Source organism: Geomonas sp. Red276 (genome assembly GCF_054784495.1).
This window is the reverse complement of record NZ_BLXW01000024.1, coordinates 1-57420: the sequence shown is the minus strand read 5'-3', so window position 1 is coordinate 57420 and position 57420 is coordinate 1. Positions and strand designations below refer to the sequence as shown.

Sequence of the window (57420 nt, the reverse complement as noted above, 5' to 3'; positions counted from 1 at the left end):
CCTCGCCGATCATCTCCGGGTCGAGGGCGGAGGTCGGCTCGTCGAACAGCATGATGCGCGGCTTCATGGCGAGCGCGCGGGCGATGGCGACGCGCTGCTGCTGGCCGCCGGAGAGCTGGGTCGGATAGGCATCCCTTTTCACGGCGAGCCCCACCCGCTCCAGGAGCGCCATGGCCTGCTCCTCGGCCTCCTTTTTGGGAGTCTTCCTGATCTTGGTGGGGGCCAGGGTGATGTTGGAAAGCACCGAGAGGTGCGGATAGAGGTTGAACTGCTGGAACACGAAACCGACCTCGGCTCTCAGCTTGTTGATGTCGGTCTTCTTGTCGCAGAGATCCATGCCGTCGACGATCAGGCGTCCTTCGTTGATCGGCTCCAGCTGGTTGATGGTCCTGATCAGGGTGGACTTGCCGCTTCCGGAGGGACCGCAGACCACGACCACCTCACCGGGGTTGACATGCAGATTGATATCGTTAAGCACATGCAGCTTCTTGAACCACTTGTGGACACCCTCGAAGGTAATCATCTGAACTCCCAGAGGCTCTTGGATACACCGAGACAACTCGGACAAAATCTGCTGCATCTTAAGTAACAGTTGCATGAATTGCAACTCAAAGTTTGACCGCGCTGAACAAAATTAAAACGGCATTGTCAGAAATCTCGGATCTATATCATACGAGGTGATTGAGATTCTGCAAGTGTCTGATTGAACTTTATTTTCTGAGTAAGTGTGCTTTCCGCGTTCCCTCTCCCTCCGGGAGAGGGGCAGGGGTGAGGGACGGCAATGAAAGGGGCGGGAAGATAATGGGGTTTGCGTGGTAGTGCGAACTGGACAAAAATCCGGCCACCTTCATGTGTGAGGGGGATGATTCAACCCTCGCCCCTTCAGGGGAGAGGGTGGCCGAAGGCCGGGTGAGGGAAGATTTTAGAACCTCCCTCACCCCTACCCCTTGTCCCTAAAGGGGCGAGGGAAGGCTGGCTTAGATCGACGGGTGGCCGAGGGTGCCGCGGATCGGGATGGAGTAGGCGCCCGGGGAGGTCTGGTATTTGACCAGCAGCAGGAAGACGAACTTCTGGCGCTCGAGGAATTCGGGCTTGGGCATCATCTCCAGGGTGAGGTCGAGCGGAGAGTTGGCGATCGGGTTGGACAGGACGCTCGAACCTTTCAGCCGGACGTAGATGCCGTCCCCCTCCAGGGTGAAGCTCTTCAGGTCGGCCTTCCCCTTGGAGATCCCGAGGGCGCCCCGCACCTGGCGGTAGGAGGCATCGGGAAGCGGCATGGCTCCGATCTTCACCCCGCCCAGCTCGGCCCCCTGCACCTCCAGCTTGATGTCACCCTCCGGGGCGTGGTTCACCATCTTCACCTGGCCGTCCAGCTTGAGCTCCCCGCGGACCTTGGCCTCTGCCACCGAGCTGAAGAACGGGACGTCCTCCAGCCGGATCCCTTTCCCCTTCAGGTTCCACCCCTGGCTCCGTCCCGCGCTGGCCTCGCCGGAGAGCTCACCCCCCGCCCCGATGCCGGCATGGTAGGCGAAGACTGCCTTTCCGGTTAAAAGGGGGAGGATTTCGAGCCGCACCCGTGCCCTGCGGAGCTTCAAAAGGGAGCCCTTGTCCGAGGAGATCTCGACGCTGTCGGCCTTGATCCCGACCGGGAAGGCCTTGCCGAAACCGGTGAAGGCGACGGTGTAGCCGGCATTCTCCGCCGCCCGCACGATCACCCCCCGGATGGCGTCATTGGGGGTGAAGAAGAGGGTGAGAAGGAGAAAGGCCAAGAGGCCTACGGGGATGCCGACCAGGTAGTAGAGGAGGCGCTGTTTCATCGAGCGGTCGCGGCCGGAGCCGGCTTGATCAGGGCGACGGTGAGGGTGACGTCCAGCTTGGAAGGATCGTCGAAGCGCTGCTTGATGAGCGCCTTCTTGACGGTGACCGGCCGTGTCCCCTTCTCCAGCCGGAAGAGCAGGTTGGTGAGCTCGTTGGCGGTGAGGGCGTCGATCCTGATGTCGGCGGCATCCTCCTGGTAGCCCGGGATGTCGTCTCCCTTGACCGGCTTCACCTGCACGCCGCGCCCCTTGATCCCGATCTCGTCGATCACCTTGGCGGGGGAGTCGTCGAGCTTGGTGGAAGCCAGCCGGTTGGCCATCCGCTGGGCAACGGCGTTGGCGCCCTGGTAGCGGATCTTGAGCCGCATCATCTCGGTGACGTCCGCCTCGCGGGCCCTTCTCTTCTTCTCCAGCGCGGAGATCCTGCTGTTGATGGCGGAGAGGGTCACCACGACGATCAGCAAGGCGGCCAGCACGATCCCGAGCCGCTGCCGGGTGCGGACATCGAGCCGCTGGAAGTTGGCGATCAGTTCCTGGTGGGTCATTTCTGGGCCCCCTTGAGGGTTCCGGTCAGGGTGAAGGTCACGCTCCCGTCGGGACGCGATTTGACCTCGCCGACGTCGAGCGAGGCAAAGAGGGAGGCGGCGCGCCCCTTGAAGGCGTTGACCGCCTCGGCGCTCTTGGCGTCACCTTTCAGGCGGACGTCGGTACCGGTGATCTCCGTCTCGTAGATCCCGCCGATGTCGTCGTTCTTGGCCTGGGCGAGATCCTGGAGGAGCTTCAGCACGTTGCTGCTGGTCCTCGCCCCCTCGAGCCTCTTGATCTCGGCACGGACCTCGGAGACTTCGTCCACCGCCTTCTTGCGGGAGGGGAAGATCTCGCGGTAGATCCCGGTGATCGATTTGTCCAGCGAGCCCAGGTCCCTCTTCACGAGGTAGAAGCGCACCCCGCTCTCGACGAGGAAGAGGAGCACGACGGCGGCGGCGAGGAGCACGGTCATGCGCAGCTTGCGGTAGAGCTTTTCGTTGCCTGCGGTGTAGGCGAGGGGTCCGCGGCGGAGGTTGATGGCGCTCCCGTCGGCCACCGCGGCGGCCACCGCGTATGCGCCGGCCAGGTCGTGCGCGGCATGGGCATCGCCGCCGAAGGATTCGGAAAGCGAGGGGGAGGCCTTGTCCAGCGTCTCACCCTCGGCCGACTGGTTGGAGAGGGAGATCACCCGCTCCACCCTCACCTCGCGGGAGAGTTCCAGGGCGGTGAGGGTGCGGCTCACCTCGTCCTCGCCGCAGCCGGGGGGAAGCGCCCGGCAGAAGGAGGTGACGCCGTCGGCGTACACCGCCAGCGCCTCGCCGTCGGTCACCGCGACCTCGCCGGTTTCCGGGGCGAGCTTGTTCCAGTGGAAAAGGGAGGCGGTCACCGTCTCCGGCTCGGCCCCCGCTCCCTTCATGAGCTCGATCCGGGAGGTGAGCTCGTTGAGCCGTCCCCAGATGGCCAGCATCCTTCCGTTGGTGAGCGGGAGGGCGTCGAAGACCACCGCATCGGTGTCCAGCGCGGTCTCCCCCTTGAGCTCCAAGGGGAGAAGTTCGCGGACCTTGGCCCGGTCGGAGATGGGGAGCTGGACCTCCCTCATGAACAGGTGGGAAGGGGGAAGCGCCAGGGCCACCCGGTGATCTCCCCCGCCGGCGGCGACCGCCTCGGAGAGGATGCGGGCCACCTCTTCGTCACCGGTGACGGCGTGGCGCTCGGCGGAGAGAAACCCGACGCCGCCCCGCTTGGGGCGAAAGCGCGCCAGGATCAATTCATCGGTCTTCAGCTGGACGACCAGGATATCCATCAATACTCTCTCCAATAAAGGATGGTGGGCTGCGAGCCCCCCATCCTGACTACCGCTTCTGCCACACTCACGCTCTCCCCGACCTTCCCCTCCGAATGGATCCGGTAGACGGAACCTTGGTAGCACACCTTGGTCGAGATGTTCATGGAGATGGACTCGATGCCTGAGATAGCGTTGAGATCGCCCGCCACGAGCGGCTTCTTGCTCCGGGCGTCGATGATGCTGTCCACCCTGTCGTCGGTCAGGGATGGATCCAGTGCCGCAAGCACCTCCCTGGGCGCCGTGTTGACGTTGACTTTGGTGACCGGTTCGTTGTCGAAACTACCATAGACCGTCACGTAGGGGCGTAGCTTGTTCACCAGGTCGGGGGTGAACCCCTTGACGAGGGGGAGCTCGTCCACCGTGTCGAGTTTCCCGTTCTTCGCATGGTAGGGGATCTTCAACGCCTGGTAGTAGCTCGTCTCCGCACCGCCGGGAAGCGGGGAATCGTTCTTATCTGACCAGTCGAGCAAAGAGTCGACCAGGTCTCGCGCACCCTGGATCTTCAGCTTGGTAAACAGACGCGATGCAATTTCCGTCTTGTCGTCACTTAAACCCGCGTCATTGGTGGCGGTGTTCAGGTTGAACTTGCCGGTCTCTTCCTCGATGGTGAAGGAGACCGTCCCCACCCCCGCGTCGTAGCTCTGCGGCTTGGCCCACGGCTCCAATAGCGACGAATACGCGCTGTTCTGGCTTCCCTGCCGCAGGAGGCTCGACATCTGCAGGAGCTTCATGGCGCCGGTGACCCCGGACTCGGCCAGAAGCGACGCCTGCTGCGAGGCGGCGAAGTTGTGACTGTGCGAGGTATCGACGTAGACCTCGTTGACGAATTCCACCAGCAGCGCGATCAACAGGGCGGTGACGATCAGGGTGATGACCAGGGCGAAGCCGCGCTCGTTTCTCATGGCGCCCCCCGCTTCATCCCCGGCGAGGCGATGGTGGTGAAGGTCCCGCCCCCCTTGGTGGTGACCGTGATCCGCACCGCGTTGGGGATCCCCAGGTTGAACCCGGGAGCGGTATCCCAGGTCTTCACCCATTTCCCGCCGTCGTAGCACTCCACCAGGAAGCTCTCCACCTGGTCGATGACCGGGTAAGGATAGCTCTTCACCGTGGTGTCGAAATAGGGGTCGCGCGACTCGCGCACCAGGGTCAGCACCCCGTCCTTCTCGCGCACGAAGTAGCTCACCCGGGTCAGCCCGGACCCCGGCGCCGTGTCCACCCGGGGGGGCGCGAAGAAGGTGAAGGCGATGAGCGATGCCGGTTTGCCGAAGACGTCGCGGTCCTCCACCTTGAAAAGCGCCTTCCCCGCCGTGTTGGCCCCCGTGGCGGGGAAGTAGGCCGAGGCGATCTCGTTGTGGAGCCTCCCGAGCGTCGAGGAGAGCTCCCGGCGCGCCTCGATGCGGGCGCCGCCGCGCTCACGGGCCGCGGTCACCGAGAAATAGGTGCCGTAGAGCGCCCCGGAGAGGATGACCATGAGGGCCAGGGCCACCAGCAGCTCTATCAGGGTGAACCCCTTACTGTTGAGCATTCTTGGCTGCATACTGGACCAGGGAAACCTTCTTCTTGCCGTCGTCCCAGCTGACGGTCAAAACGATCCGGTTAAGCCCCGGAAGGTCGGGGACCGGGGTGATCTCGCGCCCCCACTTCAGTTCCGGGTGCTCCTTGAAGGTACCCTCGGTGTCCTGGGTCTTGGCGAATTCGGGATCGTCGAGCTTGGCCCGGCCGGCCAGGACGGCGGTAGTCTCCTCCGCGTCGCTCCCGACGAGAGCCAAGTGATAGTTGAGGGAGGAGATCACCGTCAAAAGCACGCCGGCCGCGATGGCCAGGGCGATCATCACTTCGAGGAGGGTGAAACCTCTCACGAGACCACCTCCCCGTCGAGCGACTTGTACCCTTCCAGCACCTGGACCTTGCCGCCGGCCGGATAGGCGATCACCGTGTAATGCTCCTCCCCACCCTTCAAGTGGACGACGATGCAGTCGGGGTAGCCGCCGGGACCGAAGGGGAGGACCACCTCACCTTCGGTGACCTTGCCGAGCTGGGGGACCAGCACATCCTCGATGGAGATCCCCTCCTCGATCAACCGGCGCCCCATGAAGGCATCGTCGGGGGCTCCCTCCTCGCCTCCCGAGCTGAGCTTGGCAATCGAAGTGGTGCTCTCCGAGATGTTCAGGTGCAGGCGGTAGACCCCTTTGGTGACGATGGCCTGGTCGTTGAGGAACCGGATACCGGAGGCGAGGTTGCGGGCGGAGTCTTTCAGCCTGGTCCCCTGCGGCGCCGGCAGACGGGGAACCACCACCGCCGCGGCCAGGGCCAGGATGAGGATCACCACGACCATCTCGATCAGGGTGAACCCCGCCTGGCGTGGCGCTCCCGTTATGGCGTTACGTTCGTTCTCTAACAGCTTCTCCGCTCCCCGCGCCTGAAGGCGCCGGCGCTACTTGCCGAGGTTCCAGCTCTCGATGTCGGCGTTTTTCCCTTCGCCGCCGCGTGCGCCGTCGGCCCCGAAGGAGTAGAGGTCGTAATCGCCGTGCTCGCCCGGGGAGAGGTAGACGTAGTCGTTACCCCAGGGATCTTTGGGAACGCTCTTGTTCTCGAGGTACCCTTCGTCCTTGTACTTGGTCGGGATCTTGCCGGAGGTCGGCTTGGTGACCAGCGCCTGGAGCCCCTGGTCGGTGGAAGGGTAGAAACCGTTGTCGAGCTTGTACAGCTTCAGCGCGGTCTCGATGTTGCGGATCTGCACCTTGGCGTCGGAGATCTTGGCGTCGTCGCTTCGGCCGATGATCTTCGGCGCCACCACGGCGGCCAGGATGCCGAGGATGACGATGACCACCATGAGTTCGATAAGAGTGAAGCCGCGGCTTTCTTTCAACTTCAACATGTGTACCTCTCCGTGTTGGACTTTACCCATCGCCCCCCGCCGACGGCGGGAGTAATTTTTCCTCTTTCCCCCCTCCTCAAAACTCCCCCTTGGGGGGGGGAGGCCCTGATGGTCATCCCCTCGCCCCTTTAGGGGAGAGGGTGCCCGAAGGGCGGGTGAGGGAGGTTTTCTATTTCACCAGCTCGTTCATCTCCATGATCGGGAGCAGCACGGCGATGACCATGAAGCCGATGGCGAGCCCCATCCCGAGGATGAGCATCGGTTCGAGGAGCGCCATCGAGCGGGTGACCGAGGCGTTGAACTCGTTCTGGAAGGCGTCGCCGGACTTGATCAGCATCCGGTCGAGCTCGCCGCTCTTCTCGCCGACCGCCGCCATGTGGGTAAGGAGCGGCGGAAAGAGCGGGCTCGCCTTGAGCGCCGACGACAGGCTCCCCCCCTGGATCAGGGTCTCGCGCGCCTCGGCCAGGAAGCTCTTGTACTCCCGGTTGACAACCGCCTCGCCGGTGATGTCCATCGCCTTGATGATCGGCACCCCGCTTTGCAGAAGGAGCCCGAGCACCTTGGTGAAACGCGACAGCACGAGCTGGCGCCAGAGCGCCCCGGCCAGGGGAACCTTCAGGAGGAGCCGGTCCCGCTTCTTGACCATCTCCTCGTCCTTGTTGATCCGCTTGATGCCGTAGTAGACGCCGACTCCCGCCAGAAGGAGCGCCCACCACCCTTTCCTCACCACGGTACTCGCCTTGATGAGCACGATGGTGATGAAGGGGAGAGTCGCCTTGTTCTGCTGGAATACGGTGACGATCTTGGGAACCACGAAGGCGAGGAGCACCAGCATGACCCCGGTCCCCACCACCACCATGATGGCCGGATAGATCAGCGCGGTGATGACCCGGCTTCTGACCGCCGCCTGGTCTTCCTGGAACTCGGCCAGCCGCTCCAGCACCACTTCCAGGGCGCCGGATGCCTCGCCGGCCGCCACCATGCCGACGTAGCTCTCGGAGAAGACCGCCGGCTCGGCGGAGAGTGCCTGGGCGAGCCCATGCCCTTCGGCCAGCCGGTCGCGCACCCGCCCGAGTACCCGCTTCAGCTCGCCAGGCGGTTCCTGCTCCCAGAGGGTCGCCACCGCCTCGTAGACCGGCACCGCGCTCCCCAGGAGGGTGGCGAGCCGGCGGGTGGCCAGCGAGAGATCGGGAACGCTGACGCGGGACTTTAAAAGCCCCTTCCCGCCGGTCTCGGCGGCCGGGGCGATCTCCTTGGCGTAAAGCCCTTTCTGCTTGAGCTGGGCGCGGGCCTCGTTCTGGGTGGGAGCATCCACCACACCGGAGACCTCCGCGCCGGCGGCATTGAAGGCGCTATAGCGAAAGGTCGGCATAGTCCTCCTGAGTTACCCTCAGGACCTCCTCGATGGTGGTGATCCCCCGGGCGACCTTTTCCATCCCGTCGTCGCGCAAGGTCCGCATCCCCTTCGAAATGGCGTACTCCTTGATGGCGCCGGACGAGGCCTGGCGGATGATCATCGAGCAGAGCTCGGCGTCGATGGTGAGGAGCTCGTAGATCCCGATCCTTCCCACGGTGCCGAGGTTGAAGCACTTCTCGCAGCCGCGCCCGCGGTAGAGGAGCGGGGGAAGCTCCACGCCCGGGTAGCTCGTCTCCGGGACGTAGGACTCCTTGCAGTGCGGGCAGATCACCCGGACCAGCCTTTGGGCGAGCACCGCCGAGAGCGAGGAGGCGACCATGAACGGTTCGATCCCCATGTCGATCAGGCGGGTGACCGCGGTGGCGGCATCGTTGGTGTGCAGGGTGGAGAGTACCAGGTGGCCGGTAAGCGAAGCCTGCATGGCGATCTCGGCGGTCTCGGCGTCACGGATCTCGCCGATCATGACGACGTCCGGGTCCTGGCGCAGGATGGAGCGCAGCCCGGCGGCGAAGGTCAGCTCGATCTTGGGATTGACCTGGATCTGCCCTACCCCTTTCAGCTGGTACTCGATCGGATCCTCGACGGTGATGATGTTCTTCTCCGGCGAGTTGATCTGGTTGAGCGCCGCGTAGAGGGTGGTGCTCTTACCGGAACCGGTCGGGCCGGTGACCAGGATGATCCCGCTCGTCCGGGAGAGGAGCCTCCCCATCAGGGCGTCGTTACGCTCGGAAAGGCCGATCTCGGTCAGCGAGAGGATGCCGCGCTGCTTGTCCAGAAGCCTCAGCACCACGCGCTCGCCGAAGTAGGTCGGGATCAGCGACACGCGGATGTCGACGTCGCGGCCGGCAACCTTGACCTTGATGCGGCCGTCCTGGGGGAGCCTCTTCTCGGCGATGTTCAAGCCGGCCATGATCTTCACGCGGGAGGTGAGCGCCTCCTGGATCACCTTGGGGGGCGAGAGCATCTTGTAAAGGAGGCCGTCGATCCGGAAGCGGACCTCGAGATCCCGCTCGAACGGCTCGATGTGGATATCGCTCGCCCGCTCCTTGACCGCCTGGAAGAGGATGGAGTTCAACAGCCTGATCACCGGCGCCTCGTCGGTCAGCTCCATCAGGTCGCGCGGTTCATTGAACGAGGTAGCGACGGCGGAGAGTTCCTCCCCTTCCAACTCCTCGACCACCTCCTGCGCGGAAGAGCCGGAGAGCCGGGCGTAGAGCCGGTTCACCGCATCGAGCAGCGCCGGGCGCGGGACCACCACCACCGAGACCGGGTGGCCGAAGAGCCCCGCCATCTCGTCCACGGCGAGGAGGTTGGCCGGGTCGGCGCTGGCCGCCACGATGATGCCGTCCTCCTGCCGCAGCGGAAGGAGCAGGTTGTTGCGGGCAAAGTTCAGCGGGATCCGGTTGACGAGCCCCGCGTCCACCTTGCCGTCGTCAATCTCCGCCTGGAACGGAAGCCCCAGCCGGGCCGCCACATTCTCTATGTCCGTCATCAATTCTGGCATTTAGTCCTTTGGGTTCCTCTGGGGACTGGCTCCTGAAGGTGCCTGCCCCCCATTGTCCAGCCTTAACAAACGCCCATCCCCTTTGGAGGGGGAGGGAGCGATCCCCTAATGGGCCGGGGCCGGCACCGGCTGTGCCGGCTGCACCGGCTGCGCCACCGCCGGCGTCGCCTTGATCGCCTCCGGGACGTTCAGCGGAGCCTCGCTCTTTGCCGCGTCGCCGAAGCTGTTCTTCTGGGTCGTCGAGGCGTCGGCCATGTCCCGGGCGTCCTTGATGATCCGCGGGGTGAGCATGATCAACAGGTTGGTCTTCTCGCGCGTGGTGTTCTTGGACTTGAAGAGCCAGCCCAGCCCCGGGATATCCCCCAAGAGCGGGATCTTGCTCTCGGTCACCTGGTCGCGGTCCTGGATCAGGCCGCCGATCACCACCGTGTCGGTATTCTTCACCACCACCGAGGTCTTGGCCGAACGCTTGGTGCTCCCGAGGTTCGGGCTCGTGGCGGTGCCGAAGTCCTTCACCGCCGAGATCTCCTGGTAGATGTCGAGCTTTATGTACTCACCCTCGCTGATCTGCGGCTTGATCTTGAGGATGATACCGGTGTCCTTTCTCTCGATCGACTGCTGGGAAAGGCCGGTGGACGTCAGGTTGGTCCCGGAGAGGAAGGGGACGTTTTCGCCCACGAAGATCTCCGCCTCCTTGTTGTCGCTGGTCATCACGTTCGGGGTGGAGAGGACGTTCAAGGCCCCGTTGGTCTGCAGCGCCTGGAGCACTACCGGGAAGTTGGCGGCGCTCCCCAGGAGGTTCAGGTTACTGACCGAGACCCCGGCGGTGGTCAGCGCCGAGAGGGTGGATCCGAGCCCGGCGAAGGTGTTGAAGGGATCGAAGCTCGCCGCGGTGGAGACCGAACCGTTGGAGGCGGCGCCGAGGAAGCCCCACTGGACGCCGAGCGCCTTGGCCTTGTTGAGGGAGACCTCGGCAATCATGGCCTGCACGAACACCTGGCGGCTCCTGCGGTCGAGCTTCTGGATCACCTGCACGAGGTTCTGGTAATCGGTCGGAGAGGCCACGACCACCAGCGAGTTGGTGGCCTTGTCCGGGGTGATGCTGAGCTTGTCGAAGACCGCCGCCTGCGGTGCGGCAGCGGCGCCCGGAGCGGCCGGAGCGGCGGTGGCCGCCGTCCCTTTCACCACCCCCTCGAGCACCTTGGCAACCTCGGTGGCCTCGGCATTCTCGAGATAGTAGACGTTCACCTTGCTGCTGGTGGTGGGAGGGACCACGTCGATCAGGGAGACCAGGTTCCGCACGTCCCGCTTATCCTTTTCAGAACCGAAGACGATCAGTGCGTTCAAGCGGCTGTCGGCCACCACGCTGGTGGTGCCGGAGCTCGCGGCCGGGGCTCCCCCCGTACCGGCGGCGGCCGCGGGCTTGCCGCTGCGCCCTCCCAGCCAGTCCTTCACCACGTTGAGGACGCTGTCCACCGAGGCGTTCTTGAGAAAGACGAGGTCCGGCTTTTCCCGCACCTGGTCGGTGTCGATGTACTTGAGGATCCCCATGATCTTCTGGACGTTGAGGGCCGAGTCGATCACCAGGAGCATGTTCCCGCCGAAGGCGGTGATCTGGCCGTCACGGGAGACCAGCGGCTGCAGCACGCTCACCGCGTCCTGGGGGGCAATGTGCTGCAGCGGAATGACCCGCGCCTGATAGGTGTCGTTCACCGGTGCCCGCTCGCCGTCCACCAGTACCTTCATCCCGGACTGCTTGGCCGCCGCGGTCGGGACGATCTTCATCACCTTCCCCGCCGGCACCACCGTGAACCCCTTGAGCTCCAGCACCGAGGTGAAGACGTTGTAGGCATCCTCGTTGGAGAGCTTGGTCGGGGAGAAGATGGAGATCTTCCCCTTGACCCGGTCGTCCATCACGAAGTTCTTCCCGGTCAGGTCGCTGATGAATTTCACCATGGTGGCGATGTCCACGTCCGTAAAGTTCAGCACCACCCCCTTGGCCAGCGCCAGGTTCGGGGCGGCCAGCAGGAACATCAGCATGGCAATGGTACGCGCGAATCGACTTTTCAAGTCATCTCTCCTGTCAATGTTCAAAGAGAATGCGTTCTCTATCGAATGTCATAGGTGAAGGTGGTGGGGACTCCGTCGCGGACCAGGTCCAGCTTGATGCGGCTTTGCCCCTTGAGCGAGGCGAAGGACTGGATCGCCTTCTCCGGCGAGTCGATCGGGAAGTCGTTGATCTTCATCAGCACGTCGCCGTTTTTGATGCCGATGGTGCCGAAGATCCCCTGCGGCTTGACCTCGGAGGCGCGAAAACCCTCGACCTTGCCGTCCTTCATGCTGGGAAGGAGCCGGGCGTCGGTCATCGCCTGCCCGATGTTGTCGAGGGCGGCGTTCAGGGCCCGCTGGTCCACCACGTAGTTCCCGGAGCCGGTGGCAGCCGCGAGCCCCCCGGCCGCCGGCGCGGGAGCCGCGGCGGGTGTGGATGCCGCCGCCGCGGCCGCAGTCGGCGTCAGGATCTTGACACGCTTTCCTCCCACCAGGATCTCCGCAACGTCCTTCCTGACCGCCACCAGCGGCCCGGCCGAAAAGACGGTGTCTCCCAGCCGGAAGACCCGCTCCTCGTGGGTGGTCCCCTTGGCGACCAGGGCGAAGGTCTCGCGGAAGGAACCGACCGCGGTGCCGAGCAGGGTCAGGTCACCGACCGAGGGAGCCGCAGCCGCAGCCGCCGCGCCGGGAGCGCCGGCCGGAACCTGGCTGATCGGGGTCAGCTTTCCCTGGGTGGCCTTCCCGAAAAGCCCTTTTTCCAGGATGGCCGAGAAGCTCTGCAGATCCTCGGAAGCCGGAGACGGAGTCGATTGCTGGGCGGCGGGTCGGGCGGTTCGCGGATAAAGAGAGGAAATCTTGAAACTGACCAGGTCGGCGGCGATAAGCGCCATGGCTGCAATAGCCAGCACGGCCAGCAGAACGTTGAGGGGAAGAATCCACCGCGGCATGAAGGGCCCTTTGATTTCCTAGCGTTAGAACTGTCTGAATATATTAGATGGACCCGCGTTATGCAACTCAAAAAAGGGGGCGCAATAATGAGTCAGCCGCCCCTCGGGACTTATGAGCCGACCCCATTTACAGCAAGGGACGTGCCACTTCAGGAGCGGTGCGGACGCGCGGGTACTACATTGTAGCGAAAGGGCCCTTTCATTGCAATGCCGCTCCCATGAAGACGCCGATCTCACCTTTCTCATCAGAGACTTAGCGGCGTCGTTCCGGATCATTTTTTTGACTCGGGGGTGGTGCATTGACACGGCCGGGCATTCAGCGCCCCTTCAGGCTCCTCTTGAACGGCGCCGGAGTGCTGTGCTAGACTCGGCCCGCTGTTGCCCCCGCAAAGGAGCCGAACCGATGCCCTACATCGCCGTCACCGCCTCGACCATCATGGAGCTTTCCCAGCTCGTCAAGGCCACCGCGGCCGTCCCGGTCGAGCTTGGCCACCTGCAAGCCTTCCGCGGAACGGTGGCCGGGTGGGAGGTACTCTGCGCCGTCACCGGCATCGGCAAGGCCAACGCGGCCTCCGCCACCACCATCCTGCTGGAGCGCGAGGAGATCGACCTGCTGGTCAACATCGGCTGCGGCGGAGCCTTCCCCGGCCAGGGGCTCTCGGTCGGTGGGCTCGCCATCGCCACCTCGGAATGTTTCGCCGACGAGGGGGTGCTGACCCCCCAGGGATGGCACGGACTGGATCTTATCGGCATCCCCCTCTTCGAGTACGGCGGGCGGCCGGTGTTCAACACCTTCGAGCTTCCCGGCGAGCTCGCCACCTTCTCGCTGCAGCTTGCCCGCCGCCTCGGGTTAAGCGCCCAAAAGGGGCCGTTTCTCACCGTCTCCACCTGCTCCGGCACCTCCGCCCGCGCCAGCGAACTGGCCGCCCACTATCCAGGGCTGTGCGAAAACATGGAGGGAGCCGCCGTCGCGCAGATGGCGCTCCTCTACGGAGCCCCCTTCCTGGAGGTGCGCGGCATCAGCAACCTCGTGGAAGACCGCGACCTCTCCCGCTGGGACCTCAAAGGCGCCGTCACCGCCGCCCAGAGCTTCGTGCTGGAATTGCTCCAGGCCCCCCTCCCCCTATCTCGCCGCCAGCCTTTCTCCCGGTGAAAATGACGGGTCTCTTCCCCACTCATCACACTCCCGCGTCGGGGGAAGCCCCAATCTAAGAAAAAAGTTTATTTATTCTCATTTCCATTTCGTGCTATAGATAGACGATCGTGGCTGAGCACGCCTAAAAAGATCCACTACCGGCTCTGTTAGGACAGCGCCAGTATCGGGTACTAACACGGGCAAGCGTTCACAGACAGGCCAGCAGGTTGCCAACCGTCAATGAGCCGAACCTAACCAGGCTAAGAGTAACAAGACGAAACAGTTAATGATTCAGGCAGGATAATGACAATAGCACCTTCGAATTTGACAGAGAGCGGCCCAACCGCACAGAGACTCACCCTGGGGTTCTCTCCCTGCCCCAACGACACCTTTATCTTCCATGCCATGGTTCATGGCCTGACTCCCTGCGGGGGGCTCGGCTTTAGAGAACGGCTCGAGGACGTCGAGACCCTTAACCAATTGGCGCTCGGGAGTGTGCTGGACGTCTCCAAGATCTCCTATCACCTGCTCGGCCACATCCTCAAGGATTATCTCCTGTTGCGCAGCGGTGGCGCGCTCGGGCGCGGATGCGGTCCCCTGCTGGTGGCCCGCGAGCCGCTCGATCCGGCCAGGCTCGCGGGGAAGCGGATCGCCCTCCCCGGCCGCTACACCACCGCGGCGCTTCTTTTGCGGCTCTTCGCCCCCGGCCTCACCGACTTCGTCTACCTTCCCTTTGATAAGATCATGGCGGGGGTCGCTGACGGATCGCTGGACGCTGGGGTGATCATTCACGAGTCCCGTTTCACCTACCCCTCCTACGGCCTCGTTAAGGTCCAGGACCTCGGCGAGTGGTGGGAGAAGGAGACCGGACACCCGATCCCGCTGGGGGGGATCGCCGCCAAGCGGTCGCTGGGAAGGGAGACCCTGCTGGCGCTGGAGGACGGCATCGCCCGCAGCGTCGAGCACGCCTTCGCCAATCCCGGCTCGGCCCGGGGTTACATCCGTGCCCACTCCCAGGAGATGAGCGACCAGGTCTGCGACGCCCACATCGGGCTCTACGTGAACGATTTCTCGCGCGGACTCGGGAGCGAGGGGGAGGCGGCCGTTCGCTACCTGCTCGAGCGGGCCGCCCGGGAAGGGATCTTGCCGGCGGTGTCGCAGGAGCTCTTCGTCGAACGGTAGCCGCCGGGTCCGGCAGTCCCGAGGTCCCACTATTCACTCAAGTTTTCACCGTCACCGCCGAAGCGTCTCGCAGGTGGCGGCGGGGTCGCCCAACGGAGGGATGAGGATGTCATTTCGGTTACCAAACAAGCGGCTGTGCCTGGTCATAGTGGGCGCCTTCGTGCTTTTTTGGCTGACCGACGCCCTGATCGACGCTTTCACCTTCGGCCACGAATCTTTCTGGATCGCGCTACGTACCGCCGAGCCCCGCGAATTCTACATGCGGACCGTCATGGCGGCGATGCTCTGCCTCCTTTTTGCCGCCTACCAGCACTTCAGCGAAAGGAAGCGGGTCGACGAGCTGGCCCTCAAACATTCCGACGAGCTCTCCCGCCTCTTCATCGAATCCACCAAGGATGCCATCCTCGTCATCAACCCCCGCGGGCTGCAGGTGACCTCGCTGAACGAGGTGTTCCTGGCCCGCTACGGGCTCACCCGGAAAACGGCCACCGGCAAGGAGATGCCGTGGCTGATCGAGCAGGGATACCTCCCCGAGGAATTCCTCAGCATGATCACCGAGGCGGCCGCCACCGGCACCTCGCTGACCCGGGAGATCACCTACCTCCGCGCTGGGGGCGACCGCCATTACGAGGAGGTCCAGACCCATCCCATCGGCGACCTCGAACAGGGCATCGACCGCATCTGCCAGGTCTCGCGCGACGTCACCGTGCGCCGCACCTCGGAATCGCTCTTGAGGGAATCGGAGGCGCGCTACCGGGCCATCTTCGAGAACACCGGCACCGCCCTGGCCATCGTGCTCCCCGACGGGACGCTAAGGATGGTCAATCGCGAATTCGAGACGATAACCGGCTTCTCGAGGGGCGAGCTCGAGGGGAAGAAGCGCTGGACCGAATTCCTGGCACCGGGGCAGGAGGAGACCATCCATCAACAGCACGGAGCCCCGTCGCAGGGAGACGACGCCGGACAGCTTTTCGAGATCTGCCTCGTCAACGGCTTCGGAGCGGTGAGGACCATGACCGGGAGTTGGGCTCCCATCGCGGGAACCGAGGAGGCTGTCCTTTCCCTGGCGGACATCACCTCGCAAAAGCATATCGAGAAGGAGCTGAGGGAGAGCCAGGCGACCCTGGCCCTGGCCCAGCGGATCTCCCGTCTCGGCAACTGGGAGTGGGACGTCACCACCGATACCATCACCTGGTCGGAGGAGATGTTCCACATGTTCGACGTCGAGCCGGGGACCTTCAAGCCGAGCTTCGACTATTTCATCGGGGTCGTCCATCCCGACGACCGCGACACCGTGGTGCGGGCGGTCAATGAGGCGCTCTACAACCGCAAGCCGTATCACCTTGATTACCGCCTGGTGCTCCCCGGCGGCGTGATCAGGACCCATTCGGCCCGCGGCGAGGTCAGCTACGACGCCCAGGGGAACCCGCTTAGGATGGTCGGCACCAACCAGGACGTCACCTGGAGGATGGAGGCGGAGCAGGCGCTCAGGGTCTCCGAGGAGAAATTTTCCAAGGCCTTCCGGGCCAGTCCAGACTCGATCGTCATCACCCGCGCCGAGGACGGGATGTACATCGACGTCAACGAGGCCTTCCAGGAGATCACCGGCTACACCCGCGACGAGGTGATCGGCAAGACCTCCATGGAATTGGAGCTCTGGGCCGAGCCCGAGGCGCGCATGGTCATGCTGAGGCTTTTGAACCAGTTCGGCCACGTCCGCAACCTCGACGTCAAGTTCCGGGTCAAGTCCGGGGAAATCCGCGAGCTCCTCTGGTCGGCCGAGGTGATCGAGTACCGGAACGAGGCCTGCCTGATCGCCATTTCCCGCGACGTCACCGACCAGCGGCACCTGGAGAAGGAGCTTTTGGAAAGCGACGCCCGCCTGTTCATGAAGCACGAGGAACTGAAGAACCTCTTCCACCAGATGGAAGGTATCCGCCGCGAGTGGGAAGAGATCATGGACAGCATCAGCGACATGTTCATCCTCGCCGACCACTTCGGAAAGATCCGCCGCTTCAACCGCGCCCTGGAGGATTTCACCCGCCTCGCCCACCGCGACCTGGTCGGCCGGGACTGGCTGGAGCTCCTCGAGGAGCACGGACTGAAGGCCCACCTGCAGGCCCCCGGCGTGGAGCTCCCCCACGAGGGAAGCGGCAAGCGTTTCGTGCTCAACCGCTACCCGCTGCCGACCCCGGAGATCGACGGCTCGGTGCGCGAAGTCATCATCATCAACGACACCTCCCGCATCCGGCTGCGCCACACCCCTACCCATCTCCGCCTCGCCACGCCGCGCCAAGACCCTCATTAGAATAAGCCGGCGAATCAGGCAGTTAGCCCGCGGCGGTCTCATTGAAACTTGACTTACCCCCCGTCTCATGATATACGGAAACCTCGCCCAACAAAGGAGGTGCGCATGGCATCACCCGAGCGGAGCGGCAGGCTGGTGCTGGTTTTGGCACTCTGCCTGATGCTCCTCCCGATCCACACGCTTCCCCTGCTGGCTGCTGAAACCGGAGTAGAAACCAAAGTAACGCAGGCAACACCCGCAGAAGAACCGCAGAAAAAGTCGTTGGTCAAGAGGCTGGTCGGTATCGCTACCTACTACGCCAAGAAATTCCAGGGGCGCCGGACCACGTCGGGGGAACGTTATCACCCCGAAAAGCTCACCGCGGCTCATCAGAGCCTCCCCCTGGGGACCAAGGTCCGGGTCAAGAACCTGGACAACGACAAAGAAGTTACGGTTGTAGTCAATGACCGTTGCCGCAAGAGAAACTCCCCGTTCATCGATCTTTCACGGGCTGCGGCAAAGAAGCTGGGATTCTTCGGCTCGGGAAAGGCCAACGTGGCCATCATCCCGCTGAAGGAAGAAGGATCCTGACAATTTCAACGATATGGGCGAAGAAGTAGAAAAAAGACCGGGCATCCTCCCGGTCTTTTTTTGTCTCCCCCCCTCCAGCCACCTCCCGCCCGCCCCCCCTCTGCCACCTCCTTTAAGCCCGACCTTTGGTGTAGACTGAAGGTAGCTCCCCCTGCAGCATGCGAGACAGATTCTAGAAAAGAGGAAGCGGCCGCTGGCAAGGCAGGGGAATCGCCCGGAGGGCACGCCACGGCCACGGGAGGTCATCACATGGAACGGTCCGGAAAACGGCACTCCATCGTGCGGCTGGTCCTGGAACTGGTCGAGCAGTCGATCGTGCTCGTGTTCCTGGAACTGAAGCTCGGGGTCAAGGAGATCAAACACAACGTCGATTCCGCCAAGACGGGAGCGGTCGTCATCACCTTGGGAGGCGCCCTGCTCCTCTTTTCCCTGGTAGCCGGGACGGCGGCCGCCATCGCGGCTTTGGCGCTGGTGCTCCCCGTCTGGCTCTCCGCCCTCATCGTCACCGCTCTTTACCTCTTCGCCGGAGCCGCCCTGCTCTTCAGCGGGCTTGGTAAGCTCAAGCACTTCACCCTCCTCCCGAGGGAGACCATCGAGCGGGTTGAGGCTATCGGCAGGAAACTGAAACAACACGCCGAGCGGCGTCATGTCGAGGCGATCGAGGCCCGGGGCGCCGCCGCCAGGGTAGCGGCCCGGGACGCCGGGAAGACGGAGGCGCGCGAGGCGGTCCGCAACGCGTGGGACGGCAAGGAGCGCAGGAAAAAACCGCGGGGTACCATCAGGGACCGCAGGCTTGCCCATGTCAGCGAACGCGAGGAGAAAAAGCGGGCGCGGCAAGAGAGCAAGCTCAAAATTTACGGCGGCCCCCGCGCGGGCGCCTAGATCGGGATAGCGAGGATCAGCGCCAGCGAAACGTTGCCTGAGCGACCATTACATGGTATTAATTCCCGAGGAATTGCCGAGCGCTTCCGAAGGAGCCAGCTACCATGCACCTGAAGATCCTGATGACCGCTTCCGAGGCGGTGCCGTTTGCCAAAGAGGGGGGCCTCGCCGACGTGGTGGGAGCCCTCCCCAAGTACCTCAAGGGGCTGGGCCACGATGTGCGGGTGGTGATGCCCCGCTACTACAAGGTTGACCGTGACGCCTTCGGGCTGAAACAGCTTCCCAGCGCGCTGGTGGTCCCGATGGGGGTCATCGGCATGATGTACTGCGGCGTCTACGAGGGAAGAATCCCCGGGAGCGACGTCCCCATCTACTTCCTGGAGCACGAGGCGTTCTACGGCCGCGACCCGCTCTACGACCGCGACAACGAAGGGTACCTCGACAACGACAACCGCTTCGTCTTCCTATCGCGGGCGAGCCTCGAGATCTGCAAGATGCTCGACTTCCGACCCGACGTGGTCCACGCCCACGACTGGCATACCGCGGCAGCGCCCCTGCTTCTCAACACCGCCTACCGCCACGATCCCTACCTCCACGAGGCAGCCTCCCTGCTGACCATCCACAACATGCAGCATCAGGGGAGCTTCTACGAGGGGGTCATGGATGTCCTCGGCATCGGCTGGCGCCATTTCAACTTCCTCGAACTCGAGATGGACGGCCAGGTCAATCTCCTCAAGGGCGGCATCTACCACGCCACCGTGCTGAACACGGTCAGCGAGGGGTACGCGCGGGAGATCCAGACGGCCGCATTCGGCTGGGGGCTCGAAGGGGTGGTGCGGGAGCGGTCGCCGGTGCTGCGCGGGATACTGAACGGGGTGGATTACCACGAGTGGAACCCGGAGAGCGATCGGCACCTGCCGGCCAATTTCGGTTCCGGCGACCTCTTCGGCAAGGCCCTTTGCAAGCGCGCCCTGCAGCGGGAGATGGGACTCCCCGAGCAGGAGGAGGTGCCGCTTTTTGGCCTGGTAACCAGGTTGGTGAAGCAGAAGGGGATCGACGTCCTGGCCGAGGCCATCCACCGGATGCTGGAGATGGACATCCAGGTCGTCCTGCTGGGAGCGGGTGAGCCGTGGGCACATTTCTACTTCGGGGACGTGGCAGCCGCCCATCCCGGCCGTTTCGCCTGCCGGATCGGTTACGACAACGGCCTGGCGCACCGGATCGAGGGTGGCTGCGACTTCTTCCTGATGCCGTCGGCCTTCGAGCCGTGCGGGCTGAACCAGATGTACAGCCTCCGCTACGGAACCATTCCCATCGTGCGCGCAACCGGCGGGCTCGACGATTCGGTGGAGAACTTCGACCAGGCGCGCGGAACCGGCACCGGCTTCAAGTTCTGGGACCTCACCGCCGGCGCCCTCCACGACACCGTCGGCTGGGCCGTCCACACCTGGTACCACGACCGCCCCGCCATCGAGGGACTGAGGCGGCGGGGCATGGCCAAGCGCTTCACCTGGGACGAGGCGGCAACGAAGTACGAGCGGCTCTACCTGGACGGCATGCGGCTCAGGCTCGGAGAAGAGCGCTTCCGGGCCAAAAAGGCCGAACGGACGAGGGCCAAACACGCCTCCCACTCAGTTCCCGCTGGCATCGGCGAAGGCGACAGGCTTCCCGCCTGACCCTCTCCTTCCTTACCTTCCGCCTGCCACCCTTCACAAAAGTGGCTCCCTGGAGCGGCTGGCGCTGGTGTACCGGAAAAACCCTCACCTGGAACTGACCTGAGCCTTGCCTGTCTCCTCATGGTCTGTACAGTGTTTCTGTACCGTTCACAGGAGGTTCCATGCTGAAGACTACCTATACAAACGCCCCTGCGAATTTCGCCGGGCTTCTGCGACGTAATGCGTGACCCGTTCACTGGCATTGGCAAGCCTGAGGCTCTCAAATATCTCTCCCCCGCCGTCTTACAGAAGAGCATCGGTTGGTTTATCTTGTCCAGGACGACGGGATCGATTTCCTCCAGGCCCGCTCCCCCTACTGAATCCCCCGACAACCTTCCAGTACGTTTTTCAAAGCCAAACGTGCGTTCTAAAGGCTCAGAAAACATGATCAGGCGAGCCTTTCACCAACAGACCAGGCCACACACAAAACATTAGTTTTTGCACATTTATCGACTTGACCGGCCCTGCTTATGCTCTATCTTTGGATTCAGTGCTGGCAACAGACACGGACAAAGGATGAGCTATGAAAAAGCGTCTTCTTTTCATTCTGCTTTTGCTCAACATATCGAGTGCTTCCGCCGCGTTTGCAGCCGATGTCGTCCGGCTTGGCAACCTGAAGCTCGCACACTTCGGCGCCGTTTCCTACATGAAGGAGATAGCGCCAAAGTACAACCTGAAGATCGAGGAGCGGTTCTTCCCTAAAGGGATCGACATCATGGCGGCCATCGCGGCGGGTGAAATCGATGTTGCGGCCAGCGGCGCGGAGGGCCCTATCGCCGCCCGGGCAGCAGGAATCCCCATTTACATCGTAGCGGGCTTTGCCAAGGGGGGAGCCCGCATGGTGGGACGTCCCGATAGAAAATGGCACTCGGTAGCCGATCTGAAAGGGAAAAAGGTCGGCGTCGCTATGGGGGGGGCCCAACAACTGCTCCTTTTCGCTGAACTGGCCAAACACCACCTCACCTTCTCCGATAAGCCCGGCAAGGACGTGCAAGTGGTTTACCTGCCCAACTACGGGGAGTTGAATGAGGCCCTGCTGACCCGTCATGTCGACGCCATTTGCCAATCCGAACCCCAATCGGCCCAAGCCATTAGCAAGGGGTTCGGTGTTGAAATCGTGAAACCGTTTGATACGCCGTTGGGTAACCCGGTTCGGGCCCTGACGATGACCCAACGCCTGTACGCCAAAAGGGACGTCGCCCAGAGGCTCTTGAAATGTTTCGTCGAGGCGACTAAGACCTTCCGCACCAATCACGCCCTCGCCGAAAAGTACGTCCGCGAAAACATGTTCAAAGGACAGCTGAGCAGCCAGGAATACGATATGGCCGTGGCCAATTCACCGCTTTCCTACGACATAACGGTACAACAGATCCAGACGACCACTGAGCTGATGGTGAAATACGGCATCATCAGCATGATGAAGCCCCCCGTGGCGAAAGAATACGTAAAGACCGACCTCTTGAAGAAGGCCAAGAGGGCCCTTGCGGTGAGGTAGACCCGCATCACCGCGGCATCAGTGCGAACACACCCCAGCCCAGGTATTCACGTGTGCAAGCGGCGTAACGCCTGGGCTCCGAGGTCAGTTTGGCTCGCACATCTTTTGCTAACTCGTCATCGGGATTGACGTCAAGCCATCGACGCATGGTGAGCCATTTGGCCGCCTCGTATCTATCCCAGCTGTCTCGATCGGCCAAAACCATTTCAACCACGTCGTAGCCAAGGTCGCTGAAAGACTCAAGAAGATCTGGAAGCATGAGAAAGTCGGAGATTGAGCTGGCAAGACACGCCTTGGCAACATCTTCCGTGGGCGGTAACTGCCGCCAGTAGGGCTCGCCGATCAGGATGATCCCTCCGGTACGCAGGCTCCTGGCCAGAAGCTCGACAGTGCCGGCAACGCCCCCGGCGATCCAAGAAGCACCGACACAGGCGGCCACACCGACCTTGTCGTCCGAGACGTAGCCGGTAGCATCGCCATAGATGAACGTGACTTGATCGGCGACGCCAAGTTCTTCAGCTCGGGCCTTCGCTTGTTCGGTGAACAACTGGCTCATGTCGATGCCGGTGCCGATGACTCCGTAATCGCGTGCCCAAGTGCACAGCATCTCCCCCGAACCGCTGCCGAGATCGAGCACGCTGGTCCCCGTTTCCAGACGCAGCGCCGCGCCGAGAGTGGCGAGCTTTTCGGAAGTGAACGGGTTATGGATACGGTGAGCACTTTCGGTGATGTTGAAAATTCGTGGGATGTCCATGTGGAAATTTTCCTCAGCTACGTCACCGGGAAGCACTCTTTAGCCGAACGGAGGCCTTCGAGGTGATCCCGCCGGTCAGTGAAGACCGAGGTGCCAGGCGGTTTTAATCCCGACAATGCCGTTCGGGATAAGGCCATGTTTGCGCTGGAAATCAATTACCGCGGTTTCCGTCCTCGCCCCAAAACTGCCATCTACATTCAGATTGAAGTTTCTCTCTGTCAACGCAATTTGCAAACACATGACGGCTCGGCCTTTGTCTCCTCTCGGCAGATTCAATTCCAACGGTTCAGGAGATGAATACGAGCCGACTCGTCCAGAGCCGACTGGAGGGATTGCTTCTTGTCTGGTTTTTAAGATGGGGCCCAATATCCCGGCTCTTTGCCACTCGATCAACTTGTCCTTGCTGACCTCGAAATGCATGGGGTCTTCGTTGCTCATATAGCCCCGTGACCCCTTCTTCGCTTCTTTATCACGGAAGGAGCCACCCCAAAACCAGCCATGTTCTTAAAAAAAATGGCACCATCAAAGCTAACCCAAGGAAGGCCTTGTCATTGCATTTAACGACTTCGCACCAGCAACGAACAACTTGCCTCCGGCATGCTCACCCTGTCCCTCCCTTCGAAGGAAAGGGCACGACCACATATTAAAAAAGGCGCCCCGGAATTCCCGGAGCGCCTTTTCATTTCCAACGTGAGGCCCGAAGGCCATCGGCTTAGTGCATCATCTTGTTCAAAAGCGGAACGATGAGCAGGGAGACGATGTTGATGATCTTGATCATCGGGTTGACGGCCGGGCCGGCGGTATCTTTGTACGGGTCGCCGACGGTGTCGCCGGTAACGGCAGCCTTGTGAGCGTCGCTACCTTTGCCGCCGTGGAAGCCGTCCTCAATGTACTTCTTGGCGTTATCCCAGGCGCCGCCGCCGGTGGTCATGGAGATGGCGACGAAGATACCGGTGACGATGGAGCCGACGATCACGCCGCCCAGGGCCTTGGGCCCGAGCGCGAAGCCGACGATGATCGGGGCCAGGATCGGGATGAGGCCCGGGATGACCATCTCTTTGAGGGCGGTCTTGGTCACGATGTCGACGCAGGAGGCGTAGTCCGGCTTGCCGGTACCTTCCATAATCCCCTTGATGGTGCGGAACTGGCGACGGACCTCGTCGACGACCGCGCCGCCCGCCTTGCCCACCGCTTCCATGCACATGGCGGCGAAGTAGTAGGGGAGCATGCCGCCGAGGAAGAGACCGACGATGATGTACGGATCGGAGAGCGAGAAGGTCTTGTCGGCGATGGTGAGCTCCTGGACGTAGGAGGTGAAGAGGATGATGGCGGCCAGGCCGGCGGAGCCGATGGCGTACCCCTTGGTGACGGCCTTGGTGGTGTTGCCGACCGCGTCCAGCGGGTCGGTGACCGCGCGGACCGACTCGTCCAGCTCGGCCATCTCGGCGATGCCGCCGGCGTTGTCGGTGATCGGGCCGTAGGCGTCCATGGCGACCACGATGCCGGTCAGGGAGAGCATGGAGACGGCGGCGATGGCGATGCCGTAGACGCCGGCGCAGGTGGAGGCCACGATGATGCCGGCGGCGATCACGATGACCGGCAGGGCGGTGGCTTTCATGGAGACGCCGAGGCCGGCGATGATGTTGGTGGCGTGGCCGGTCTTGGAGGCTTCGGCGATGTGCTTGACCGGGCCGTACTCGGTCGAGGTATAGTACTCGGTGATCCAGAAGATGGCACCGGTGACGGCCAGGCCGACCAGGGCGGAGACGAAGAGGTTGGTGGCGGTGATGGTCATCCCGCCGGTGGAAAGGCCGGCCGGGAACATCTGCACGGTCACGAAGTAGAAGGCGATGCAGGCCAGGACGCCCGAGGCGATGAGGCCTTTGTAGAGGGCGCCCATGATCTTGCCGCTGGAGCCGAGTTTCACGAAGTAGGTGCCGATGATGGAGGCGATGATGGAGATGCCGCCCAGGATCAGCGGGTAGCTCACGGCGGCGGAGTTGCTGAAGGTGATGGCGCCGAGCAGCATGGCGGCGATCAGGGTCACCGCGTAGGTCTCGAAGAGGTCGGCGGCCATACCGGCGCAGTCGCCGACGTTGTCACCGACGTTGTCGGCGATGACGGCCGGGTTACGCGGATCGTCCTCGGGAATGCCGGCTTCGACCTTGCCGACCAGGTCGGCGCCGACGTCGGCGCCCTTGGTGAAGATGCCGCCGCCCAGACGGGCGAAGATGGAGATCAGCGAGCCCCCGAAGCCGAGGCCGACCAGCTGGCCGACCACTTCTTTAGCGGGTGCGCCCGGCATGAGCTTCTGAAGCAGCATGTAGTAGCCGGCAACACCGAGCAGGCCCAGACCGACCACCAGCATCCCAGTGATGGCGCCACCTTTGAAGGCGACGTTGAGGGCCTTGTGGATGCCGGACTTGGCGGCCTCGGTAGTCCTCACGTTGGCACGGACCGAGACGAACATCCCGATGAAACCGGTAAGACCGGAGAAGATCGCGCCGACGGCGAAGCCGACCGCGGTCATCCACCCCAGAGTGGCGAAGAGGGCGATGAACATCACGACGCCGACGGCGGCGATGATGGTGTACTGGCGCTTCATGTAAGCCCCGGCACCTTCCTGAATCGCGGCGGCGATCTGACGCATCCGATCGTTGCCCTGGGGGAGTCCCAGGATCCACTGGGCCGAGATGAGGCCGTAGGCGACTGCCGCCACTGCGCAGGCCAGGGCGAACACTACTGCATACTGTTCCATTACCAAAATCCTCCTATTTAGTTATGCCTCTAAACAAAGGCGCGATCTTCACTGCCGGGGACGCTCGGGACGCTTGAATTGCATAAAAATGGTCATAGAAACGGGAGATTGTTATCGGAAACGACGTTCTTTGTCAACCTATTTTGCCCCTCCGCGGAGTTTCCCTGTAAACCAGTTGCGCATCAAGGGTTGAAAATGTATCATGGTCCGCATGCTTGACCTCAAATGCGGCGAGAAGACCCTCCCGCTCTCAATAGCTCCGGAGCGTGTACTTTCGGTACTTCGCCCACCTATCCCCCAGCCTGCCGGATCGCCCCGCGAGTTGGTGGAACGGGCTCTGGACAGCTGCGCTTCCCACCTCTCCTCCTTCAATCCCGGCGACAAGGTTGTCATCGTCACCTCGGACGTCACCAGGCCGACCGGAAGCGAGGTCTACCTGCCGCTGCTGGTCGCCCGGCTTAACCAGCTCGGGATCCCCGACCGCGACATCGCGATCGTCTTCGCGCTGGGAATCCATCGGAAACAGACCGAGGCCGAGCACAAAAAGATCGTGGGCGAACTCTACGGACGGATCGCGCTCTTCGACCACGACTGCGACGATCCGGGGGGGCTCGTTTACCTGGGAGAAACCTCGAACGGGATACCGGTGGAGGTGAACCGCCGGGTGGCCGAGGCGGACCGGCTGATCCTGACCGGAGCCGTCGCCTTCCACTATTTCGCCGGCTTCGGAGGCGGGCGCAAGAGTCTTCTTCCCGGGGTCTCCAGCCGCCGCAGCTGCATGGCGAGCCACTTCTCGGTGTTGAACCCCGGTGAGGGGAACGGGCGCAACCCCAAGGCGGTGACCGCCAACCTGGACGGGAACCCGGTTCACGAGGCCATCATGGAGGCGTGCGCCATGCGCCCTCCCGAGTTCATCCTCAACACGGTGCTCGCCCCGGACAAGAGCATCCTGGCCGTCTTCGCCGGCGACTGGAAAGAGACCCACCTTGAGGGATGCCGCTTCTACGCGGAAGCCTTTTCCGCCCCCATCGCGGAGCAGGCGGACCTGGTGGTGGTTTCCTGCGGTGGATTCCCCAAGGACATCAACGTCATCCAGGCCAACAAGTCGATGACCTACGCGAGCCGCGCCCTGAAGCCGGGGGGGGTGATGATCGTTTTGGCCGAGTGCCGGGACGGCTACGGCAACGCCACCTTCTTCAACTGGTTCAGCCATGCGACCTGTGGAGAGCTGGAGGCCGCGCTCAGGAAGCGCTACGAAATTAACGGACAGACGGCGTGGTCGGTGAAGGAAAAGGCGGAGCGGTTCAGGATTTTTCTCGTCTCGCAGCTTCCTCCCGAGGAGGTGGTGACCATGGGAATGACCCCCGTGGAAACGGCCCAGACCGCACTGGCCCTGGCGCTGCCGCTGCTGCCCGAGGATTACCGGGCCCACCTGATCCCGGAGGGAGGCATCGTCCTGCCGGTGCTTACCCCATCCTCACCCCAACCCTTCCCTTGAAGGGGAGAGAGGGCCAGGAGAGCCGAAAACCGACGCAGGATATTTAAATCGTCTCGGGGCCGGCTGCCATATTCGTGGAAGCTTCCCCCCACCCCCTTGCCCCCTCCCTCCAGGGGAGGGGGAATACCAAATAGATTTTACAGAGTAAAGAGAAAGGGAATAGATGCTCGAAAAACGCATCCTCGAAGAACTGAAAGGAATAGTGGGCGCCGACAATTTTGCGACCGGCGCGCAGGAGTTGGTCTGCTACGGCTATGATGCCACCCAGATGGAGTTTCTCCCCGATTGCGTGGTGCATCCGGCCGGCCCCGAAGAAGTCTCCCGCATCCTCAAGCTTGCCAACAAGGAAGGGTTCCCCATCTTCCCCCGCGGGGCAGGGAGCGGCTTCACCGGAGGCGCCCTCCCCAAGGGGGGGGGCGTGGTGCTGGTGACCACCAGGATGAACCGCATCCTGAGGATCGACACCGACAACCTTGTGGCCGAGGTCGAGCCCGGGGTGGTGACCGAGACGTTCCAGATGGCGGTCGAGAAGCTCGGCCTCTTCTATCCCCCCGATCCGGCCTCCCTTAAGTTCTCCACCGTCGGCGGCAACGTCGCCGAGTGCGCAGGCGGCCCCCGGGCCGTCAAGTACGGCGTCACCAAAGACTTCGTGATGGGGCTCGAGGTGGTACTTCCCACCGGCGAGATCATCCGCACCGGCGGCGAGACCGTGAAAGGGGTGGTAGGCTACGACCTCACCAAGCTCCTCTGCGGCTCGGAAGGGACGCTGGGGGTGATCACCAAGATCATCTTCAAGCTTCTCCCCTACCCGGCTTCCAAGAAGACCATGCTGACCATCTTCGACTCCATCGACGGCGCGGCCCGGGCGGTCTCCACTATTATTAAAGGGAAGATCATCCCGACCACCCTGGAGTTCATGGACCATGCGACCCTGACCTGCGTGGAGCGGCGCTTCAACCTCGGCATCCCCGAGGAAGGTCGTGCGGTGCTCCTCATCGAGGTGGACGGCGACCCGGACCTGATCGAGAAGCAGGCCAATCAGATCCACGAACTGATCAAGCCGCTCGGTCTCGTGCAGTTCCGGGTGGCCAAGGACGCCGCCGAGAGCGAGGAGCTTTGGCGGGTGCGCCGGCTGGTTTCCCCGTCCTTGCGCGACGTGAACCCGGACAAGTTCAACGAGGACATCGTGGTCCCGCGGAGCAAGGTCCCCGACGTCATCCGCAAGATCGAGCAGATCCAGACCCGCTACGAGATCCCGATCGTCAACTTCGGGCACGCGGGGGACGGCAACATCCATGTGAACATCATGATCGACAAGTCGGTCCCCGGACAGCTCGAGAAGGCGCACGAGGCGATCAAGGAGGTCTTCCAGGCGGCCCTGGACCTGGGCGGCACCATGTCCGGCGAGCACGGCGTCGGGCTTGCCAAGCAGCCCTTCATCCCGATGGAGCTCTCGGCCGACCAGGTCGCCGCCATGAAGGCCATCAAGCGGGCGCTCGACCCGAAGAATATCCTCAACCCCGGGAAGATGCTGCCACTCGATTAAAGATTCCGACCAGTCTGACCAGGTGGACCGGTCCGACTCCGGACAGAAGGAAAGAGAGTAGAGAATGTCCAAGAAGCAGACCGACCCGCTCGAGCGGGTACAAAGTGAGCTGAAAAAGTGTGTCAAATGCGGCGCCTGCCGCGCCCATTGCCCGGCCTTCGCCACCTTCCAGCGCGAGCCGGCCACCGCCCGCGGCAAGGTCGCCCTCGCCCAGCACGTGGCCCGCGGCGACATGCCGCTCGACGACGGCACCTACGCCGCCATGTCCAAGTGCCTTTTGTGCGGATCCTGCGTCGAAAAGTGCCCCAACCAGGTCCCCACCGACGAGATCGTCATCGCCGCCCGCGAGGCGCTCGCGAAGCGCCGCGGCCTCACCACCTTCCACAAGGCGGTCGGCCAGGTCATCAAGAACCGCAAGCTGATGAAGATGGGGGCGCTCGCCTCCGCCATTCTCGGCCCGCTCTTCTTCCGCAGGGTCCCGGCCACCTCGGGCTTGAGACTCCGTTTCCCGATCCCCTTCCTGGGGGGGACCCGCCACATCCCCGAGATCGCCCGCCACCCCTTCATGACCCGCCACCCCGAGGTCATCGAGGGAGAGCCGGGCAAGCCGCACATCGTCTTCTTCGTCGGCTGCATGACCAACTTCGTCTACACCGGGATCGGCGAGGCCACCCTCGCCCTCTTCAAGCACCTGGGGTGCACCGTGATCATCCCGCAGGACCAGCAGTGCTGCGGCCTCCCCGGCATGTCCGGCGGCGACCTCGACACCGTGCGCGAGCTGGCCGAAAGAAACCTGGCGGCCATCGAGCGCCACCAGGCCGACTACGTGATGACCGCCTGCGCCACCTGCGGCGGGGCTCTTCACAAGCTCTACCCGCTGGTGATCGGCAAGCGCAACCCGGAGCTGAAGGCGCGCCTGCAGGCGTTGGCGGACAAGACCATGGACGCCACCGTCCTCCTCCAAAAGCTCGGGCTCGACCCGTCGGTGACCGGCGAGGGTGAATCGCTCAAGATCACCTACCACGACCCCTGCCACCACCGGACCGCCGGCATCACCAAGCAGCCGCGCACCATGCTGAAAGCCACCCCCGGTCTGGAGCTCACCGAGATGGAAGGGGCCGACCGCTGCTGCGGCCTGGGCGGCACATTCAACGTCTACCACTACGAAAGCTCCCTCGACATCAACGCCTCCAAGACCGCCGCCATCCAGGCGACCGGCGCCGACTGCGTGGTGACCGGCTGCCCCGGCTGCATCATGCAGCTCTCCGACGGCCTTAAGCAGGCAGGTGATAAAACAAGGGTTCTCCATACCGTGGAACTTCTCGCCAGAAAACTGGGGCGCTGACGGGGTTTCCCCCGCAGCGCCTTTTTTTCACTCCCACCAAACTTCCTCTCCGCAACTACCTGTTCCGCCGAATTTTCTTCCGTATACGCCGTTTTTCTTATTGACTTTTTCCTAGCAAAACCTTATTTACTTTTACGTTCACTTTCCCCGAAAATCGTGTTCTATTTTTGCGCATACCACAGGCTCAAAAAGGGATGCCGGTGGCACGCAACAGCGCAAGTGACTGTTATTTGGAATGATATAAGAAAAACTGCCGCTCAGAACACCGAGTCAGGGGTCTTATCTACCGGCTTCTACACCGATTGTCTCACCGCAACGGCTACCCTTCCTGGCTTCGCGCAGCACAATGCATCGTAGCACCAGTCTCTCTGACCGGCCTCTGGGATGAAACAGCGTCCCGGAATAAAACGGCTCACCCAAAACGGGCCAGGCCAATGACGACGTCATCCAACCTGTTGATTTGGCGCGACATCCCGTCCAAATCCGGGCGAAATGGCGGCAGCAAACGGATCAAGACTGCCCTCTGGGGGCTCCGATTTCGCCTACGTGAACCGCTTTTTTGTTTTAACTACCAAAACGGAGGAAGGCAAACCACCATGACCACTTTCAAGCAGCAGATGGAAAATCCCACCCATCGGAAGGATACCCGCAATGTCCATTAAAATGATCAAGCCCACCCTGAAGAACCCCTTCGAGAAGGCGGAAAAGGTCGAGTTCAACATCCCGGGCGAGATATCGCGCGCCACGGGCGGCTATGAAGAGGCGATGAAGGAAGGTCACGACCTTATCCAGCGCCCCATCAAGTCGGTCAGCATCGACCAGATCGAGAAACAGCACTTCAAAAAGCGCATGACCGTCTGGGAGAGGATCCGAGTCCTCACCGAGGAAGAGCCGAACATCCTGTTCCAGAACTGGGGCAAGAACCTCGACGGCGCTTCGCTCGTGACCGGCATCCTCAACATCCACGGCCGCGACGTCGCCATCTACGGCCATGACTTCACCGTGCGCGCCGGCTCCATGGACGCGACCAACGGCAACAAGCTCGCGAGGCTTATGTACATGGCCGGCGAGAAGGGTATCCCGGTCATCGGCATGAACGACTCGGCCGGCGCCTTCGTCCCTGCCGGGGTCGGCGGTCTCGACGGCTACGCCGAAGTCTTCACCGCGCTCAGGAAGATCAGCGGCGTGGTCCCCTCCATCATGTGCATGTTCGGCTTCAACGCCGGCGGCGGCTCCTACCTCCCGCGCCAGGGTAGCTTCGTGATCCAGCCCAAGGACACCTTCTTCGGCCTGACCGGCCCGGGCGTCGTGAAGAGCGTGCTCGGCGAGGACGTCACCCCGGAGGAACTGGGCGGACCCAACGTCCACAGCCAGTCCGGCGTCGCCGACCTGACCGCCGAGGACGAGGTGGGCGCGCTGCGCCTCGCCATCCAGCTCCTTAGCTACATCCCGGACAACAATTCGGTCGCGGCACCGTTCCAGGCCACCAGCGATCCCTTGGACCGTAAGACATGGGAGATCAACACCCTCTTGAAGAAGGCCTTCAACTCCCCGACCGGCTTCAACACCCCGTTCGACGTCTCCATCATCATCCAGCAGATCTGCGACCACGGCGACTACTTCGAGATCCAGCCGACCCGCGCCCGTAACGTCGTCACCGCCTTTGGCCGCCTGGGCGGCAACGTGGTTGGCTTCGTGGCCAACAACTCCGCGGTGGACTCCGGCCAGATCGACTGCGACGCGGCTTACAAGATCGCCCGCTTCAACCGCTTCTGCAACATCTACAACATTCCGATCATCTTCATGGAAGACACCACCGGCTTCCTCCCGGGGCGCGAGCAGGAAGCCCGCGGCATCGTCCAGGCCGGCCGTGCCATGCTCGACTCCATCGTCGACATCCGGACCCCGAGGATCCTCCTCATCCTGAGAAACGCCTACGGCGGCGCCTACGCCTCCTACAACAACTACCCGACCGGCGCCGACCTGGTGCTTGCCCTCCCCACCACCCGCCTCGCCGTCATGGGGCCGGCCGGTAAGGAGTTCGTCTACAAGAACGAGCTCAGGAAGATCAGGACCGAAGTGGTCGAGCGCGTTAAGCGCGGGACCCAGGAGCGGATCGACGCCGGCGTGAAACCGGAGGCCGCCAAGGCCGACGCCGAGAAGGAAGCCGCCGATTGGCTGAGGGCCGAGGAGGCCGTCCTCAACAGCCGTTACGAGAAGGAGCTCATGAACCCGAAAGAGGCGCTCTCCTTGGGCTCCATCTCGTCGCTCGTGATGCCGACCGACCTCAGGAAAGTCTTGGGCGAAAACCTCAACTTCTTCCTGCGCCACTACAAACCGGGGCCGATGCAGGCCGTCCAGAGGGAGTTCCACTAATGACTACTCTTAATATTGGAATGGGGACCGCGGGAGAGAAGGGCTTCGGCCACCAGGAGCGCCCGCTGCGTCTATTAAACGTCGAGAGGAAGCCGATGTCATACGATAACTACGCCCACAACCCGCTGGTCCACCGCGACCGGCGGCTTTCCAAGTCCACCTCCCCCTGGGTCCGTTCGTTCTCCTGCGAGGACCTGAAACCGCTGATCGTCTGCCGCGGCCCGATCCGTATGGAGGCCATGGACGTCTACCAGGAGATGGGAATCACCCACTACGGCATCCTCCTCTCCGAAAAGGACTCCATCGTTTACGCCAACGCCCTGGCCCCCGAGCTCAGGAAACTCACCGACTCCACCCGCGTACACCGGGTGCCCGACTACACCGGCGCCTCCAAAGAGGAGCGCGTCGAGCGTATCCACCAGATCATCCAGATCGCGCTCGATAACGGCTACGACTCCATCTTCGCCGGCTACGGCTTCATGGCCGAGGACGACGAGTTCGTCGGCGCCATCGAGCAGGCGGGGCTCAAGTTCATCGGCCCCTGCGCCGCCACCCAGACCGGCGCAGGCAAGAAGGACGAGGCGAAGAGGACCGCACTGTCGGTCAACGTCTCGGTCACCCCGGGTATCGACAACGTCACCGCCAAGACCCTCGTCAAGAAGCACCCCGGCCGCGACAAGCTTTTGGCTCTCGTCAAGTCCCACGGTCTCGAGTGCGACCAGGAGGCGATCAAGAAGGCCGACTCGCTGGAGGACCTGGCCGACCTGATCCTCTACGCCTCCTACGCCAAGGGGATCGACCTCTTCTCCATCGAGGAACTCTGCGCCCAGGTGCAGGAGGAAGTGACCGGGATGCTGAAGAAGTTCCCGCAGAGCCGGGTCCGCTTGAAGGCGATTGGCGGCGGCGGCGGTAAAGGGCAGCGTCTTCTGGGCGCCACCCTCCTGAACGAGAAGAACCCGACCGACGAGCTGATCGCCAAGGAGGCCGCCGAGGCCCCGGCCCTCGTGCGCGAGATCTTGAACGAGGTCAAGGCCAACGGCGTGGGGGACAACAAGAACGTCCTGGTCGAGCTCAACATCGAGCAGACCCGCCACAACGAGATCCAGCTGCTTGGTAACGGCGACTGGTGCATCGCCCTTGGCGGCCGCGACTGCTCGCTGCAGATGCATGAGCAGAAGCTCCTCGAGGTTTCCGTCACCCAGGAAGGGCTTTTGGCCGCCATCGAGGCCGCCAAGACCGCCGGCCGCAGCGCCGAAGTGAAGGCCCTCGAGAGCGATCTCGGGGTCCTGAAGAGGATGGAAGAAGAGTCCGAGCGTTTCGGCAAGGCCGTCGGCCTCGACTCCGCCTCCACCTTCGAGTGCATCGTCGACCGCGACCGCCACTACTTCATGGAAGTGAACACTAGGATCCAGGTGGAGCACCGGGTCACCGAGCTCTGCTACGCACTTAAGTTCGCGAACCCCGAAGACGAGAACGACTTCTTCGTGGTGGAGAGCCTGGTCGAGGCGATGGCCCTTATGGCCCGCCACAAGAAGCGGGTCCCCAAGCCGCAGCGCTTCGTCCGCTTCAACGCCGCCGTCGAGGCGCGCCTGAACGCCACCGACGCCTCCCTCTCCCCGCACGCAGGGGGCATGATCCGCTACTGGTCCAAGCCGATCGACGGCGAGATCCGCGACGACCAGGGGATCAGCATGGTCAACCCGGACACCAACCTGTTCATGAAATACAAGGTGGCCGGCGCCTACGACTCCAACATCGCCCTTTTGCTTACCAAGGGTAACGACCGCCTCGACAGCTACGACAAGATGTCGGAAGTGCTGCGCGCCACCACCCTCAGGGGGAGCGACTTGGCCACCAACCTGGAATTCCACTACGGCCTGGTCAACTGGTTCCTGGGGCGTAACGTGATGGCCAAGCCGACCACCCGCTTCGTGGTCCCCTACCTCACCCTGGTCGGGACCCTGAAGGAAGTCGCCAACAAGATCGACCCGGTCTACGCCTTCCTGCAGATGAAGAAGCACTACCAGAAGCTGATCTCCGAGCTGTACGCGAACGATCCGGAGACCGGGGCCAAGGAGGCGAAGAACATCTCCACCCTGCTCGACCGCAAAGGGACGCTGATCACCCGCCCGATCGAGAGGCTTTTGGGTGACCCGCACCTCCTCTCCGGGTGGCTTTCCATGAACACCAAGAACTTCCGGATCGACAACGGCAAGGTGGTCTGGCTCCGTAACCCGGTGGGGGTCCTCAACGAGACCTACGAGTACCTCCACATGAACCACCGCCCGCACAAGCCGGCCGCCGAGATCATCTGGGGGCACGACAATGAGCTCCTCCAGCAGGCCCTGCGCTTCTCCCGCACCATCCGCGAGAAGTTCGGCCTGGCCCGCGACGAGTACCACACCCTGCACGGCATCCTTCAGAAGGAGGAACCGCAGGGGGGCTTCGACGCCGAGACCTGGCAGCAGATCAGAAGCGCGCACTTCGGCTACGAGGCCGGCCTCGAGATGCTCGGCATGCTCTTCATGATCGGCCAGCAGACCCGCTTCTGGGACCTCAAGGTCGAGGAAGACCTCGAGATCACCATCCCCGAGTACCTCCACGATCCGGAGCTGCAGGCCCGCATGAAAAAGGTCCTGGTTCCGCCGCCGGCCACCAAGGCCGACGAGATCGTCGCCGTCTGCGGCGGCATGTACTACGGCCAGGAAGCTCCGGGGATGCCCCCCTTCGTCCACGAAGGGATGCACTTCGACAAGGGGCAGCCTCTGTACATCATCGAGGTGATGAAGATGTTCAACAAGGTGTACGCTCCCTTCTCCGGCACCATCGAGAAGATCCTGATGACCGGCACCGACGGCACCATCGTCTCCAAGGGGCAGCCGCTCTTCAAGGTCTCCCCGGACGAGAAGTTCGTCGAGGTGGATGCCACCGCAGTGGAGAAAGAGCGCCGCTCCATCACCGCCGAGTACCTGAAGGCCGTCCTCTAGATGCCGTAAGGGGATCAAACGCAAAAAGGGCTCCGGATGTCATCATCCGGAGCCCTCTGGTAACCGACCCCGGCCAGCTGGGGTCTTTTTTTAGCGCGCCTCGTCAGGCCGCAGCAAAGCAGTAGTTGTCCCCTTCCACCGATGCGGACAAAGCCTCCATGAAGGAATCGGCCATGGGATCCTTGACGATGGCCATCTGACCGTGATTGACCGACCAGACGGTGCCGCAGATGTGGCACTCGACCAGCCCTTCGATGAAGTGACCGGAACGGAGGTCGGTGGTTTCGTTTTCATGGTTTTTGCAGACCGGGCATTGCATGCTGTTTCTCCTTTTTAGCCTTCCGAGACTAGAACGCGTATCAATTTTTTTAAAACTATAGGGAGAGCCGCAAGATTTTTCAAGCTAAAAAATTCGCCAAAAACCTCTTAAAACAACATGTTAGAGCCTTTCGGCGTTTTGCTGGACAAATCGTCATTTTAAATCTATAAACAAAAATAAAACAATCGCCGCCGCCGGCCGGGAGGTCGTCGCCGGTAACTTACTGATTTTAAATCACCAAAGGAAATAGACCACCATTTTGAAAAATAGAACAGGCCGGCGTCCCGGCCGCCCTTTTCACGTCAACGGCACCGTAAAAAAATTTGCTTGCCGGGGACATTCGAAAGGTCTAATAAGGTTTTTCAACTCACCAAACGACACAGTCGCCACTTCACTTGAGGTCAGGAGAGCACCATGAGCATTTCCGAAAAGAAACAGGCATGGCAGCAGGTCGTAGACAAAAGCCTCGCCAAGGCACCCGAGCGCAAAGGCTCCTTCAAAACCAGTTCCGACGTCGAACTCGACCGTTGCTACCTCCCCGGCTTTGACTACCCGGGGTACGAAGAGCAGCTGGGCTTTCCCGGGCAGTACCCGTACACCCGCGGCGTACAGCCGACCATGTACCGCGGAAGGTTCTGGACCATGCGCCAGTACGCCGGCTTTGGCAACGCGGCCGAGTCCAACGAACGCTACAAGTACCTCCTGGCCGCCGGCCAGACCGGTCTCTCCATCGCCTTCGACCTCCCGACCCAGATGGGGTACGACTCCGACGCCTCCATGAGCCGCGGCGAAGTCGGCAAGGTCGGGGTGGCCATCGACTCGCTGGCCGACATGGAGGTCCTCTTCAACGGGATCCCGCTCGACAAGGTCTCCACCTCGATGACCATCAACTCCACCGCTTCCATCCTGCTCGCCATGTACATCGCGGTCGCCGAGAAGCAGGGGGTCTCACCGGCCCAGATCTCCGGCACCATCCAGAACGACATCCTCAAGGAGTACATGGCCCGCGGCACCTACATCTTCCCGCCCAAGGAGTCGATGAGGATCATCACCGACATCTTCGCCTACTGCAAGGACAACGTCCCCAAGTGGAACACCATCTCCATCTCCGGCTACCACATCCGCGAGGCCGGCTCCTCGGCGGTACAGGAAGTCGCCTTCACCCTGGCCGACGGCATCGCCTACGTGGAGGCCGCCATCAAGGCCGGTCTCGACGTCGATGAGTTCGCTCCGCGCCTGGCCTTCTTCTTCAACTCCCACAACAACCTCCTCGAAGAGGTGGCCAAGTTCCGCGCCGCCCGCCGCATGTGGGCCAAGATCATGCGCGACCGCTTCCAGGCCAAGGACCCGCGCTCCCAGATGCTCCGCTTCCACACCCAGACCGCCGGCTGCACGCTGACCGCCCAGCAGCCCGACAACAACATCATGCGGGTGACCCTGCAGGCCCTGGCCGCCGTTTTAGGCGGGACCCAGTCGCTGCACACCAACTCCCGCGACGAGGCGCTGGCGCTCCCCACCGAGGACTCGGTCCGCATCGCCCTCAGGACCCAGCAGGTCATCGCCTACGAGTCGGGAGTGGCCGACTCCTGCGACCCCTTGGCCGGTTCCTTCCTGGTCGAGTCGCTCACCGACCAGATCGAGGAGCAGGCCCAGGCCTACATCGACCGGATCGACGCCCTGGGCGGTGCCGTGGAGGCGATCTCCCGCGGCTTCCAGCAGAAGGAGATCCAGGACTCCGCCTACGCCTACCAGCGCTCGATCGAGAAGAACGAGACCATCATCGTCGGGGTCAACAAGTTCACCATCGAGGAGCAGCCGCCCGAAGACCTGCTGAAGATCTCCGACGAGGTGGAGGTGACCCAGAAGGCCAACCTGGCCCGGATGAAGGCCGGGCGCGACGCGGCCAAGGTGGAGAGTACCCTGCGGGCACTCGAGGAGGCGGCCCAGGGGAGTTCCAACCTGATGCCGTACATCCTCGAGGCGGTGAAGAGCTACGCAACCTTGGGCGAGATCGCCAACGTCTTTAGAAAGGTGTTCGGCACCCATCGCGAGACCGTAGTCCTGTAGTTTCCACTAGAACAAGGAGGTCCGGTGCGGGCAAAAGCACGCCGCCCGCACCGGACCCGTTATCCTTCCATTCACCTCGCCTAAGGTTCCATCTCTCCCCCCTCTCCTTTCCCGCCCAAGGGTCACTGTCTCAGCTTGTTACCGCAATGTCACAGCTATTATCATGTGATTTATCATATATTTGCCATTGTCACGGTACTTCAAGCAATTACAGCGCCCGTCTGGCAGCATTCTGCAATTTTCACCCTTACAATTGGGTAAAAAATTTTTCAAAAGCTTGCACTTATTGGGGTTTTAGGGTATCTTTACCGCGACAGCTGGTATACCCATTTTATTAGGAAGTTCTTATGCTTAGCAAAATCAGCCACCTCGGGGTCGCGGTCCGCTCAATCGAGGAGACGCTCCCGTTCTATCGCGACGTCTTGGGAATGGAACTGACCGGGACCGAAGAAGTCCCATCCCAGATGGTCAAGGTCGCCTTCCTTACCGTGGGCGAATCAAACATCGAGCTACTGGAGCCCACCTCGCCGGAGAGCCCGGTTGCCAAATTCCTGGAGAAGAACGGACCGGGGATCCACCACGTCGCCTACGGGGTCGAGGACATCGAGGCCGCCATCGCTTCCCTCACCGAAAGCGGTGCCAGGATGATCGACGCGGTTCCGCGGATAGGCGCCCACGGCGCCAAGATCGCCTTCGTCCACCCGAAGAGCAGCGGCGGCGTACTCACCGAGCTCTGCCAGAGCCACTGAAGGAGGATCGCCGGCCAGCAAGAGTTACAATTTCATGAAAGCCTGATTTTTGTGTTGACTTTTGTTTGGATAATTATATAGTGACACCACTTTTTATATAACACGGTTTGCTTTTTCCGAAATGACCTGCCGAGATTTTGGCGCAGCACTTCAACGGGAGTCGCATGAAGACTGGAAGTAGCCCTCTGCATACCTGTTCTAAGGCTCTCACTTCCTGAGGCCGCAATAGCGGCGCGGGATTCGAGAGCCTTTTTGCTTAAAGGAGGATTTTCAGCGAGCAGCAGTAACCGAGCAGTTGAGCCGTAAATGCAATTTCACTCACAGTGAAACAAACAAACAGGAGGAAATGATGAGCTTCAAGAAAACTATGCTTGCAATCGCAGCAGCAGGGGTGGTCACCGCAACTGCAGTACCGGCAATGGCGCTGGAGAACGAGTTCCACGGCATGTACAAGATGAAGTACTTCATCTCGAACTTCGACAACAGCGGCTCCGGTTACTACGCCGAGACCGCCGCGGCTACCACCAGCCGGTCGGCCGTCAACTACTTCGAGCAGCGCGCCCGCCTCTTCTACACCGCCAAGGCTAACGACAACCTGAAACTGGTCACCGGCTTCGAGCTCGACTCCGTCTTCGGTGACAAATCCCAGGGTACCCTGGCCGGCACCACCGGCGTCGGCACCACTGGCAACATCACCACCGCCTTCAGGAACTCCGGCGGCGCGCTCGACACCGACGCCGTCAACCTGGAGACCAAGTGGGTCTACCTCGACTTCAACGTCCCCAACACCACCACCAACGTGAAAGTCGGCGCCCAGCCGATCAAGGACTCCATCAAAGGTGTCCTCTTCGACTGCGACGCAGCCGGTATCATCACCTCCACCAAGGTTGCCGACGCCACCGTGAACCTCGGTTACTTCCGTGGTTACGAAGGGAACGCCGGTGACGTGAACGGCGGCGGCACCGCCGGTCTCGGCCTCAAGATGGGTGTCAACAACCTCGACCTCGCCATCGTGGAAGGCAAGTACGCCATCAGCAAAGACCTCTCGGTCGGCCTCGGCTACTACGGCATCTACGACTACCGCGACTACGCCAACCAGATGTTCGACAACACCGTCGCTGCCTTCGCCGACGGCAAAGTGGGCCCGGTCGCCCTGAGCGGCTTCGTGGCCGGCCAGTTCGGCAAGATCTACAACGATGCCGGCGTAAACTCCACCATGAACGGCAACACCAGCAACACCGACCTGAGCGGCTTCGCCGCCAACGCCGCTGCCAAGGTGAAAGTCGGCCCGGGCAGCGCACGCCTCGCCTTCCTCTACACCTCCGGCGACGACGGCACCGATGCCAACAAGAACAAGTCCTGGCAGAGCCTCCAGCAGTCGGTCAACGGCCTCCCCTCCGCAACCAAGGCCGGGGCCCTCAACACCTACAACGAGTCCGGCATGATGCTCCTCAACAGGAACGCGGCCGCTCAGGGCGGTTCCTCTGACCGTTCCATCATGTACACCACCGGCAACAGGGATCAGGGCATCATCGGCGCCTTCGCCGGCTACGACGCCACCATCACCCCGAAAGTCTACGCTTCCGCCAACGTCGGTATCGGCTTCACCGCCGAAGACCGCACCCACAACAACAACGACAAGGGTGACGCCGACGCCATCAAGCCGAAGAACCTGAAGACCGGCCAGTTCAACTCCAGCAACTTCCTCGGCACCGAGATCAACGTCGAGGGTGGCTACAAACTCTACGACAACCTGACCGCTTCCGTTCAGGCTGCCTACGTGATCCTGGGCGACTACTACAAAGGGACCAGCGTCTCCACCGCCGGCGACGACCCCGCCAACCCCTACTCCGTACGCTTCGTCGTGAGCTACGTGTTCTAATCCGGCTGCGCCGGAGGGGACCCTCCGGCCCAACCACCCGCTGCGCCAAAAGGCGAACCAACTGGTTCGCCTTTTTTTTCTTTCAGTACGCCAAAGTATCGCGCCCCTCAAACATCCCCCTTTGTCACAGAGAGACCCTGACAAGCAACTTGCCCGGGGCGACTGCCATCCTTCATCTGTCACCACCGCCCGCTCACTCTATGGCCGGACCGGCACAGACTCCTCCGAGGTGGGCGCATTGACTTGTCCCCCAGTCACAGTGCATGATGGTGAGGAAAAGAGAAGTTGACAATGACCATTTGCGTGCTTTAATTTTCAGGCAAGGCCACCATTTACATTAAAGGAGAGCCCGCATGAAAAAGATCACACTGATGCTTGCAGCAGCTGTTTTCCTGATTTCGTCGACACCGGCCTTCTCGCAAATGTCGCCAGAGGAGAAAAACGAATGCCTGCTGGCGTCCAAGAACTGCACCACCCAGGTCGACGACATCTACAAGAGAATTCACAAGCTCGACCGGGAGATCAAAAAGGGGACCAGAGTCTACACGCCGGCGGAACTGAAGAAACTCCAGGACAAACTGAAAGAGACCCAGGACCTGCTGGATGACATGACCGAGAAGGGTGGCAGTTGAGATTGGCGCAGGGCCGATCAATCACCGGAAGGATAAGGCGACCGTAGAGGTCGCCTTTTTTCGTGTCGAGTCAACCAGATAATCCTTTGACTAAGCGGGGTTCCTCTGCGATAATCCAGCGGTCCGACGCACCAACAGGAGCCGCCATGAGAAAAACGACCCTCGCTGTCCTCTTCGCCTGCATCCTCTTCGTCCCCCTCGCGGCTTCGGCCGCCCAGATCCGCGCTTTCGTCGGCGACTTTTCGATCAGCGCCCCCGGCGCTTCGCCTCCGCCGGTCACCACCCTCTTCACCTCCCGCATCGCCGGAGACGACCTCGTCATCGTGGGAAGCGCGGCCGAGGCCGATGTCGTGTTCTCCGGGAGCTACACAAAGCTCGGGAAGAGCTACAGCCTGGACGCCCTGGCCAAGCTCCCCTCCGGACGCGTGCTCGCCACCGCTTTCGAGCAGTTCCAGGAAGAGGAGGGTTTGATACCGGCCCTCAACAAGATCTGCCCGAAACTGCACGCCGCGGTAGCGGAATCTTTGCGCCACGTCGCTGCGGCGCCCGCTTCGCCCCAGGCGAGCCCCCCTCTCCGCGCCGAGGCCGCCCCCCCCCTCCCTGTTCCGCCGGCGGGCAGCGCCCAGAGGAGCTGGAGAAACCAGAGGCTCCCCGGCGAACTCTGCGCGCTGGCGCCCGGCAAGCCGGTCGAAGGTGGGCGTGAATACTTCATCGCCTCCGAGCGCGGCATCCGGCTCTACCGCCAGACCAAGGAGCTCACCCTCCTCGGCGAGGACCAGGTCGGGATCAACGAGAAGGTCATCGCCCTCGACACCCGCCTGGCCGACGGCACCCTTTTCGCCTACCTTACCGTGATGGACAGTGACGCCCCGGTCTCCCGGATCTACCGGGCCGACCGGAACGGCCTCAAGCTGGTGGCCAAGGACCTCCCGTACCTCTTCCGCTCCATCGCCCTCTTCGGCGCCTCGCCCCGCATCTACGCCCAGCAGATGGGGAGGGAGGAGGATTTCTACGGCGACGTCTTCGAGCTGGCCGAGACCCCTTCCGGCTACCAGCTCAGGAATCCGGTCAAGCTCCCGGCCGGCGCCAACATCTTCAACTTCAACATGGTGCGGGATCCCTCCGGCACCCCGGTAACCATCGTCATCAAGGAAAGCGGGAGCATGGTGGTCTACTCGCAAAAGGGCGAGGAGCTCTGGAGCAGTCCCGACCGCCAGGGTGGCAGCGAGACCTACTTCTCCCGGGAGACAGGCAACAACGTCCGGGTCACCGGCTCGACTACCCGCAACCGCTTCCTCGAGCAGCGGATAACGGTGGCCCCCGACGGGCGCGTGCTGGTCCCGCAAAACAGCGGCTTCATCATGATGGGGAACATGCGGAGCTACACGAGCTATTCGGTCGGCTCCTTCGTCTGGACGGGGGTGACCATGGAGGAGCGCTGGCGTTCCAAATCGAGCCGCTCCTACCTGGCCGACTACTACTTCGACCCGGCCCAAAACGAACTGGTCCTGCTGGAAGTCGTGCAGGGGAAGGGAATCTTCACCGACGGTGCCAGCACCGTGCAGGTAATTCCGGCCCAGTAGGGCGGGGGGAATTTATCGTTGACTTCCCCCTGCTATGCTGTTAGTTTTTTCTTTTTTCGCCCGGAGCCCGGGCCAAGCAACGTTATCCAGGATCGACCGTGACGAACCCCTCATGCATTGAAGCGCCCCTCCCCAAAGGGGTGAGCGATTTCCTCCCCGAGACTGCCGACAAGATCAGCTACATTGCGAGCCGCATTCACCGCGTTTTCGACCTCTGGGGCTTCAGGCGCATCATCACCCCTTTGCTCGAATTCGAGGAGGTGCTGGCCCTCGGCATGGGCGAGGAGTTGCGCGGCAAGACCTTCCGTTTCGACGACCGCCAGAGTGGGCGGCTGCTCGCCATCCCCCCCGACATAACCCCGCAGGTTGCCCGTATCGTGGCCACCCGGATGCACGCCCTGCCGCTGCCGCACCGTATCTATTACAACGGCCGGGTGCTGCGCCAGCAGGCGATGCAGTCCGGTAGAAGCCGTGAGATCTTCCAGTCGGGGGTGGAGTTGATCGGGCTCGACTCGCCGGAGGCGGATGCCGAGATGATCGCCATGGCGGTCGAGGTCTTCAAGGACCTGGGGTTCAGCGGCTTCAAGATCGACCTCGGGCAGGTGGCCTTCTACCGCGGCATCATGGACGCCGCCGAGATCTCCGATGCCGTGCGGCGCCCGCTGCAGGAGGCGATCGAGAAGAAGGAGGTCTCCGCGGTCCGCACCCTCCTCGAGGGAGCGCGGGTATCCGACCGGGTCAAGGAACAGATCGCCCTGCTCCCCCGCCTCTACGGCGGCCGCGAGGTGCTCGACCAGGCGGCGGCCATCGCCGACAACGACCGTTCCAAGCAGGCCCTCGAGAACCTGGCCCAGACACTGGAGATCCTCGAAATTCACGGGGTTTCCGAGCACCTTACCCTGGACCTCGGTGAGTTGCGCGGCCTCGACTACCATACCGGCATCACCTTCGAGGGATTCGTCCCCGGCGTCGGCGAGGCGGTCTGCAACGGCGGCCGCTACGACGGGCTGACCGCCAAGTACGGCTTCCCCGCTCCCGCCACCGGCTTCGCCTTCAACATCATGGCGCTTTTGGCGAGCCTCTCCCAGCGGGACGCCGGCAGCCACAGCCGCGACCTCCTCATCTTCAACCAGAAGGACGACCGCCGCGAGGCGCTGGAACTCGCCCAGCAGCTGCGGGCGAGCGGCTTCACCTGCGCGCGGGACATCATCAAGCGCGACTTCGACGCGTCCCTTCTCTACGCGAAGAAGATGGGGATCCGGATGCTTCTGGTGATCGGCGCCGACAACTGCAAGGAAAACCAATACTATCTGGTACGTACCGCTGACCGAAGCGGGATGGTGGTATCCAGAGATGAGTTGTTCGATAAAGAATTAGAAACGAAATTCGATCGGCAAGGGGAAAACCATGGCTAACGTCGTTGTAATCGGCGCCCAGTGGGGTGACGAAGGCAAAGGGAAAGTGGTAGACATCTACACGGAGTTCGCGGACGACGTGGTGCGTTACCAGGGCGGCAACAATGCCGGCCACACGCTGGTGGTGGGGGACGAGAAGGTCATCCTGCACCTCATTCCGTCCGGCATCCTCCACGAAGGGACCAGGTGCGTGATCGGTAACGGCGTGGTGCTCGATCCCGAGGTCTTCATCATGGAGATCACCAGGCTGAAGAAAAACGGCTACCTGAAAGACGACAAGGCGCTGCTCCTCTCCGAGGGGCTCCATATCATCATGCCGTACCACAAGCGGATCGACATCGCCCGCGAAGCGAAGAGCGGCTCCAAGAAGATCGGGACCACCGGCCGCGGCATCGGCCCCGCCTACGAGGACAAGATCGGCCGTCGCGGCATCCGCCTGATGGACTTGCTGGACGAAAAGGCCTTCACCCGCAAGGTCAAGGAGATCCTCGACGAGAAGAACCTGATCCTCACCCAGCTTTTGGGGGAGAAGCCGTTCACCTTCGAGGAGATCTACAACGAGTACATGCCGTACGCCGAGACCCTCAGGAAGTACGCGGCCGACACCGCGCTGATCCTTCACCAGGACATCAAGGCCGGCAAGAGCCTGCTCTTTGAAGGTGCCCAGGGGACCCTGCTCGACGTCGACCACGGCACCTACCCGTACGTGACCTCCTCCTCCACCTGCGCAGGCGGCGCCTGCACCGGCAGCGGCGTCAGCCCGCGCGAGATCCACGAGGTCATCGGCATCTCCAAGGCCTACGCCACCCGCGTGGGGAGCGGACCGTTCCCGACCGAGCTGCTCGACGACACCGGCGAGGCCCTCCGCCAGGCCGGCCGCGAGTTCGGCTCCACCACCGGCCGTCCGCGCCGCTGCGGCTGGTGGGACGCCCTGGTCGCCCGCTATGCCGTCCGGGTCAACGGTCTTTCCGGCATCGCCCTCACCAAGCTCGACGTCCTCTCCGGCCTCGAGACCATCAAGGTCTGCACCGGCTACAACTACAACGGTACCGTGCTGGACGAGATCCCGGCGAGCCTCGAGGTGATCGAGCAGTGCACCCCGATCTACGAGGAGCTCCCCGGCTGGAGCGGCGACATCACCGGCGCGAAGAGCCTCGACGAGCTTCCGGAGAACGCCCGCCGCTACGTCTCCCGCATCGAGGAGCTTTCCGGGGCCCCGGTGGTGCTGGTTTCGGTCGGCCCGCGCAGGGACGAGACCATCGTGCTGAGGAATCCGTTCGAGAAATAGAAAAACCAACGGCACTAGAACGCGGATGGGACGGATTCACGCGGATTAGGCTTTAGGGTTCTCCCAATTCGTTTACTCCGCGGGACCCCGCTCAGATTTGACCTGCGTTCGCGTTGCTTTGAAATTAGTTGTGAGTTTTTTTGCAATTCATGAAAAAATCGGTTGACGCAGAGAACCTCATTTGTTATAAGGTTGTTCTTGTTTCGCCGAGCAGCAGAATGAGCCGCTAGCTCAGTTGGTAGAGCACCTGACTTTTAATCAGGTGGTCGTTGGTTCGATCCCAACGCGGCTCACCATTGTCCCCATCGTCTAGCCCGGCCCAGGACACCGCCCTTTCACGGCGGCGACGCCGGTTCAAATCCGGCTGGGGACGCCAATCGAAAAAACGCCCTGAAGCAATTCAGGGCTTTTTCACCAGCAGTTGCAGTATGAGCCGCTAGCTCAGTTGGTAGAGCACCTGACTTTTAATCAGGTGGTCGTTGGTTCGATCCCAACGCGGCTCACCATTCTCTACCACCCCCCTGCCCCGAAAGGGACAGGGGTTTCTTTTAGGTCCCATCGTCTAGTGGTTAGGACACCGGCCTTTCACGTCGGTAACAGGGGTTCAAGTCCCCTTGGGATCACCATCCTTGCAGCACAAGAAAAGGCCGCCTCCCCCGGGAAGCGGCCTTTTCCGTTTTCACACCCCAGCGGCTGTTCCCCCATCCTCACCCTGTCCCTCCCCTGAAGTGGAGGGGACGCGGCGCCGCCATTTAGGCATCACCATGTTCGCCCGCCCTCCCATCAGGGGGAGGGGTAGGCAGCGCCACGGCTTTCTCAATTACCATCTTTAGGTCAGCATGACGCTCCCTCCCCTTCAAAGGGTGGGCTTGGGTAAGGACGGGGGAGTAGAAGTTCTGTCAGTACCTGCGGTCGGGCCAGGTTCTCAGGCAGTACGGGCATTCCTTCACGTTATGAGGGATGGTGTCCCTCAACTGCTCTTCGTCATAGCGGGCACTGCAGCCGTTGGCAACCGGGTACTGGTGAATGACGTGGTTCTTGATGAAGTAGAGCATGCCGTTCCCCTTTCCTGCCAGATGGTTGACTGGATAAAGTATCAGGTTAAAGCTATCTCATGTCAACGCCACACAAAGTAGTTTACAAGCTCGACGACAGCAGACATAGTAGCGCCAATCACCCCTTGCCCGCTTGACCACCCGAGCCATGACCGAGACCACCGATATCCTCGACCCCCATACCCCGATGCTACGCCACCACCCCTTCCGGCAGTTCTGGCTGGGGAGGCTCGCCTCCACCCTCTCCTTCCAGATGCAGGGAGTCGCGGTGGGATGGCAGATTTACGCACTGACCGGCAGTGCCTGGTATCTCGGGCTGGTCGGCCTCGCCCAGTTTCTCCCGATGTTCCTCCTGACCCTGGTGGTCGGCCACACCGCCGACCGCTATGACCGCCGTAAAATCGCCGCTCTCTGCCAACTGATCGAGGGGGGTGCGCTGGCGACCATGGCGGTCGGGAGCTATGGAGGATGGCTCACCAAGGAGGCCATCCTGGGGATCGTCTTCGTCATCGGGGCGGCGCGCGCCTTCGAGTCCCCCACCATGCAGGCGTTACTCCCCACCCTGGTCCCCCAGGAGTGGATCCCGCGGGCCGCAGCCTGGTCCGCCTCCGCCAACCAGACCGCCAGCATAGTCGGCCCCGCGCTCGGGGGGATCCTCTACGCTGTCGGCCCCACCACCGTGTATGCAGCCGGTTCCCTCCTCTTTCTGACTGCCAGCTTCATGGTCTCTTCGATTCACGTGGAGCGGGCACCCGCCCGGAAGGAGCCAATCAGCGTCAGCTCGATCTTTGCCGGGATCTCCTTCATCAAGAGCCGTCCGGAAATACTGGGGGCCATATCCCTCGACCTTTTCGCGGTGCTGCTCGGGGGGGCCACCGCGCTCCTGCCGGTCTACGCGCGGGACATCCTGCACACCGGGCCATGGGGGCTTGGGTTCCTGCGGGCGGCGCCGGCGCTTGGCGCGCTGGGAATGTCCGCCTTCCTGGCACGGACGCCGCTGCGTCACCACGTGGGACGCATCATGTTCGCCAGCGTGGCGGTCTTCGGGGTCGGCACCATCGTCTTCGCCGTCTCGACCTCTTTCACTCTTTCCGTCTGCGCCCTCATCGTGCTCGGGGCGGCCGATGTCATCAGCGTGGTCATCAGGAGCTCTCTGGTGCAGATCTCGACGCCGGACGAGATGCGGGGAAGGGTCAGCGCGGTGAACATGCTCTTCATCGGCACCTCCAACCAGCTCGGCGAGTTCGAGTCGGGGGCAACCGCCGCACTGTTCGGAACAGTGCCGGCGGTCATCATCGGAGGGGTAGGGACGATCGTGGTGGTGGTTTTGTGGATGAGGCTATTTCCGAAATTGGTGGAGGTGGACCGGCTACAGTAATGGGAGCGCAACGACTCCAGGGATAAAAGGAAATTGCCCGTTCACCCGTTCACCCGTTCACCCGTTCACCCGTTCGCCCGCCTCTCCCGCCTCTCCCGCCCCTCGAGCCCCCCGCGCAGCCAGGCGTAACCCGACCCCAGTCATCCCAGTCCATGCGGGCGGGACAGGTGCCGGCCATGTCACCGTGTCATAACGTTGACACGATTGCACTGGCGACGGTATAGTAACCTCAGCACGGGAATGCCACAAATATCCAAAATTAGTGGATTTTTACCTGATCCAACGGAGCCACATCGACCGATGGAAGGCCATACTATTCTCTTACTGGACGAGGACAAGAAGACGCTCGATTTCCTGGCGGCCTTCCTGGTCTTCAAGGGGTGCCAGGTGATCCAGGCGGCGGACGCGGAAGACGCCCTTCAGCAGGTAGAGGAGAACGCGGTCGACATGGTGTTCGCCGACACCCGCATGCAACATACCAGCGGGATCGACTTCATCAAGAGCGTGAAGGCACAGCGCCCGGAGGTCGTGATCATCGCCTACAGCCCCTTCGTCAATCGGGAGACCACCGAGGAGACGCTGAAGGCCGGGGCCTTTCTCGTCATGGAGAAGCCATTCAATCTCGAGTGCCTGGAGACCGCCATCCGCCAGGGCTTGGAACACCAGGAGCTTCAAGCCCGCTCGCTACGACATAAGCCGAAGGTGAAAAACCGCGAGCGCATGAAGGACATCATCGGCGAGAGCGAGAACATGCTGGAACTTTTCGAGATGGTGGAAAAGGTGGCGGGAACCGACTCCACCATCATGATCCATGGCGAATCGGGTACCGGGAAGGAACTGGTGGCCCATGCCATCCACGACCTTTCCTCCCGTGCGGACGGCAATTTCGTGGCGGTGAACTGCGCTGCCATCCCGGACGACCTGCTGGAGAGCGAGCTTTTCGGCCACGTAAAGGGATCCTTCACCGGTGCGGTGGTGACCCGGTTGGGAAGGTTCGAATTGGCCAACAAGGGGACGCTCTTCCTCGACGAGATCGGGGACATGAAGCCCAACCTGCAGGTCAAGCTGCTGCGCGTTCTCCAGAGCAGGGAAGTGGAACCGGTGGGGGGAACAAGGCCGAAGAAGGTGGACGTGCGGATCATCGCGGCCACCAACCAGAACCTGGAGCAGATGGTGGCCGAGAAGACGTTCCGTGAGGATCTCTACTACCGCCTTTCGGTGATACCGATCCACCTCCCCCCGCTGCGCGAGCGGGGAAGCGACATCAAGCTCCTGCTGAACAGTTTCCTGCACAAGTTCAGCAAGGGGAGCCATTGCAAGGTGGAAGGCTTCGACGAGCAGGTGATGGAGATCCTGACCCATTACCCTTGGCCGGGAAACGTGCGGGAGTTGGAAAACCTCGTCGAGCGCCTGGTGATCGTCTGCAGCGCGCCCCTCATCACCTACGAAGATCTGCCGGAAAAGTACCGGGGAGGAAGGGCGATCCCACGGGAAGGAGCGGGGGGCCCGGCGGGGTCACCGCAGATGGTGCTGCCGGCCACCGGCATCTCGCTGCAGGCGGTAGTGGAAGAGTTCGAGAACAGGCTGATCCTGCAGGCGCTGCAGAAAACGGGGGGTAACAAGAAGGAGGCGGCGATCCTGCTTAACCTGAAGCGGACTACCCTGATCGAGAAACTGAAGAAGAAAAACCTGGCCTACCCGCCACACCATTAGCGGTGTTCACCGCTTTTCACCCGGATAAAGCGCTCCCACCGGGCACTGGCCGAAACATTTGCCGCACGTCCTGCAGTCCCCTTCGCGGCGGGCGGCATGTTTGCGATAACCGTCGGCCTCGAGAGAATACCGGCGCTCGGGACAGGCCGACACACAACGCCCACACCCCGAACAGCGATGACTATCGATGACCGGCACCGACATGCCGGCGGACGCCCTTACTTCCTGATATCCCATCTATTCCTCACTTTCTGCTCAGACACAACACCACGACACCAAGGCAGATCCAGGGAAGGTATAATGTATGAGAATATAAAAGAACTGTCAAGGTGAGGTTGGAAAAGCCGTTTATGACGCAGGCACGGGGAGAGCGAGATAAACCCCTTGCACGATTAACCTATCCCGAATAAAATACGCAATCCTTAGAAGCACATCAATGAGACCGGAGGGGGCTTACATGAAAAAGATAGGCGTAGTACTTTCGGGCTGTGGAGTACGTGACGGAAGCGAGATTCACGAAGCGGTGTTGACCCTGCTCGCCATTGACAGAAGCGGCGCCAAGGCTGTCTGTTTCGCCCCGGACATTGAGCTGGACGAGATCAACCATGTGACCATGAAAGAGACCGGTGCGAAGCGCAACGTGCTGGTCGAATCGGCCCGGATCGCCCGGGGCGAGATAAGCGACGTCAAGAACGCCAAGGCCGCCGACCTCGACGCCCTGATCCTCCCGGGCGGCTTCGGCGCCGCCAAGAATCTCTGCAGCTTCGCGATGCAGGGACCCGCGGGAAGCGTGCAACCGGACGTGCTCCGCCTGCTCCGCGAGATGTCCCAGGCCCGCAAGCCGATCTGCGCGATCTGCATCGCCCCCGCGGTGGTCGCGCTGGCGCTCGGGAAGGACCTCGCTCCCCAGGTCACCATCGGGACCGACGCAGGGACTGCCCAGGCCATCAACGGCACCGGCAGCAAGCACGTCAACTGCCCGGTGAGCGAGTTCGTGGTCGACAAGGAGCATCTCATCGTCACCACCCCCGCCTACATGCTGGCAAGCCACATCGCCGAGGCAGCCGAAGGGATCGAGAAGGCGGTCAAGGCCACCATCGACCTCATCAGGGCCTAAAGGTGTCCGCCCCCCTTGAGGGGGAGGTACAGGGTGGGAGGGAGGCCGTTTTCGGTACTCCGTTGCACCGCCCCCCCCTAGCCCCCTCCCTCCAGGAGAGGGGGATCACATTAAGACATTTTTAATGATTCAACGGAGGGAACAACAAAGATGAAAAAACTGATCGTACTGGCAGCCTGCGTGTTACTCACCGCCTTGGTCGCCGGAAACGCGGCCGCCGAGGAACTGAGAGGGAGAGTGGCGCTCAACGCCAGGTTCGGGTTAATCAATCCGTCCAACAGCCAGATGGCCGACCGGGACGGCACCCTGCTGGTATCGACCGACCCCGGCATCATCGGTGGCGGCGGCCTCCTCTTCGGGGTCGACGACAACATCGCCATCGAAATCGACATCACCCGCTCCGTATTCCATACCTCGGGTCTCGGCACGGCGGGGATCACCAACCTCTCCATGGGGGGACAGTACCGTCTCCCGGAAAGGCAGCGCTTCGTACCCTACGGCGGCGCCGGGCTCGACGTCCTGATCAACGATCTCAGCGACAAGGTAGTCGACACGGTGGTCGGCGCCCACCTTGCGGTCGGTGTCGACTACATGCTCATGAGACAGGTGGCGCTCAACGCCGAGATCAAAGGGGTGGAGGCATTCTCGGCCGACGTGAGGGACTTCGGGGGGGGCAAGATCGGCGAGTTCGATCCCTCCAACTTCTCCTTCACGGTGGGAGCCAGGTTCTTCTTCAACTAGCTGCACCCAAATCGACGCAAAACGCCCCCTTTCCGGACGGAGAGGGGGCGTTTGTGTTTTTGGTTCGCCGCATGGCTTAAGGCGGGATGCCTGCAAGGCCAAATCCCCCCTGTCCCCCCTTTGTCAAGGGGGGGGCGGCAGGACCGACTAAGGCGGGGGCATCTACTCGATTTCTTCCTGCGTAAGGCCGAAGGCGCGGCGGTACTCCCTCTCCAGCCTCCCGACGTCTCCCCCCTCGATGAAGCCCCACGGCAGCGGCTCGTCCAGGGGGATATCGCGGTAGACCACGCGGTCGGTGTCGATCCCCACCTCCCGGGCCGCCGCCTTCCAGCCCCCCAGCCGGTCGGCCGCCACCAGCAGCGGTGCCAGCCTGCGGTCCCCACGGGAAAGAAGCGCCTGCAGATACGCCTCGCGCGGACTCTCGATCTGGAGCTTCACGTTGGAGAGCCGCCCGAGCGCCTTCTGCAGATACATCCACTTCTTCTCCACCGACCTGATCTCCTCCATCCCGCACCACTGGAACGGCGTGAACGGCTTGGGGATGAAGGGGTTGACGGAGAGCTGGATCTCGCCGAGCCGCTTGTTGGCCTTGGCGGCGGCGACCACCCGCTCCCGGATCCTGCCGACCAGCGCCACCAGTTCATCCAGGTCCTCCACCGTCTCGGTGGGGAGGCCGATGATGAAGTAGAGCTTCAGGTTCAGGATGTCGTGGCCGATCAAGAGATCGCAGGCGGCCAGGATCTGCTCCTCGTTAATCCCCTTCCTGATCAGGTCGCGAAGCCGCTGCGAGCCACCTTCCGGGGCCAGGGCGACGCTCTTTTGGCCGCTTGCCTTGAGCGCCTCGATCATCCGGTGGTCGAGGTGGTCGATGCGGAAAGACGAGACCGAGAATCTCCCTCCCGCCTCCACGATCTCGACCGCGAGATCCCCGATCCCCTGGTAATCGGAGACGGCGGCAGCGACGAGGCCGACCTTTCTCCCCTCCTCCACGCCTTTCATGACCTCCGCCCGGACCGACTCCTTGGAGCGGGTGCGGTAGGGAAGGTAGATGAACCCGGCGGCACAGAAGCGGCAGCCTCGCGGGCAGCCGCGGGAGAGCTCGACCAGGTGCATGCCGGAGAACTCGGTGCCCTCGGTGTGGATCTCGGTGACGGTGGGGCGGTCGTCAAGGTGCGCCTCCCAGACCCGCAGGACCCCCGCCGGGGCATCCGAATCCGGGTTCATCGAGACCAGGGCGCTCCCCTCGTAGACGGGATGATAGAGGGAGGGGACGTACACGCCGGGAATCCCGGCTGCCTGCCGCAGCAGGTCGTGACGCGACGTTGCCCCTTCTTTCATCAAGTCGAGCAGAGCGGGAAGCATCGGTTCCGCCTCCCCGACGCATACCAGGTCGAGAAAGGGAGCCACCGGCTCGGGATTGAGGAAGAGGGCTGCCCCGCCGCCCATGATGAGCGGCTGCCGCGGGGAACGCTCCTCAGCCATGGGAGAGATGCCGGAAAGCCTGAAGATGGTGGGGATGGCGAGATAATCGCTTTCGAAGGAGACCGAGAAGGCCAGGACGTCGAACGAGGAGAGCGGACGCTGGGATTCGAGGGAGAGGAGGGTTCCGCCGGTGCGGAGCAGCTCTTCGAGCTCGTCGTGGTCCGGGAGAAACGCGCGATCGCAGACGACCTCGGGGCAGTCGTTCATCATGGCGTAGACTGCCTGGAAGCCGAGGTTGCTCATGCCCGCGTGGTAGCGGTTGGGATAGACCAGGCAGCAGGAGAGCCTCCCCCCGCGATTGCCAAGCCCCCCGCCGCTCTCGCCGGCCAGGATGGTGCGTCTTTTTTCTATGCTCTTGCGCGACATCGGGTGAGAGTACCATCTTTTGGGGGAGAGGGGCAAGGGTGCAAGGGGAGGGAAAAGGCGTAATGAGTTGAAATCGCCGGCACGGTTTGCTAGTTTGCAGAAGTTGGCAGAGTAGATACGCGGGAAAGGAAGATACCATGAACAGCATCGCAGCCTTCTTCAAGTTCGACCATCACGGGACCACCTTCCGCCGTGAGACGGTGGCCGGCCTGACCACCTTCCTCACCATGGCCTACATCATCATCGTCAACCCGGCCATCCTCGAAAACGGCGGCATCCCCCGCGGCCCCTCCACCACGGCCACCATCCTCGCCTCCGTGTTCGGCACCGTCATCATGGCGCTCTTCGCGAACCGGCCGTTCGCCATCGCCCCCTACATGAGCGAGAACGCCTTCATCGCCTTCGTGGTGGTCAAGGTCATGGGGTACTCGTGGCAGACCGCGCTGGCGGCGGTCTTCTTCGCCGGGGTCATCTTCACCCTGCTCACCCTCTTCAAGGTGCGGAGCTGGCTTGCGGAGTCCATTCCCCTCTCGCTTAAGTGCGCCTTCGCCACCGGCATCGGCCTCTTCCTCACCTTTATCGGCCTCAACGAGACCGGGATCGTCACCCTCGGCATCCCCGGCGCTCCCGTCAAGCTCGGAAGCCTCGCCCAGCCTTCGGTGCTCCTGGCGGTGGCGGGGCTCCTCTTCACGGTGATCCTGATGTCCCGGCGCATCCCCGGCGCCATGATGATCGGGATCGTGGCGACCACCATCGGCTCCATCGCCCTCAAGGTCACTCCCCTCCCCAAAGCGTACGTGAGCCTCCCCCCCGACCTCTCCCCGATCCTCTTGAAGCTCGATCTCCACGGGGCCCTTCAGCCGGCCTTCTTCCCCATCGTACTGACCATCTTCATCATGGCCTTCCTCGACACCGTGGGAACCCTCCTCGGGCTCTCCATGCGCGCCGACCTCTTGGACGAGGACGGCAACCTCCCCGAGATCGAGAAACCGATGATGGCCGACGCCCTGGCGACCATGGTTGCTCCGCTTTTAGGAACCACGACCACCGGCGCCTACATCGAATCGGCGGCCGGCATCGAGGAAGGAGGCCACACCGGATTCGCCTCGCTGGTGACCGCCCTCCTCTTCCTGCTGGCGCTTTTCCTCGCCCCGCTCTTCACCCTGGTGCCGCCGCACGCCTACGGGATCGCCCTGATCGTCATCGGCTCGTTCATGCTGGAGCCGCTCACCAGGATCGATTTCAACGACCTCACCGAGCTGATCCCGGCCTTCTTGACCATCGTGCTGATGGTCTTCACCTACAACATCGGGGTGGGAATGACCGCCGGCTTCATAAGCTATCCGCTGATGAAGGCGGCGACCGGCCGGATCCGGGAGGTGAAGAGCGGCGTCTGGGTGCTGGCTCTCCTGTCGCTTTCCTATTTCCTGTTCGGAGTGAAGAGTTAGGGCTGCCGGATCGGGAAGGGGACGGACTGAAGAAGGAAAAGGAAGGGGACTGGCACCTGTGGAGCCAGTCCCCTTTGTATTCAACTCCGCAATTGGTACCTCACCTGGCGGCGGCGAGCCTCGCACGGATTTTCCCCATCAGCGGGAACCCGGCGGCGGTCTTGTTCAGCCTGACCAGGCCGAAGACGTACGGTCCCCGCTGCTCGGCCAGCATGTTGCCGTAGAGGGGATCGAGCCCGGTCAGGGTCGCGCCGAAGCGATCCTCCCCGTAGAGGATCATGCTGCCGCTGTTTTGCAGGTAGCTCCGATAGTTCCTGAAGGCGGCAACCGCATCGGTCACCGAATCGGTGAGCACGATGTAGGCCCGGGCCGGCTCTCCCCCGACCATGACGTCCGCCACCAACCCCCTCGGGAAAAAGTCGTAGCCAAGGAGGCTGGTCGCCTTGTACTGAACGCTCCCCTTCACCACCTCGGGAAGATCGAAAAGCCCGGTTTCCTTGGGAGCCCCCTTGGACGGCGGAAGCAGGCGGGAGACCTCGTTGGCACAGCCCTCCAAGGGCCCCTTCCCGGTATCGGGGGTGCCGGTCGACTGGAGGCGGACAAAATAGCGGTCCTGGTAGAAGAAGAGCTGGCTTTCGGTCACCGCTCCCTCGCTGCCGGTCTTGATTGTCTCGGACCCTTCCGGGCGGTACCCGGAGAACATCCCGAAGGCGTCGAGCGGGGAGCCCATCCGGTAGATGTCGACATCGAAGCCCTGCTCCTTGTGGACGTAGCGCCCATAGGAAAGGAACTCGAAGCCGTAGGGGAAGAAGATCTCCGCCTCGCCGTCGATGCGGTCAGAGAGCGTCTCACGGCCGTAGACCGCGGGCTTTCCGTCCAGCTTCCACCCCGCTCCGCAGGCAGGCTTCGGCAGAAGCCGCACCGGGTCATCCGCCGCCAGTGCGACAGATGCATGGAAGTGTCCCGCCACGACGACGGCCATCAAGCGCCCGATCATACCACTATCGAATTTCATACCTCTCCATTTGCGGCAATTACCCGCGCGTTTCCCCAGCCGCCCCACTGCGCTCGTTGACACAGTGTGTATCGGTGTGTATAAAATATTCATGACCAGCAAAGAAATTATAAGACGCCTGGAAAGCGAGGGGTGGTACTGCGTGGGTGGCAAGGGAGACCACCAAAAGTACAAACACCCGTCGAAAGCCGGTCATGTCGTTGTCCCACACCCAAGAAAGGAAATAGCGACCGGAACGTTGCTAACCATTTACCGTCAAGCCGGTTGGGATTGGAGGTAGTCATGTTGTATCCCGCGTATATCCACCTCGGCGATGAGGAACACGCACACGGTGTCACCATTCCGGATTTCCCCGGTTGCTTTTCGGCAGCCGATGAATGGGTTGACCTGCCACGGATGATCCAGGAGGCCGCGGAAGTATATTTCGAAGGTGAAGATATGCCCGTTCCTGCGCCAACCCCCTTGGAGAAACTGGCGGCAAATCCCGATTATCAGGGGGGAGTCTGGCTTTTAGTGGACATCGACCTGGCCAAGCTAAAGGTCAAGGCAAGGCGGGTAAATATCACGTTATCGGAAAAATTACTGTACGAAATCGACGAGTATGCGGAGCAGAACCATATGACCCGTTCCGGGCTACTCGCGCAGGCCGCAGACCAATTTATTCATCGCAAACCTTCTGCATGAGAGCTCACCCCAAAAGCCCCCTCGCCCGCTCCATCTTGGCCGCGATGTCGAGCCCGTTGACGCAAGCCGCCTGGCAGCTGCCGCACTCGAGGCAGGCGGCGGCATCGGCGCCGGGGCGGATCTCCCGGTAGGTCGCCCGCGCCAGCTCGTGATCGCCATAGCCCCCTTCCGCGTACATGAGTGCGCGGTTGACGTTGCCGATCTCCACGCCTGCCGGGCATCCCGCCTCACAGGAGCCGCACATGGTGCAGTAAAAGCCCTCCACCGCCTCGGCGTAGCGTTCCAGCCGCCGCCTATCCGCGTAGGTGAATTTCATCCCCATCACCGCGATGTTCTCCCTCAGCTGGGCGAGGTCCTTCATCCCGGGGATCGCCACCGAGACGTCGGGGTTTTGCAGCACCCACTTGAGCGCCGCCTGGTGCGCGGTGATCTTCCCGAGGGAGGTGGTCCGGTAGCCCCCGGCCTGGGTCTTCATGGCGATGATGCCGATTCCCGCCTTGGCGGCCCGGGAGATAGCCTGCCCCACCTCGGGAGGCGTTTTGAAATTATAGGAGACCAGGCAGGTGTCGAAGAATCGCTCCCGGTCGTCCACCAGCGCGTTCAGCACCTCCGCCTGGCCGGTGTGGGTGGTCACCCCGCAAAACCTCACCTTCCCCTGCCTCTTCAGCTCCTGGAGCGCCTCCCGCGTTTCCGGGATGAAGATCCGCTGCTTGTTGGTCAGGTTGTGCAACTGGATGACGTCGAGGTAGTCGGTCTTAAGCGCCCGGAGGCTCGCCTCCACGTCCTGGATGATCCCCACCTTGGAGCGGGAGTCGGGGAGCGTCTTCGTCGCGAGGAAGATCTTGTCCCGCCGCCCCTTGATGGCCTTGGCCACGATGGCCTCGTTGTTCCCCCCCATGTACTTGCGGGCGGTGTCCACGTAGTTGACGCCATGCTCCAGGGCCACCCGGATCACCTCCGGCTCGGGCGTCAGCATGGCGCCGAAACTGACCACGGTAACCTTGAGGCCGGTCCGTCCCAGGGTGCGGTAAACGGGGGCCGGAAACTCGGCGGGAGCGGTCCCCGCGTACTGCTGCACCACCTCGGCCAGGGCCTTGCCGCCCAAAAGCGCCGACGTGGTCCCCACCATCCCCGCCGTGATGAAGGTCCTCCTGCCGATCCCCCTGCCACTTCTGTCAGCCATGATAATGCCTCCTGTCATGCTCACACGGCGAAAGCCGTCTCACATTGGATGATTACCTGCTCCAACAGCGCGCCTGTCCGGCCGATCCTGATCAATGCTACGACCTTATAGCACGAATTCCAGCAGGCAAAGCCATTTTTCTACCTGATTAGCGCCAATCTTCCGCTGGAAGACAAGCGCGACATATTACGTCGTAGGTGGTTCATATAATCACGGCACATTCCATCCGAGGAGGCTGCCGTGAAGAATCGTTTCCAGTTCCAGTCA

The 57420-nt window shown here is 62.4% G+C and carries 49 protein-coding genes and 4 tRNA genes (1 of these 53 only partly in view); 31 read left to right on the top strand and 22 right to left on the bottom strand.

Going from position 1 to position 57420, the window contains the following annotated elements; translation table 11 throughout:
* From ACYVL5_RS16275 to gspC, 13 genes are all read right to left on the bottom strand, one after another.
* Positions 1-523: the 5' portion of an amino acid ABC transporter ATP-binding protein gene (locus ACYVL5_RS16275; RefSeq protein ID WP_460596624.1), read on the bottom strand. The gene continues 212 nt to the left of window position 1, outside the view; 523 of the gene's 735 nt are visible here — the first part of the coding sequence; it begins with the start codon at positions 521-523; the stop codon falls past the left edge of the window.
* A gap of 454 nt (positions 524-977) precedes the next feature.
* A complete protein-coding gene (gspN, locus tag ACYVL5_RS16270) occupies positions 978-1817 on the bottom strand; it encodes a type II secretion system protein GspN (RefSeq protein WP_460596623.1) in 840 nt (279 codons plus the stop codon).
* Entirely contained in the window at positions 1814-2362 is a 549-nt protein-coding gene (locus ACYVL5_RS16265) for a hypothetical protein (protein WP_460596622.1), read from the bottom strand. Before ACYVL5_RS16265 ends, gspN begins: the two co-directional genes overlap by 4 nt.
* Positions 2359-3648, bottom strand: coding sequence for a type II secretion system protein GspL (gene gspL / locus ACYVL5_RS16260; protein WP_460596621.1), 1290 nt, complete (start codon positions 3646-3648; stop codon positions 2359-2361). Before gspL ends, ACYVL5_RS16265 begins: the two co-directional genes overlap by 4 nt.
* Positions 3648-4592 carry a type II secretion system minor pseudopilin gene (gene gspK, locus ACYVL5_RS16255; protein WP_460596620.1) on the bottom strand — a complete coding sequence of 315 codons (945 nt, stop codon included), beginning with the start codon at positions 4590-4592 and terminating at the stop codon, positions 3648-3650. Before gspK ends, gspL begins: the two co-directional genes overlap by 1 nt.
* The gene (locus ACYVL5_RS16250; RefSeq protein ID WP_460596619.1) at positions 4589-5215 is read right to left on the bottom strand and encodes a PulJ/GspJ family protein; all 627 of its coding nucleotides are present in this window, start codon (positions 5213-5215) and stop codon (positions 4589-4591) included. Before ACYVL5_RS16250 ends, gspK begins: the two co-directional genes overlap by 4 nt.
* The gene (locus ACYVL5_RS16245; protein ID WP_460596618.1) at positions 5202-5549 is read right to left on the bottom strand and encodes a type IV pilus modification PilV family protein; all 348 of its coding nucleotides are present in this window, start codon (positions 5547-5549) and stop codon (positions 5202-5204) included. Before ACYVL5_RS16245 ends, ACYVL5_RS16250 begins: the two co-directional genes overlap by 14 nt.
* Positions 5546-6067 (bottom strand): pilus assembly FimT family protein, encoded by a 522-nt coding sequence (locus ACYVL5_RS16240; protein ID WP_460596647.1) that lies wholly within the window; start codon positions 6065-6067, stop codon positions 5546-5548. Before ACYVL5_RS16240 ends, ACYVL5_RS16245 begins: the two co-directional genes overlap by 4 nt.
* Positions 6068-6124: 57 nt before the next feature.
* Entirely contained in the window at positions 6125-6568 is a 444-nt protein-coding gene (gene gspG, locus ACYVL5_RS16235; protein WP_460596617.1) for a type II secretion system protein GspG, read from the bottom strand.
* Positions 6569-6737: 169 nt separating this feature from the next.
* Entirely contained in the window at positions 6738-7940 is a 1203-nt protein-coding gene (gene gspF / locus ACYVL5_RS16230) for a type II secretion system inner membrane protein GspF (protein ID WP_460596616.1), read from the bottom strand.
* A complete protein-coding gene (gene gspE / locus ACYVL5_RS16225) occupies positions 7921-9477 on the bottom strand; it encodes a type II secretion system ATPase GspE (RefSeq protein ID WP_460596615.1) in 1557 nt (518 codons plus the stop codon). The genes gspF and gspE overlap by 20 nt, the downstream gene beginning before the upstream one ends.
* 117 nt (positions 9478-9594) lie before the next feature.
* Positions 9595-11559: a type II secretion system protein D gene (gspD, locus tag ACYVL5_RS16220; RefSeq protein WP_460596614.1), complete on the bottom strand. Its 1965-nt coding sequence runs from the start codon at positions 11557-11559 to the stop codon at positions 9595-9597.
* A 38-nt stretch (positions 11560-11597) separates the two neighbouring features.
* Positions 11598-12485: a type II secretion system protein GspC gene (gene gspC / locus ACYVL5_RS16215; RefSeq protein WP_460596613.1), complete on the bottom strand. Its 888-nt coding sequence runs from the start codon at positions 12483-12485 to the stop codon at positions 11598-11600.
* A 403-nt stretch (positions 12486-12888) separates the two neighbouring features.
* Here gspC and mqnB point away from each other — a divergent pair, with 403 nt between their 5' ends.
* The 8 genes from mqnB to ACYVL5_RS16175 all read left to right on the top strand — a co-directional run bounded on the left by mqnB (position 12889) and on the right by ACYVL5_RS16175 (position 21772).
* Positions 12889-13638 (top strand): nucleoside phosphorylase-I family protein, encoded by a 750-nt coding sequence (gene mqnB, locus ACYVL5_RS16210; protein WP_460596612.1) that lies wholly within the window; start codon positions 12889-12891, stop codon positions 13636-13638.
* Positions 13639-13923: 285 nt separating this feature from the next.
* Entirely contained in the window at positions 13924-14802 is an 879-nt protein-coding gene (locus ACYVL5_RS16205) for a 1,4-dihydroxy-6-naphthoate synthase (protein WP_460596611.1), read from the top strand.
* A gap of 106 nt (positions 14803-14908) precedes the next feature.
* Positions 14909-17110 (top strand): PAS domain-containing protein, encoded by a 2202-nt coding sequence (locus ACYVL5_RS16200; RefSeq protein WP_460596610.1) that lies wholly within the window; start codon positions 14909-14911, stop codon positions 17108-17110.
* Between the two features lie 105 nt (positions 17111-17215).
* Complete coding sequence (locus ACYVL5_RS16195; protein ID WP_460596609.1) at positions 17216-17680, top strand: septal ring lytic transglycosylase RlpA family protein; 465 nt, start codon at positions 17216-17218, stop codon at positions 17678-17680.
* A gap of 249 nt (positions 17681-17929) precedes the next feature.
* A complete protein-coding gene (locus tag ACYVL5_RS16190; RefSeq protein WP_460596608.1) occupies positions 17930-18562 on the top strand; it encodes a phage holin family protein in 633 nt (210 codons plus the stop codon).
* Between the two features lie 104 nt (positions 18563-18666).
* Positions 18667-20238 (top strand): glycogen synthase, encoded by a 1572-nt coding sequence (gene glgA / locus ACYVL5_RS16185; protein ID WP_460596607.1) that lies wholly within the window; start codon positions 18667-18669, stop codon positions 20236-20238.
* Between the two features lie 263 nt (positions 20239-20501).
* A complete protein-coding gene (locus ACYVL5_RS16180) occupies positions 20502-20597 on the top strand; it encodes a type II toxin-antitoxin system YoeB family toxin (RefSeq protein WP_460596646.1) in 96 nt (31 codons plus the stop codon).
* A 203-nt stretch (positions 20598-20800) separates the two neighbouring features.
* Positions 20801-21772 (top strand): ABC transporter substrate-binding protein, encoded by a 972-nt coding sequence (locus tag ACYVL5_RS16175; protein ID WP_460596606.1) that lies wholly within the window; start codon positions 20801-20803, stop codon positions 21770-21772.
* A gap of 7 nt (positions 21773-21779) precedes the next feature.
* On the opposite strand, the gene ACYVL5_RS16170 is transcribed toward ACYVL5_RS16175, so the two are convergent.
* From ACYVL5_RS16170 to ACYVL5_RS16160, 3 genes are all read right to left on the bottom strand, one after another.
* Complete coding sequence (locus ACYVL5_RS16170) at positions 21780-22526, bottom strand: SAM-dependent methyltransferase (protein WP_460596605.1); 747 nt, start codon at positions 22524-22526, stop codon at positions 21780-21782.
* 75 nt (positions 22527-22601) lie between these two features.
* Positions 22602-22964, bottom strand: coding sequence for a peptidoglycan-binding domain-containing protein (locus tag ACYVL5_RS16165; RefSeq protein WP_460596604.1), 363 nt, complete (start codon positions 22962-22964; stop codon positions 22602-22604).
* Between the two features lie 274 nt (positions 22965-23238).
* Positions 23239-25284 carry a proton/sodium-translocating pyrophosphatase gene (locus ACYVL5_RS16160; RefSeq protein ID WP_460596603.1) on the bottom strand — a complete coding sequence of 682 codons (2046 nt, stop codon included), beginning with the start codon at positions 25282-25284 and terminating at the stop codon, positions 23239-23241.
* A 202-nt stretch (positions 25285-25486) separates the two neighbouring features.
* Between ACYVL5_RS16160 and ACYVL5_RS16155 the strand changes: the two genes are divergently transcribed.
* From ACYVL5_RS16155 to ACYVL5_RS16135, 5 genes are all read left to right on the top strand, one after another.
* Positions 25487-26782, top strand: a complete 1296-nt coding sequence (locus ACYVL5_RS16155) for a nickel-dependent lactate racemase family protein (RefSeq protein WP_460596602.1) — start codon at positions 25487-25489, stop codon at positions 26780-26782.
* Positions 26783-26945: 163 nt separating this feature from the next.
* Positions 26946-28328, top strand: coding sequence for an FAD-binding oxidoreductase (locus tag ACYVL5_RS16150; protein ID WP_460596601.1), 1383 nt, complete (start codon positions 26946-26948; stop codon positions 28326-28328).
* Between the two features lie 64 nt (positions 28329-28392).
* The gene (locus tag ACYVL5_RS16145; RefSeq protein ID WP_460596600.1) at positions 28393-29673 is read left to right on the top strand and encodes a (Fe-S)-binding protein; all 1281 of its coding nucleotides are present in this window, start codon (positions 28393-28395) and stop codon (positions 29671-29673) included.
* Positions 29674-30324: 651 nt separating this feature from the next.
* The gene (locus ACYVL5_RS16140) at positions 30325-32049 is read left to right on the top strand and encodes an acyl-CoA carboxylase subunit beta (protein WP_460596599.1); all 1725 of its coding nucleotides are present in this window, start codon (positions 30325-30327) and stop codon (positions 32047-32049) included.
* A gap of 95 nt (positions 32050-32144) precedes the next feature.
* Entirely contained in the window at positions 32145-35036 is a 2892-nt protein-coding gene (locus ACYVL5_RS16135; RefSeq protein ID WP_460596645.1) for an ATP-binding protein, read from the top strand.
* A 103-nt stretch (positions 35037-35139) separates the two neighbouring features.
* Here ACYVL5_RS16135 and ACYVL5_RS16130 read toward each other — a convergent pair whose 3' ends face one another.
* The gene (locus ACYVL5_RS16130) at positions 35140-35355 is read right to left on the bottom strand and encodes a hypothetical protein (protein WP_460596598.1); all 216 of its coding nucleotides are present in this window, start codon (positions 35353-35355) and stop codon (positions 35140-35142) included.
* A 414-nt stretch (positions 35356-35769) separates the two neighbouring features.
* Here ACYVL5_RS16130 and ACYVL5_RS16125 point away from each other — a divergent pair, with 414 nt between their 5' ends.
* From ACYVL5_RS16125 to ACYVL5_RS16075, 11 genes are all read left to right on the top strand, one after another.
* Positions 35770-37422 carry an acyl-CoA mutase large subunit family protein gene (locus tag ACYVL5_RS16125; RefSeq protein ID WP_460596597.1) on the top strand — a complete coding sequence of 551 codons (1653 nt, stop codon included), beginning with the start codon at positions 35770-35772 and terminating at the stop codon, positions 37420-37422.
* A gap of 347 nt (positions 37423-37769) precedes the next feature.
* Positions 37770-38171 carry a methylmalonyl-CoA epimerase gene (gene mce, locus ACYVL5_RS16120; protein ID WP_460596596.1) on the top strand — a complete coding sequence of 134 codons (402 nt, stop codon included), beginning with the start codon at positions 37770-37772 and terminating at the stop codon, positions 38169-38171.
* A gap of 349 nt (positions 38172-38520) precedes the next feature.
* Positions 38521-40053 carry an alginate export family protein gene (locus ACYVL5_RS16115; RefSeq protein WP_460596595.1) on the top strand — a complete coding sequence of 511 codons (1533 nt, stop codon included), beginning with the start codon at positions 38521-38523 and terminating at the stop codon, positions 40051-40053.
* Between the two features lie 353 nt (positions 40054-40406).
* Positions 40407-40685 carry a coiled-coil domain-containing protein gene (locus tag ACYVL5_RS16110; protein WP_460596594.1) on the top strand — a complete coding sequence of 93 codons (279 nt, stop codon included), beginning with the start codon at positions 40407-40409 and terminating at the stop codon, positions 40683-40685.
* A 146-nt stretch (positions 40686-40831) separates the two neighbouring features.
* Positions 40832-42268, top strand: coding sequence for a hypothetical protein (locus ACYVL5_RS16105; RefSeq protein WP_460596593.1), 1437 nt, complete (start codon positions 40832-40834; stop codon positions 42266-42268).
* Between the two features lie 98 nt (positions 42269-42366).
* Positions 42367-43683, top strand: a complete 1317-nt coding sequence (locus tag ACYVL5_RS16100) for an ATP phosphoribosyltransferase regulatory subunit (RefSeq protein WP_460596592.1) — start codon at positions 42367-42369, stop codon at positions 43681-43683.
* Complete coding sequence (locus tag ACYVL5_RS16095) at positions 43676-44971, top strand: adenylosuccinate synthetase (RefSeq protein ID WP_460596591.1); 1296 nt, start codon at positions 43676-43678, stop codon at positions 44969-44971. The genes ACYVL5_RS16100 and ACYVL5_RS16095 overlap by 8 nt, the downstream gene beginning before the upstream one ends.
* A 220-nt stretch (positions 44972-45191) precedes the next feature.
* A tRNA-Lys gene (locus ACYVL5_RS16090) sits at positions 45192-45267 on the top strand.
* A gap of 2 nt (positions 45268-45269) precedes the next feature.
* Positions 45270-45347 (top strand) — tRNA-Glu (locus tag ACYVL5_RS16085).
* Between the two features lie 54 nt (positions 45348-45401).
* Positions 45402-45477 (top strand) — tRNA-Lys (locus ACYVL5_RS16080).
* 45 nt (positions 45478-45522) lie between these two features.
* Positions 45523-45597, top strand: a tRNA-Glu gene (locus tag ACYVL5_RS16075).
* Positions 45598-45870: 273 nt separating this feature from the next.
* Here the strand turns inward: ACYVL5_RS16075 and ACYVL5_RS16070 are convergent.
* The gene (locus ACYVL5_RS16070; protein WP_460596590.1) at positions 45871-46026 is read right to left on the bottom strand and encodes a hypothetical protein; all 156 of its coding nucleotides are present in this window, start codon (positions 46024-46026) and stop codon (positions 45871-45873) included.
* A gap of 148 nt (positions 46027-46174) precedes the next feature.
* On the opposite strand from ACYVL5_RS16070, the gene ACYVL5_RS16065 reads away from it, so the two are divergent.
* The gene (locus ACYVL5_RS16065; protein WP_460596589.1) at positions 46175-47404 is read left to right on the top strand and encodes an MFS transporter; all 1230 of its coding nucleotides are present in this window, start codon (positions 46175-46177) and stop codon (positions 47402-47404) included.
* 300 nt (positions 47405-47704) lie between these two features.
* Positions 47705-49117, top strand: coding sequence for a sigma-54-dependent transcriptional regulator (locus tag ACYVL5_RS16060; RefSeq protein WP_460596588.1), 1413 nt, complete (start codon positions 47705-47707; stop codon positions 49115-49117).
* Positions 49118-49123: 6 nt separating this feature from the next.
* Here ACYVL5_RS16060 and ACYVL5_RS16055 read toward each other — a convergent pair whose 3' ends face one another.
* Positions 49124-49321, bottom strand: coding sequence for a 4Fe-4S binding protein (locus ACYVL5_RS16055; RefSeq protein ID WP_460596644.1), 198 nt, complete (start codon positions 49319-49321; stop codon positions 49124-49126).
* A 253-nt stretch (positions 49322-49574) separates the two neighbouring features.
* On the opposite strand from ACYVL5_RS16055, the gene elbB reads away from it, so the two are divergent.
* Both elbB and ACYVL5_RS16045 read left to right on the top strand, forming a co-directional pair.
* Positions 49575-50234, top strand: a complete 660-nt coding sequence (elbB, locus tag ACYVL5_RS16050) for an isoprenoid biosynthesis glyoxalase ElbB (protein ID WP_460596587.1) — start codon at positions 49575-49577, stop codon at positions 50232-50234.
* A gap of 150 nt (positions 50235-50384) precedes the next feature.
* Complete coding sequence (locus ACYVL5_RS16045) at positions 50385-50975, top strand: outer membrane beta-barrel protein (RefSeq protein WP_460596586.1); 591 nt, start codon at positions 50385-50387, stop codon at positions 50973-50975.
* 162 nt (positions 50976-51137) lie between these two features.
* Here ACYVL5_RS16045 and ACYVL5_RS16040 read toward each other — a convergent pair whose 3' ends face one another.
* Positions 51138-52823, bottom strand: a complete 1686-nt coding sequence (locus ACYVL5_RS16040; RefSeq protein ID WP_460596585.1) for a radical SAM family protein — start codon at positions 52821-52823, stop codon at positions 51138-51140.
* A gap of 137 nt (positions 52824-52960) precedes the next feature.
* On the opposite strand from ACYVL5_RS16040, the gene ACYVL5_RS16035 reads away from it, so the two are divergent.
* A complete protein-coding gene (locus ACYVL5_RS16035) occupies positions 52961-54271 on the top strand; it encodes an NCS2 family permease (protein ID WP_460596584.1) in 1311 nt (436 codons plus the stop codon).
* A 100-nt stretch (positions 54272-54371) separates the two neighbouring features.
* On the opposite strand, the gene ACYVL5_RS16030 is transcribed toward ACYVL5_RS16035, so the two are convergent.
* Positions 54372-55286 carry a DUF6599 family protein gene (locus ACYVL5_RS16030; RefSeq protein WP_460596583.1) on the bottom strand — a complete coding sequence of 305 codons (915 nt, stop codon included), beginning with the start codon at positions 55284-55286 and terminating at the stop codon, positions 54372-54374.
* Positions 55287-55377: 91 nt separating this feature from the next.
* On the opposite strand from ACYVL5_RS16030, the gene ACYVL5_RS16025 reads away from it, so the two are divergent.
* Both ACYVL5_RS16025 and ACYVL5_RS16020 read left to right on the top strand, forming a co-directional pair.
* Positions 55378-55566 carry a type II toxin-antitoxin system HicA family toxin gene (locus ACYVL5_RS16025; protein ID WP_460596582.1) on the top strand — a complete coding sequence of 63 codons (189 nt, stop codon included), beginning with the start codon at positions 55378-55380 and terminating at the stop codon, positions 55564-55566.
* Between the two features lie 2 nt (positions 55567-55568).
* A complete protein-coding gene (locus ACYVL5_RS16020; protein WP_460596581.1) occupies positions 55569-55970 on the top strand; it encodes a type II toxin-antitoxin system HicB family antitoxin in 402 nt (133 codons plus the stop codon).
* Positions 55971-55974: 4 nt separating this feature from the next.
* Here ACYVL5_RS16020 and ACYVL5_RS16015 read toward each other — a convergent pair whose 3' ends face one another.
* The gene (locus tag ACYVL5_RS16015; RefSeq protein ID WP_460596580.1) at positions 55975-57153 is read right to left on the bottom strand and encodes an aldo/keto reductase; all 1179 of its coding nucleotides are present in this window, start codon (positions 57151-57153) and stop codon (positions 55975-55977) included.
* Positions 57154-57420 lie beyond the last annotated feature (267 nt).

Bases quoted from the DNA above. Each gene is read 5' to 3' on its own strand.
- ACYVL5_RS16135 (WP_460596645.1), top strand. From the start codon at position 32,145: ATGTCATACGATAACTACGCCCACAACCCGCTGGTCCACCGCGACCGG.
- ACYVL5_RS16060 (WP_460596588.1), top strand. From the start codon at position 47,705: ATGGAAGGCCATACTATTCTCTTACTGGACGAGGACAAGAAGACGCTC.
- ACYVL5_RS16205 (WP_460596611.1), top strand. From the start codon at position 13,924: ATGACAATAGCACCTTCGAATTTGACAGAGAGCGGCCCAACCGCACAG.
- ACYVL5_RS16055 (WP_460596644.1), bottom strand. From the start codon at position 49,321: ATGTCGGTGCCGGTCATCGATAGTCATCGCTGTTCGGGGTGTGGGCGT.
- ACYVL5_RS16170 (WP_460596605.1), bottom strand. From the start codon at position 22,526: ATGGACATCCCACGAATTTTCAACATCACCGAAAGTGCTCACCGTATC.
- gspF (WP_460596616.1), bottom strand. From the start codon at position 7,940: ATGCCGACCTTTCGCTATAGCGCCTTCAATGCCGCCGGCGCGGAGGTC.
- ACYVL5_RS16250 (WP_460596619.1), bottom strand. From the start codon at position 5,215: ATGCTCAACAGTAAGGGGTTCACCCTGATAGAGCTGCTGGTGGCCCTG.
- gspG (WP_460596617.1), bottom strand. From the start codon at position 6,568: ATGTTGAAGTTGAAAGAAAGCCGCGGCTTCACTCTTATCGAACTCATG.
- gspK (WP_460596620.1), bottom strand. From the start codon at position 4,592: ATGAGAAACGAGCGCGGCTTCGCCCTGGTCATCACCCTGATCGTCACC.
- ACYVL5_RS16035 (WP_460596584.1), top strand. From the start codon at position 52,961: ATGAACAGCATCGCAGCCTTCTTCAAGTTCGACCATCACGGGACCACC.
- ACYVL5_RS16095 (WP_460596591.1), top strand. From the start codon at position 43,676: ATGGCTAACGTCGTTGTAATCGGCGCCCAGTGGGGTGACGAAGGCAAA.
- ACYVL5_RS16155 (WP_460596602.1), top strand. From the start codon at position 25,487: ATGGTCCGCATGCTTGACCTCAAATGCGGCGAGAAGACCCTCCCGCTC.
- ACYVL5_RS16030 (WP_460596583.1), bottom strand. From the start codon at position 55,286: ATGAAATTCGATAGTGGTATGATCGGGCGCTTGATGGCCGTCGTCGTG.
- ACYVL5_RS16110 (WP_460596594.1), top strand. From the start codon at position 40,407: ATGAAAAAGATCACACTGATGCTTGCAGCAGCTGTTTTCCTGATTTCG.
- gspC (WP_460596613.1), bottom strand. From the start codon at position 12,485: ATGCCGCGGTGGATTCTTCCCCTCAACGTTCTGCTGGCCGTGCTGGCT.
- ACYVL5_RS16115 (WP_460596595.1), top strand. From the start codon at position 38,521: ATGAGCTTCAAGAAAACTATGCTTGCAATCGCAGCAGCAGGGGTGGTC.
- elbB (WP_460596587.1), top strand. From the start codon at position 49,575: ATGAAAAAGATAGGCGTAGTACTTTCGGGCTGTGGAGTACGTGACGGA.
- ACYVL5_RS16015 (WP_460596580.1), bottom strand. From the start codon at position 57,153: ATGGCTGACAGAAGTGGCAGGGGGATCGGCAGGAGGACCTTCATCACG.
- ACYVL5_RS16125 (WP_460596597.1), top strand. From the start codon at position 35,770: ATGAGCATTTCCGAAAAGAAACAGGCATGGCAGCAGGTCGTAGACAAA.
- ACYVL5_RS16070 (WP_460596590.1), bottom strand. From the start codon at position 46,026: ATGCTCTACTTCATCAAGAACCACGTCATTCACCAGTACCCGGTTGCC.
- ACYVL5_RS16065 (WP_460596589.1), top strand. From the start codon at position 46,175: ATGACCGAGACCACCGATATCCTCGACCCCCATACCCCGATGCTACGC.
- gspN (WP_460596623.1), bottom strand. From the start codon at position 1,817: ATGAAACAGCGCCTCCTCTACTACCTGGTCGGCATCCCCGTAGGCCTC.
- ACYVL5_RS16160 (WP_460596603.1), bottom strand. From the start codon at position 25,284: ATGGAACAGTATGCAGTAGTGTTCGCCCTGGCCTGCGCAGTGGCGGCA.
- mqnB (WP_460596612.1), top strand. From the start codon at position 12,889: ATGCCCTACATCGCCGTCACCGCCTCGACCATCATGGAGCTTTCCCAG.
- mce (WP_460596596.1), top strand. From the start codon at position 37,770: ATGCTTAGCAAAATCAGCCACCTCGGGGTCGCGGTCCGCTCAATCGAG.
- ACYVL5_RS16195 (WP_460596609.1), top strand. From the start codon at position 17,216: ATGGCATCACCCGAGCGGAGCGGCAGGCTGGTGCTGGTTTTGGCACTC.
- ACYVL5_RS16140 (WP_460596599.1), top strand. From the start codon at position 30,325: ATGTCCATTAAAATGATCAAGCCCACCCTGAAGAACCCCTTCGAGAAG.
- gspL (WP_460596621.1), bottom strand. From the start codon at position 3,648: ATGGATATCCTGGTCGTCCAGCTGAAGACCGATGAATTGATCCTGGCG.
- ACYVL5_RS16040 (WP_460596585.1), bottom strand. From the start codon at position 52,823: ATGTCGCGCAAGAGCATAGAAAAAAGACGCACCATCCTGGCCGGCGAG.
- ACYVL5_RS16145 (WP_460596600.1), top strand. From the start codon at position 28,393: ATGTCCAAGAAGCAGACCGACCCGCTCGAGCGGGTACAAAGTGAGCTG.
- ACYVL5_RS16150 (WP_460596601.1), top strand. From the start codon at position 26,946: ATGCTCGAAAAACGCATCCTCGAAGAACTGAAAGGAATAGTGGGCGCC.
- ACYVL5_RS16020 (WP_460596581.1), top strand. From the start codon at position 55,569: ATGTTGTATCCCGCGTATATCCACCTCGGCGATGAGGAACACGCACAC.
- ACYVL5_RS16190 (WP_460596608.1), top strand. From the start codon at position 17,930: ATGGAACGGTCCGGAAAACGGCACTCCATCGTGCGGCTGGTCCTGGAA.
- ACYVL5_RS16175 (WP_460596606.1), top strand. From the start codon at position 20,801: ATGAAAAAGCGTCTTCTTTTCATTCTGCTTTTGCTCAACATATCGAGT.
- ACYVL5_RS16165 (WP_460596604.1), bottom strand. From the start codon at position 22,964: ATGAGCAACGAAGACCCCATGCATTTCGAGGTCAGCAAGGACAAGTTG.
- ACYVL5_RS16045 (WP_460596586.1), top strand. From the start codon at position 50,385: ATGAAAAAACTGATCGTACTGGCAGCCTGCGTGTTACTCACCGCCTTG.
- ACYVL5_RS16025 (WP_460596582.1), top strand. From the start codon at position 55,378: ATGACCAGCAAAGAAATTATAAGACGCCTGGAAAGCGAGGGGTGGTAC.
- ACYVL5_RS16200 (WP_460596610.1), top strand. From the start codon at position 14,909: ATGTCATTTCGGTTACCAAACAAGCGGCTGTGCCTGGTCATAGTGGGC.
- glgA (WP_460596607.1), top strand. From the start codon at position 18,667: ATGCACCTGAAGATCCTGATGACCGCTTCCGAGGCGGTGCCGTTTGCC.
- ACYVL5_RS16130 (WP_460596598.1), bottom strand. From the start codon at position 35,355: ATGCAATGCCCGGTCTGCAAAAACCATGAAAACGAAACCACCGACCTC.
- ACYVL5_RS16265 (WP_460596622.1), bottom strand. From the start codon at position 2,362: ATGACCCACCAGGAACTGATCGCCAACTTCCAGCGGCTCGATGTCCGC.
- gspE (WP_460596615.1), bottom strand. From the start codon at position 9,477: ATGACGGACATAGAGAATGTGGCGGCCCGGCTGGGGCTTCCGTTCCAG.
- ACYVL5_RS16105 (WP_460596593.1), top strand. From the start codon at position 40,832: ATGAGAAAAACGACCCTCGCTGTCCTCTTCGCCTGCATCCTCTTCGTC.